Source organism: Peptoniphilus lacrimalis DSM 7455 (assembly GCF_000378725.1).
Taxonomy (GTDB): Bacteria; Bacillota; Clostridia; order Tissierellales; family Peptoniphilaceae; genus Peptoniphilus_A; species Peptoniphilus_A lacrimalis.
Genome location: NZ_KB900377.1, coordinates 1 through 53,127 on the forward strand (window position 1 = coordinate 1; position 53,127 = coordinate 53,127).

The 53,127-nt window shown below is 29.9% G+C and carries 47 protein-coding genes, 1 rRNA gene and 1 other RNA gene; 5 read left to right on the forward strand and 44 right to left on the reverse strand.

What is annotated here, in order from left to right; all coding sequences use genetic code 11:
* From F594_RS0108215 to F594_RS0108245, 8 genes are all read right to left on the reverse strand, one after another.
* Positions 1 to 95 (reverse strand): 16S ribosomal RNA (locus F594_RS0108215); the annotation flags it as partial.
* 228 nt (positions 96 to 323) lie between these two features.
* On the reverse strand, positions 324 to 887 hold the full coding sequence (locus F594_RS0108220; RefSeq protein WP_019035232.1) for a LuxR C-terminal-related transcriptional regulator: 564 nt from the start codon (positions 885 to 887) through the stop codon (positions 324 to 326).
* The gene (locus tag F594_RS0108225) at positions 884 to 1,897 is read right to left on the reverse strand and encodes a LacI family DNA-binding transcriptional regulator (RefSeq protein WP_019035233.1); all 1,014 of its coding nucleotides are present in this window, start codon (positions 1,895 to 1,897) and stop codon (positions 884 to 886) included. The genes F594_RS0108220 and F594_RS0108225 overlap by 4 nt, the downstream gene beginning before the upstream one ends.
* A gap of 14 nt (positions 1,898 to 1,911) precedes the next feature.
* Positions 1,912 to 2,805, reverse strand: a complete 894-nt coding sequence (locus F594_RS0108230; RefSeq protein WP_019035234.1) for a diacylglycerol/lipid kinase family protein — start codon at positions 2,803 to 2,805, stop codon at positions 1,912 to 1,914.
* A gap of 133 nt (positions 2,806 to 2,938) precedes the next feature.
* Positions 2,939 to 3,430, reverse strand: a complete 492-nt coding sequence (locus F594_RS0108235) for a hypothetical protein (protein WP_004825844.1) — start codon at positions 3,428 to 3,430, stop codon at positions 2,939 to 2,941.
* 9 nt (positions 3,431 to 3,439) lie between these two features.
* Complete coding sequence (locus F594_RS0108240; protein ID WP_004826038.1) at positions 3,440 to 4,000, reverse strand: YtxH domain-containing protein; 561 nt, start codon at positions 3,998 to 4,000, stop codon at positions 3,440 to 3,442.
* A gap of 79 nt (positions 4,001 to 4,079) precedes the next feature.
* A non-coding RNA gene (gene ssrS, locus F594_RS09570) (6S RNA) lies at positions 4,080 to 4,260 on the reverse strand.
* A gap of 33 nt (positions 4,261 to 4,293) precedes the next feature.
* Positions 4,294 to 5,196: an RluA family pseudouridine synthase gene (locus tag F594_RS0108245; protein WP_026302325.1), complete on the reverse strand. Its 903-nt coding sequence runs from the start codon at positions 5,194 to 5,196 to the stop codon at positions 4,294 to 4,296.
* 81 nt (positions 5,197 to 5,277) lie between these two features.
* Between F594_RS0108245 and F594_RS0108250 the strand changes: the two genes are divergently transcribed.
* Positions 5,278 to 6,081, forward strand: coding sequence for an NAD(+)/NADH kinase (locus F594_RS0108250; protein WP_019035236.1), 804 nt, complete (start codon positions 5,278 to 5,280; stop codon positions 6,079 to 6,081).
* Positions 6,082 to 6,115: 34 nt separating this feature from the next.
* Here F594_RS0108250 and F594_RS0108255 read toward each other — a convergent pair whose 3' ends face one another.
* The 21 genes from F594_RS0108255 to F594_RS0108355 form a co-directional block, all read right to left on the reverse strand.
* Positions 6,116 to 7,189, reverse strand: a complete 1,074-nt coding sequence (locus F594_RS0108255) for a hypothetical protein (RefSeq protein ID WP_026302326.1) — start codon at positions 7,187 to 7,189, stop codon at positions 6,116 to 6,118.
* A gap of 4 nt (positions 7,190 to 7,193) precedes the next feature.
* Positions 7,194 to 7,703, reverse strand: coding sequence for a sigma-70 family RNA polymerase sigma factor (locus F594_RS0108260; protein ID WP_026302327.1), 510 nt, complete (start codon positions 7,701 to 7,703; stop codon positions 7,194 to 7,196).
* A gap of 79 nt (positions 7,704 to 7,782) precedes the next feature.
* Positions 7,783 to 8,019, reverse strand: a complete 237-nt coding sequence (locus F594_RS0108265; protein ID WP_019035239.1) for a PspC domain-containing protein — start codon at positions 8,017 to 8,019, stop codon at positions 7,783 to 7,785.
* A gap of 132 nt (positions 8,020 to 8,151) precedes the next feature.
* Positions 8,152 to 11,577 carry a pyruvate carboxylase gene (locus F594_RS0108270; protein ID WP_019035240.1) on the reverse strand — a complete coding sequence of 1,142 codons (3,426 nt, stop codon included), beginning with the start codon at positions 11,575 to 11,577 and terminating at the stop codon, positions 8,152 to 8,154.
* 373 nt (positions 11,578 to 11,950) lie between these two features.
* On the reverse strand, positions 11,951 to 12,340 hold the full coding sequence (gene rpsI, locus F594_RS0108275) for a 30S ribosomal protein S9 (RefSeq protein ID WP_004826074.1): 390 nt from the start codon (positions 12,338 to 12,340) through the stop codon (positions 11,951 to 11,953).
* A 13-nt stretch (positions 12,341 to 12,353) separates the two neighbouring features.
* The gene (gene rplM / locus F594_RS0108280) at positions 12,354 to 12,782 is read right to left on the reverse strand and encodes a 50S ribosomal protein L13 (RefSeq protein ID WP_004825858.1); all 429 of its coding nucleotides are present in this window, start codon (positions 12,780 to 12,782) and stop codon (positions 12,354 to 12,356) included.
* Positions 12,783 to 12,984: 202 nt separating this feature from the next.
* Positions 12,985 to 20,520 (reverse strand): S8 family serine peptidase, encoded by a 7,536-nt coding sequence (locus F594_RS09335; RefSeq protein WP_019035241.1) that lies wholly within the window; start codon positions 20,518 to 20,520, stop codon positions 12,985 to 12,987.
* A 270-nt stretch (positions 20,521 to 20,790) separates the two neighbouring features.
* Entirely contained in the window at positions 20,791 to 22,308 is a 1,518-nt protein-coding gene (locus F594_RS0108290; protein ID WP_019035242.1) for a 4Fe-4S dicluster domain-containing protein, read from the reverse strand.
* 21 nt (positions 22,309 to 22,329) lie between these two features.
* Positions 22,330 to 22,605, reverse strand: a complete 276-nt coding sequence (locus F594_RS0108295; RefSeq protein WP_004825989.1) for a (2Fe-2S) ferredoxin domain-containing protein — start codon at positions 22,603 to 22,605, stop codon at positions 22,330 to 22,332.
* Between the two features lie 289 nt (positions 22,606 to 22,894).
* Positions 22,895 to 23,398 carry a phosphatidylglycerophosphatase A family protein gene (locus F594_RS0108300; RefSeq protein WP_019035243.1) on the reverse strand — a complete coding sequence of 168 codons (504 nt, stop codon included), beginning with the start codon at positions 23,396 to 23,398 and terminating at the stop codon, positions 22,895 to 22,897.
* 3 nt (positions 23,399 to 23,401) lie between these two features.
* Entirely contained in the window at positions 23,402 to 23,929 is a 528-nt protein-coding gene (locus F594_RS0108305; RefSeq protein WP_019035244.1) for a thermonuclease family protein, read from the reverse strand.
* A complete protein-coding gene (locus F594_RS0108310) occupies positions 23,919 to 24,431 on the reverse strand; it encodes a hypothetical protein (RefSeq protein WP_009345892.1) in 513 nt (170 codons plus the stop codon). Before F594_RS0108310 ends, F594_RS0108305 begins: the two co-directional genes overlap by 11 nt.
* Positions 24,432 to 25,526, reverse strand: coding sequence for an FAD:protein FMN transferase (locus F594_RS0108315; RefSeq protein WP_019035245.1), 1,095 nt, complete (start codon positions 25,524 to 25,526; stop codon positions 24,432 to 24,434).
* 16 nt (positions 25,527 to 25,542) lie between these two features.
* Positions 25,543 to 26,298, reverse strand: a complete 756-nt coding sequence (locus tag F594_RS0108320) for a shikimate kinase (RefSeq protein ID WP_019035246.1) — start codon at positions 26,296 to 26,298, stop codon at positions 25,543 to 25,545.
* Positions 26,285 to 27,361 carry a chorismate synthase gene (gene aroC, locus F594_RS0108325; RefSeq protein ID WP_019035247.1) on the reverse strand — a complete coding sequence of 359 codons (1,077 nt, stop codon included), beginning with the start codon at positions 27,359 to 27,361 and terminating at the stop codon, positions 26,285 to 26,287. Before aroC ends, F594_RS0108320 begins: the two co-directional genes overlap by 14 nt.
* Entirely contained in the window at positions 27,345 to 28,592 is a 1,248-nt protein-coding gene (gene aroA, locus F594_RS0108330; RefSeq protein ID WP_019035248.1) for a 3-phosphoshikimate 1-carboxyvinyltransferase, read from the reverse strand. The genes aroC and aroA overlap by 17 nt, the downstream gene beginning before the upstream one ends.
* On the reverse strand, positions 28,589 to 29,314 hold the full coding sequence (gene aroD / locus F594_RS0108335) for a type I 3-dehydroquinate dehydratase (RefSeq protein WP_019035249.1): 726 nt from the start codon (positions 29,312 to 29,314) through the stop codon (positions 28,589 to 28,591). The genes aroA and aroD overlap by 4 nt, the downstream gene beginning before the upstream one ends.
* Positions 29,311 to 29,802, reverse strand: a complete 492-nt coding sequence (locus F594_RS0108340) for a macro domain-containing protein (RefSeq protein WP_019035250.1) — start codon at positions 29,800 to 29,802, stop codon at positions 29,311 to 29,313. Before F594_RS0108340 ends, aroD begins: the two co-directional genes overlap by 4 nt.
* A 158-nt stretch (positions 29,803 to 29,960) precedes the next feature.
* Entirely contained in the window at positions 29,961 to 31,463 is a 1,503-nt protein-coding gene (locus F594_RS0108345; RefSeq protein WP_019035251.1) for a Na+/H+ antiporter NhaC family protein, read from the reverse strand.
* 126 nt (positions 31,464 to 31,589) lie between these two features.
* Positions 31,590 to 32,204 carry a superoxide dismutase gene (locus F594_RS0108350; protein WP_019035252.1) on the reverse strand — a complete coding sequence of 205 codons (615 nt, stop codon included), beginning with the start codon at positions 32,202 to 32,204 and terminating at the stop codon, positions 31,590 to 31,592.
* 72 nt (positions 32,205 to 32,276) lie between these two features.
* A complete protein-coding gene (locus tag F594_RS0108355) occupies positions 32,277 to 32,975 on the reverse strand; it encodes a hydrolase (protein ID WP_019035253.1) in 699 nt (232 codons plus the stop codon).
* Positions 32,976 to 33,123: 148 nt separating this feature from the next.
* On the opposite strand from F594_RS0108355, the gene F594_RS0108360 reads away from it, so the two are divergent.
* Positions 33,124 to 34,749, forward strand: a complete 1,626-nt coding sequence (locus F594_RS0108360; RefSeq protein WP_019035254.1) for an alkaline phosphatase — start codon at positions 33,124 to 33,126, stop codon at positions 34,747 to 34,749.
* A gap of 238 nt (positions 34,750 to 34,987) precedes the next feature.
* Here the strand turns inward: F594_RS0108360 and F594_RS0108365 are convergent, their stop codons facing one another.
* Genes F594_RS0108365 through murA form a run of 7 tightly spaced genes read right to left on the reverse strand, consistent with a single transcriptional unit; the run spans position 34,988 to position 41,641 of the window.
* The gene (locus F594_RS0108365) at positions 34,988 to 35,314 is read right to left on the reverse strand and encodes a GNAT family N-acetyltransferase (protein ID WP_233428281.1); all 327 of its coding nucleotides are present in this window, start codon (positions 35,312 to 35,314) and stop codon (positions 34,988 to 34,990) included.
* Positions 35,311 to 36,090, reverse strand: coding sequence for an ABC transporter ATP-binding protein (locus F594_RS0108370; RefSeq protein ID WP_019035256.1), 780 nt, complete (start codon positions 36,088 to 36,090; stop codon positions 35,311 to 35,313). The genes F594_RS0108365 and F594_RS0108370 overlap by 4 nt, the downstream gene beginning before the upstream one ends.
* Positions 36,083 to 37,045, reverse strand: a complete 963-nt coding sequence (locus F594_RS0108375; protein WP_019035257.1) for an ABC transporter ATP-binding protein — start codon at positions 37,043 to 37,045, stop codon at positions 36,083 to 36,085. Before F594_RS0108375 ends, F594_RS0108370 begins: the two co-directional genes overlap by 8 nt.
* 1 nt (position 37,046) lies before the next feature.
* The gene (locus F594_RS0108380; protein WP_019035258.1) at positions 37,047 to 37,889 is read right to left on the reverse strand and encodes an ABC transporter permease; all 843 of its coding nucleotides are present in this window, start codon (positions 37,887 to 37,889) and stop codon (positions 37,047 to 37,049) included.
* 3 nt (positions 37,890 to 37,892) lie between these two features.
* Positions 37,893 to 38,816 (reverse strand): ABC transporter permease, encoded by a 924-nt coding sequence (locus F594_RS0108385; protein ID WP_009345165.1) that lies wholly within the window; start codon positions 38,814 to 38,816, stop codon positions 37,893 to 37,895.
* Between the two features lie 44 nt (positions 38,817 to 38,860).
* On the reverse strand, positions 38,861 to 40,372 hold the full coding sequence (locus F594_RS0108390) for an ABC transporter substrate-binding protein (protein WP_019035259.1): 1,512 nt from the start codon (positions 40,370 to 40,372) through the stop codon (positions 38,861 to 38,863).
* A gap of 12 nt (positions 40,373 to 40,384) precedes the next feature.
* A complete protein-coding gene (gene murA, locus F594_RS0108395) occupies positions 40,385 to 41,641 on the reverse strand; it encodes a UDP-N-acetylglucosamine 1-carboxyvinyltransferase (protein ID WP_019035260.1) in 1,257 nt (418 codons plus the stop codon).
* Positions 41,642 to 41,752: 111 nt separating this feature from the next.
* Between murA and F594_RS0108400 the strand changes: the two genes are divergently transcribed.
* The gene (locus F594_RS0108400; protein ID WP_019035261.1) at positions 41,753 to 42,904 is read left to right on the forward strand and encodes a pyridoxal phosphate-dependent aminotransferase; all 1,152 of its coding nucleotides are present in this window, start codon (positions 41,753 to 41,755) and stop codon (positions 42,902 to 42,904) included.
* A 157-nt stretch (positions 42,905 to 43,061) separates the two neighbouring features.
* Here the strand turns inward: F594_RS0108400 and brnQ are convergent, their stop codons facing one another.
* Both brnQ and F594_RS0108410 read right to left on the reverse strand, forming a co-directional pair.
* Entirely contained in the window at positions 43,062 to 44,363 is a 1,302-nt protein-coding gene (gene brnQ, locus F594_RS0108405) for a branched-chain amino acid transport system II carrier protein (RefSeq protein WP_019035262.1), read from the reverse strand.
* 95 nt (positions 44,364 to 44,458) lie between these two features.
* Entirely contained in the window at positions 44,459 to 45,262 is an 804-nt protein-coding gene (locus tag F594_RS0108410) for a thioredoxin domain-containing protein (protein WP_019035263.1), read from the reverse strand.
* Positions 45,263 to 45,441: 179 nt separating this feature from the next.
* On the opposite strand from F594_RS0108410, the gene nrdD reads away from it, so the two are divergent.
* Together nrdD and nrdG are read left to right on the forward strand one after the other, a co-directional pair.
* Positions 45,442 to 47,565, forward strand: a complete 2,124-nt coding sequence (gene nrdD, locus F594_RS0108415; protein ID WP_019035264.1) for an anaerobic ribonucleoside-triphosphate reductase — start codon at positions 45,442 to 45,444, stop codon at positions 47,563 to 47,565.
* Entirely contained in the window at positions 47,565 to 48,068 is a 504-nt protein-coding gene (gene nrdG, locus F594_RS0108420) for an anaerobic ribonucleoside-triphosphate reductase activating protein (protein ID WP_019035265.1), read from the forward strand. The genes nrdD and nrdG overlap by 1 nt, the downstream gene beginning before the upstream one ends.
* Before the next feature lie 114 nt (positions 48,069 to 48,182).
* On the opposite strand, the gene csaB is transcribed toward nrdG, so the two are convergent.
* The 6 genes from csaB to F594_RS0108450 form a co-directional block, all read right to left on the reverse strand.
* Entirely contained in the window at positions 48,183 to 49,277 is a 1,095-nt protein-coding gene (gene csaB, locus F594_RS0108425) for a polysaccharide pyruvyl transferase CsaB (RefSeq protein ID WP_019035266.1), read from the reverse strand.
* Entirely contained in the window at positions 49,274 to 50,632 is a 1,359-nt protein-coding gene (locus F594_RS0108430; protein ID WP_019035267.1) for an O-antigen ligase family protein, read from the reverse strand. Before F594_RS0108430 ends, csaB begins: the two co-directional genes overlap by 4 nt.
* On the reverse strand, positions 50,623 to 51,162 hold the full coding sequence (locus F594_RS0108435) for a hypothetical protein (protein WP_019035268.1): 540 nt from the start codon (positions 51,160 to 51,162) through the stop codon (positions 50,623 to 50,625). Before F594_RS0108435 ends, F594_RS0108430 begins: the two co-directional genes overlap by 10 nt.
* Positions 51,163 to 51,166: 4 nt before the next feature.
* Positions 51,167 to 51,652 (reverse strand): DUF4330 domain-containing protein, encoded by a 486-nt coding sequence (locus F594_RS0108440; RefSeq protein ID WP_009345082.1) that lies wholly within the window; start codon positions 51,650 to 51,652, stop codon positions 51,167 to 51,169.
* On the reverse strand, positions 51,639 to 52,766 hold the full coding sequence (locus F594_RS0108445) for a glycosyltransferase family 4 protein (RefSeq protein WP_019035269.1): 1,128 nt from the start codon (positions 52,764 to 52,766) through the stop codon (positions 51,639 to 51,641). The genes F594_RS0108440 and F594_RS0108445 overlap by 14 nt, the downstream gene beginning before the upstream one ends.
* A 141-nt stretch (positions 52,767 to 52,907) precedes the next feature.
* The coding region (locus tag F594_RS0108450; protein ID WP_019035270.1) for an IS3 family transposase at positions 52,908 to 53,127 on the reverse strand (220 nt) is incomplete at its 5' end.

Below are 53,127 nucleotides of genomic sequence, written 5' to 3' on the forward strand. Positions count from 1 at the left end.
CCCCGAAGGGTTCTGTTAAGATTTCATCGCTCGACTTGCATGTGTTAAGCGCGCCGCCAGCGTTCGTCCTGAGCCAGGATCAAACTCTCAATTAAAAATTTGTCTAACTCAAAAAATCATTTCTGATTTACGAATTCTGGTTTCTTTGTTCTTTCGAACTGCTTTGTGATTTATTCTTACACTATTTAATTATCATGTTTCTTGGCTACTTTTGAAGTAGCTTTTTTATTATATATCCCTCTTACGTTTCTGTCAAGTATTTTTTCAAGTTTTTTGAAATTATTTTACAGTAACTATATGAGGTTTTTACTGTTACAAGACATTCACTCTTGCGACTTGTATATATTAACATCATTTAAATCTCTTGTCAATAAATTTTTAAAAGTTTTTTTAATTTCATCTCTATTTTTTAATTCTAATCTTCTGTATAAAACTGTTAGACAGTTCTTTACTGTCTTTTCACTCAGGTATAACTCTCTGCCTATTTCTATGTTTGTTTTTTCTTCAACTATTTTTTCTATTAGTGTTTTATCTCTTGAGCTTAATTCTCTATATAATATTTCAATTTCTAATTCTTTATTTATTTTTGATTCTAAACTTTTTTCTATATATATTAAGCCTTGCATATTTTCATCTATGCATTTTAATAGTTCATCTTCTGTGATGTCATATGTTATTTGCGAATAGGATTTACTTATTATTGTGTCTTCTTTTTCTCTAACATATATAACTTTACTTAAGCTTTTATCATTTATTTTACCTGAGCTTATTATCAGATCAGCTTTTTCTTCATTTTTAGTTTTTACTATATATTTATCTTCTAATATTTTGGTAAGACCTTTTCTAAATATATCTTTTTTTATATTGAGAATTATGGCCTTTTTCATTTTATTTCTTTTACGCTTTCTCTTTCAAGTATCCTTATTGGTAATAGTACTCCCTCTCCCTTGATTTCTTTTTCTTTGTTGGAGATTGTTTTTAAAATTTGTCTTATGGAGATTGCCCCTATGTCATAGTAGGGCATTTTTACTGTTGTAAGTCTTGGTCTATAGATACTTGATAGATATCCTCCTCCAAATCCTGTAACAGATACATCTTCTGGAACTTTTATGCCATTATCATATAGGACATTTATAAGATTTATAGCTAGAGTGTCATATGTTGTAAATATTGCTGTAATATTTTCTTCTTTTATTGTCTTTATGATTTTTTCTTTTTCTTTTTCAATGTTTTCTGATTGCCATCCATCAACAAATAATTGTACTTTTTTAAGATTATGTTCTTCCATAGCTTTTTCATAGCCCTTAACTTTAAATCTCTCTAAAGTTCTATCTATATCTTTTTTTACAGCTAATGAAGCTATTTTCTTATGACCTTTTTTCATTAGAAGTTCGACCATGTTTTTTGATGCTTTTTCAAAATCAATTGATGCTTGAAATTTTTCCACTTGGTAGAAATTATTTATTAGGACATGTGGTATTTTTGCTTCTTCTAATTTATACTCCAACTTAGGGTTTTGCATATTTGATACTACTATTATTCCTTCTACTTGCTTTTGTAATAATAGATTTGCAAATTTTACTTCTGTTTTTAGATCTTTATAGGAAGACGATAATAATATATCATAATTATACATTTTCCCTACTTCTTCTAAGCCTTGTAAAATTCTACTTATAAAATTTAATCCTATATCTTCTACGATGACTCCTATTAGGTTTGACTTTTTGGTTACTAGGCTTCGAGCAACTTCATTTGGCTTATAGTCTAAAACATCTATAGCGTGAAGCACTCTTCTTCTGGCTTCAGGGCTTACTGGTTTCGAGTCATTTATAACCCTTGAAACTGTTGAGATTGAAACATCAGCCATTTTTGCTACGTCTTTTATTGTTGATGTCATATTTCCTCCTCTTATTAAACTATCAAAACTGTTAGTGCCTTTTCTAAAATTTTGAATCTCATCGGTAGCCTTCCGGCTCTTTCTCCATCTAAATCTACGACTATATCTTTATCGCTTGTAATTTCAATATCTTTTGTCTTTAAATATATAACCTTATTATGGTCAACATGATTACCATTTAATAAAGCTCTTACAAATTCTGGTATATCAAAGAATTCCATCCCTTTTATAAATATAACATCTAAATATCCATCGCTTACTTCAGCAGCCGGTGCCATTCTTTTAAATCCGCCGACAGAAGGAGAATTTGCTATTATAAAAACTGAAACTTTTTCTTCTTTTTCTAGGTCTTCTGATTTTATTTTTATGTTTAATAAATTTTCAGGTTTAAACATTTCACCTTTTAAAAGCTCTTTGGCTCCATCTATATAATATGCCATTGAACCTAAGACTTGTTTTTTGTCCTCACTTGTTGTATAAGCGATTTCAGTTAAAAGACCTCCTGCTGCAACATTAACAAAGACTCTGTCATTTGCCTGTCCTAAGTCAACATCTAAAGTCTTTCCATTTTTTATCATTTTATAAAAATCATTTATGTTTGTTGGTAATTTGATTGAATTTGCGAAATCGTTTACTGTACCACATTGAAGTATAGCTAGAGGTTTTCTCCTTTCCGATCTGTATAATCCATTTACAACACCGTTGACAGTCCCATCTCCTCCACAACAAACTACTAAATCTTCACCATCATCATTCATGGCAAATTTTGTAGAGTCTTTTTCTTCATGGGTAAATTGAAGAATTATTTGACACTTGTCTTTACTAAGTAACTTCACTAATTGTAATACTTTTGTTAAAGCTGATTCCCTACCTGCATTGGGATTGGCAATTATTTTTATTTTTTTCATAATTCCCTCCAATATTTAAGTGTATTATACTATATTAAAGGCTTAAGTAAAAGATTAATTAATAAGTTTAATTTCAAATAAATAGAGAAGACGAATCGTCTTCCCCTATTTATTAATTAAATATTTACAATAATCATTTCAATAATACATCTTTTAATGTTGCAACAATTTCTTTAAAAATGTAAAAGTAGTCAATTACATTATCTACATTTAAAGAAACTGTCTTCGCTGTATCTGAAACTACATCTGATACATTATTTACTGTATTTGTAACCTTAAGGCTTGTGGTATCTACTTTTCTTGCAATTCCGTTTACAGTATCTGATACATTACCTACTGCACCCATTACCTTAGCAATTTCAGGTTTTGAATTGTCCACAAGTTCTGTAGCATCATCAGTAATTTTATTGACATTTTTTGTGATTCCATTTACATTTTCCATCACTTCCGGTAGTGAACTTATGGTGGTGTCAATTTCTTCACGATTTTTTTCCAAAACTTCACTTACACTTTTTAAAATTTTAAAAACTTTAAGCAATGTTAAAAATAGTGCAACTAAGACTAAAATTCCGGCTACAGAAAGAAAAAAAGTTAATAAATCACTAAGAGTAAATGCTTGATTCATCTAAAAACCTCACTTCTTGTTTGCTTCTTTTTCCACCTTATCTTTTGTTTCCTTAACTGTTTCTTTTGCCTTATCTTTAGACTTTTCTGCTTCTTCTTTTATATTTTTTGCTCCTTCTTTGACATCTTCTTTTACATCTTCAGCAGTTTTTTTAACTTCTTTGGTTGTATTTTTTACGTCTTCTTTGAGTTCACTTGCTCCAGATTTTACAATTTCACCAATAGCTTTTGCTTTTGCTTTTGCAACTTCAACATTATCATCAAGTTGGTCTTTTTTAATAGCTATATTATCTTTTAAATCAGCATATGTTTTTTTAACTTGGTCAGAAGCTTGATATGCTTTAAATTGTATTGTATCAGCTGTATCTTTAGCAACATTAACTGCAGAATCAGCTAAATCTTTTGATTTATTAGCAATATCTTCTCTTGTCTTTTTACCTTCTTGTGGAGCAAATAAAATTCCGCCTAAAATTCCAAGTGCTGCACCTGTAAGTATTTTTGATGCTTCCTTTAATTGTCTTCTTCTTACTGCTTGGCGTTTTTTTTCTTCTAAATAATCAAATAATCCCATAAATTATCTCCTTTGTCTGTAATTGATATGTATTTACCCTTTTTATATAGGTAATAATCAATTAATGCAATATTTTTAAAAAAAATCCGCAATGCCGCTTGCCCATTAATTCAGACCCGCCCTAAAAATAAGGTGGGTAACTTATTAAGGTATTCTGACTTCCACTCTAAGGAGGCTTGCCATAGGACCTTAAACACAGTTTCCCGTGTCTGATTTGTCGGTTGAATTAACTGGAACTAACACGTACACCGCAGATATCTTTTAGTAAATTATACAATAATTCAGCTAAAATTTCAAGAAATTTCGTTATTTAGCATATCCATATCATCGGAAAGTTTTGCAGTAAAAGTTTTTAACTCACCTGTTCTTGGCAGCTTAAAACTTAAACTATAACTGTGTAAAGCTTGCCTATCCAATAAATTTTGTTCCTCATTACTGTCATTATATAGTTTGTCACCAATTATTGGATGCCCTATACTTTTTAGATGCACTCTTATCTGATGAGTCCTTCCTGTAAATAGTTTGAGTTTAACTAATGCTAATTTTTTATTATCTTTTAATACTTGGTATTTTGTTTTTGCATATTTACCATTATCATCATCTACTTCTCTTCTTATCCCATCTTGGCAAAGTGATATTTTCTTTACAATTTCTCCTTGTTTTTCTTTAAAATCTCCTCTACAAATCGCCAAATATATTTTATCTACTTGATTATTTGAAAATTCATCCATTATTTTTGCGTGGGCATAAGAATTTTTTGCAACTATAATAAGACCGGATGTATCTCTATCAAGCCTATTTACAAATCTAACTTTTCTTTTAATATTGTTTTTTTCAAAATAAGCGGCTAGATAGTTTAGAAGAGTATCTTGGGAATCATCCTTTGCTGTATGAGTAACACAGTTATATTCTTTATTTACTATCAATAAATCATAATCTTCATAACATATGTCTATATCCTTATATTGACAAAGGGCATTTAAACTTTCATCAGGAAATTTGATTGCAACAGAATCTCCTTTTTTTACTTCTATATTCTCAAAAGTTCTTTTGCCATTGACATATATGCTATTTTCTCTGCAAGCTCTTCTGATATGCCTTGAGGATATATCCATTTTTTCCAAAAATTTTCTTGATTTTATTTTCTCGTCTGTAACTATGAATTCTAAAAATTCGTATGGATTTAATTTTTCCATTTTTTCCTCTTTTTCTAGTTTTACAATTAATCTTAGTTTATAATAATAAATAGTAAAAAGAATTTCAAGTGAGGTTAAAATATGACAGAAGGCATTATAAGTATTATTACTAACGCAAATTATCATTCAAAAAGAATTGCACAAAAACTTTATAATTCTCTTTCCATTAGAGGTTTTAAACCTTTTTATGGTTTTAGAAACGATGCATCCTTATGTGTTTGTGTTGGTGGTGATGGTTCTTTTCTAAAAGCTATTCATAGGAATAATTTTCCTAAGATTGCTTTTGTAGGAATTAATACGGGTCATCTAGGTTTTTACCAAGAAATTCTTCCCGAAGACATTGACAGTTTTTTAGATGCTTATGAAGAAAAAAATTATAAAGAAACTACAATTAAACTTTTAAAGGCGGAAATTTTTACAAAAAATAAGACCTATGTTCAATATGGAATAAATGAAATGGTTTTGAAGGCAAGTCATTCTAAACTGATACACATGAATGTTTTTATAGATAGAAATCACTTAGAAAAATTTTCCGGTGATGGGCTTTTAATTTCCACTCCTTCCGGTTCAACTGCTTACAATTTTTCAAGTGGTGGTTCTATAGTTCATCCTTCGCTTGATGTTTTACAGATGACCCCTATTTCACCAGTAAATTCAGCTGCATATAGATCTTTAGCTTCATCAATTATTGTACCAGGATCTCACAGCCTATCTCTAGTTGTTGAGAAGAGATATGCTAATGCTAATCTCTTATTAATTGATGGAGTAGAAAATTTTTATGCTAACCTACAGAGGGTTAATTTTAGTTTGTCTGATAAGTGCATTACGAAATTGTTATTTTCTGAAAATTCTTATTGGGAGAAATTAAAAGATAAATTCCTATAAAAAACGAGTAGACACAACAATCTACCCGTTTTTCTTATTTCGATAAATCTAAGTCAAAAGTTTTTCCTATAATTTTTTCTTTCTTATTAATTATTTTTCCTTTTTCTCTTTTGCCTTCAACTCTTATTAAATTCATTTTGAAAATATCTTTAGAATTATAAAGATCATCCAAACTTATATCACTTTTATAGGGTGTTCCCTTACAATTTTTATCAATAAATTCATATATGCACTTATATAAACCATCTACTGATTTTCCTTGGTTCAAATCAAATATTAAAGTTTGACCCTTAGAATTTTTTCCTTTCACATAATAATCTACCGTCTTTTTATTACCCCAAATTTTAATGATCGGTTGGTCTATTTCGATAATCGCCTTAACTTTATTTATTTTAGCCTTTAAAATTCTATATTTCTTGTCCTTATCAATATAGTAATTTTCCAAGAAAACTCTTTGGTTTATCTGAGATTTTTCCTTAGGAACTTTTACTTCAATATAATTTCTGTCACTTGAATCATCAAATTTATCATATCCTAGAATTATATCTAAATCTACATTAGAAGGTATTTCTTTATCCAAAAGAATTTCTGAATAGGCACTGATCAAATTGTTTTCAATTTTATCTGGTTTAACAGATGTAGATTCAGGGCAATATTCAACCCCGTTTATTTTTAAAGAGCTTGGTATATAAATTTCATTTTCGTATTTTTGAGGATAAATTAGATTTAAGTATATAAATCTGCCATCAGTTAAAATATTTTCGATCATAAAAGACGCTTTTTTAAAATTAATAGGTTTATGAAGCTCAACCACATTTGCTTCTATATCTTTAGACAAATCACCGGCATCAGAAAGACTAATTTTTTTATCTGTAAAAAATTCTTCAACATAGGCATTAATTTTTTCATTAGATGCAAAAACAAAAGACCCAAAAATAAATATACCTGCTGCTATTGCTCCAACTTTTCTAAAATTAAATTTTTTATTTGAGTGGATTTTTTCCTTGATTTTTCTTTCAAGTTTTATGTTTTCTTCATAAGTTAATTTTTGTTCTTTATACACAGTATTCACTTCATTTAAAAGCCCATAAATTTCTTTTTTATTCATATAATCACCTTTCAAATTCATCTTTTAAATTCTTCCTTGCTCTTTTTACTCTCGAATAAAGGACATCCTTGCTTACAGAAAGCTCATTTGATAATTCATCATAAGTTCTTCCCTCCAAAAAAATTTTTTCAAAAATCATCTTATCTTCTGCTGATAAATAATTAAAAATTTCTTCAATCAGTAAAAGATTTAAAATCCTATCATCTTTTATATGAAGATTGTCATCAAGCTCACAAGATTTGTGCCTTAATTCTTTTCTCAGTGCATCTATAGCCTTATATCTGGCAATACTTGCACACCAATTTTTAAAAGAAGACTTTTTTTCATTATAAGAATTTATATTTTCCCATACCGCAAATATAGAATCATTTAAAACTTCTTCCCTTATATTTGGAAAAACTTTCAGCCTGTCACTTATAACATTTTTCATTAACCCGGCATATTCTTCAATAAAAGCTGATAAAATTCGCTCATCCTTCCTCTTTAATCCTCTTATTATTTCTTTTTCATTCATTTTCTCACCTATTAATATATTCGTATAAACTCTTAAATTTAGGCAATAAAAAATCCTCAGAATAAATCTGAGGAATCTTTTAATAAAAATCTTTGTCATTATTATTTTCATCATAGTAACCTTTATGATAATTTTCAGGTTCTAAAGGTATAAGAAAAATCGCTATAATATATATCCATATACTTACACCGCCTAGTAAAACTAAGGCTAAAGTTACAAGCCTTACAATAGATACATCTACTTCAAAATATTCAGCTAAGCCTCCACAAATTCCAGCAAGAACTTTATTATCCCTTGACCTATATAATTTTTTCATCTTACACCCCCATCTTTTATTTATACAATAAATTATATTTCTTAACTTTTTCTAAACTTAATATTAAAATTTACCTAAGATTTATACCCAACTATTGAATAATAAAATTAAATTTTTAAACTCATTATAATTTTATTCAAAAGTCAATAAAAGTTGACCATTTTCTACAGCATCATTAACTTCAACAAAAATTTCCTTAACAGTTCCATCAATGTTTGCAACAACATTTGCTTCCATCTTCATAGCCTCAGCTATAAATAAGGTATCTCCTGCTTTAACTTTATCTCCAACTTTAACATTTATTTTAACAATTTGTCCTGGAATTGAAGAACCAACTTCTTTTTCATTGTTCTTATCAGCAAATAAAGTTTGACTTCTAGCTTTTGATGTTACAGTAGCAGTTTTATCTTCAAGATTTATTGTTCTTCTGTTTCCGTTGATTTCAAAAGTAAGATTTCTAGTTCCATCATCTAGTAATTTGCCTACTTCAATAAGAGTAACAATTAAATTTTTACCCTCATCAATAGAAATTTCAGCAGTTTCTCCTTCCATCAAACCATGGAAAAATACATCTGAACCTATTCCTGAAACATCGCCATTTTCTTTTACATAATCAATATAATCATCAATAACCTTAGGATAAAGAGTATAGGATACGGCATTTCTATCACTTGCTTCCATACCTTTTTCTTCTAGATGTTTCTTAACAGCTTGGAAATCTTCATCAGCCAATAATTCACCGGGTCTTACTGTGATAGGTTCTTCTCCTTTTAACACTAATTTTTGCAATTCTTTAGGAAATTCACCATAAGGTTGACCCATCATACCCTTAAAATAAGTTCTTACTGAATCAGGATAGTCAAGATTTTTTCCTTTTTCATAAATATTGTCCTTAGTTAGTCCATTTTGTACCATGAAGATTGCCATGTCGCCAACCATTTTTGAAGATGGAGTTACTTTTATAATATCTCCTACCATTTGGTTAACTTCCTTATACATTTCTTTTACTTCTTTAAACTTATGTCCAAGACCAAAGCTTTCTACTTGTGGCTTAAGGTTTGAATATTGACCACCAGGAATTTCATACCTGTAAATTTCAGTTGTTCCAGATTTTAAATCTGATTCAAAATTAGCATAAACAGGTCTTACTGCTTCCCAATATTTAGAAATTTCTTCAACTTTTTCAATATTCATGCCAGTATCTCTATCAGTATTTTCAAGAGCTGCTACCACAGAATTTAAAGCTGCTTGAGATGTCAAACCGCTCATAGAATCAACTGCCGTATCAGCTATATCAACTCCTGCTTCAGCCGCCATAAGAATTGTAGCGACACCATTACCTGTTGTGTCATGAGTGTGAAGATGAACAGGAATTCCAATTTCATTTTTTAATGCCTTAATTAATTTTTTTGCTGCATAAGGTTTTAAAAGTCCTGACATATCTTTAATTCCTAAAATTTGAGCTCCAGTTTTTTCTAGTTCTTTGGCTAAATTTACATAATAAGCTAAATTATATTTATCCTTAGTTTCATCTAAAATATCACCAGTATAACACATTGTAGCTTCTGCAATCTTTCCATTTTTTAAAGTTTCTTCAATGGAGAGTTGCATACCCGGCAACCAATTTAGAGCATCAAAAATTCTAAAAACATCAATACCTGCTTTAGCTGATTCCTTAATAAAAGATTTTACAACATTATCTGGATAATTTTTATAACCTACTGTATTATTGCCACGCACTAACATTTGTAAAAGCATATTAGGCATCTTTTCTCTTAAGATTTCAAGTCTTTGCCATGGATCTTCGTGCAAAAATCTGTAAGCTACATCAAAAGTAGCTCCGCCCCACATTTCTATAGAAAATAAATCAGGCATATTATAATTTGTAGCTTCAGCAATCTTTACAAGGTCAATTGTTCTAACCCTTGTTGCCATAAGTGATTGATGAGCATCACGCATAGTTGTATCTGTCAGAAGAAGTTTCTTTTGAGATTTAATCCATTTAACTAGACCATCTGGACCTTCTTCATCTAAAATTTGTTTTGTTCCTCTGAAGGATTTTCTTTCAAATTTTGGAACTTGCGGAACATCAAAATGTTTTTGTATTTTATTGGGATCATTTACTACAATATTACCAATAAGTTTCATTAATTGCAGTTCCTTATCTTTTTTAGTCTTTATTTGGAAAAGTTCAGGGTGTTCTTCTATAAATCCTGTATCACAAGTCCCTTTTAAAAATTCATCTGTATTTAAAACATTTAATAAAAATCCTATATTAGTTTTAACTCCACCAACTTTAAGTTCAGATAAAGACCTTACAGCCTTTCTAATTGTATCTGACCATGTTCTTGCATGAGTTATTACTTTTACAAGAAGAGAATCATAATATGGTGAAATTACTGCTCCTGTAAATCCATTACCACCATCAAGTCTTACTCCATATCCTGAAGATGATCTATATAAACTAATATGGCCAGTATCAGGCATAAAGTTATTAAGAGGGTCTTCAGTTGTAACACGACATTGGATGGCAAATCCTCTATGTTTTATGGATTCTTGAGATTCTATACCAATTTCTTTTGAATTTAATGGATAACCTTGTGCAACTAAAATTTGTGATTGAACAAGATCAATATCTGTGCACATTTCCGTAACCGTATGTTCAACTTGAATCCTTGGATTAACTTCTATGAAATAATGGTTGAGATTTTTGTCGACTAAAAATTCTACAGTTCCAGCATTTGTATATCCTATAGAATTTGCAATTTTTAGAGCATCTTGACATATGCTTTCCCTTACATTTTTAGGTAAAGAAAAGGCAGGAGTAAATTCTATAACTTTTTGATGACGTCTTTGAATAGAACAATCTCTTTCAAAAAGATGAACAATATTACCAAATTTATCTCCTAAAATTTGAACTTCAATATGTTTTGGCTTTTCCAAATATTTTTCTATAAAAATTGCATCATTTCCAAAAGCTTGTTTAGCTTCACTTTTAGCAGAATGAAGTTTTTCAATCAATTCTTTTTCATTATTGACAACTCTCATTCCACGACCACCGCCGCCGAAAGAGGCTTTAATAATAACAGGGTATCCCGCTTCTTTTGCAAAATCCTTAGCTTGTTCATCATTTTCAATTGGTTTTTGAATACCAGGAATCGTTGGCACTTTGGCATTATTTGCAACAATTTTTGATTTTATTTTATCTCCTAAAGCTTCCATAGCACTAGAGCTTGGTCCGATAAATGTTATTCCTTCTTTTTCACATTTAGCTGCGAATTCAGCATTTTCAGCTAAAAATCCATAACCTGGATGGATAGCATCAACCGCCTTAGCCTTGGCAAGCTTAATAATTTCATCTATATCTAAGTATGCACCTAATGGTGATTTATCTTTTCCTATTAAGTAGGATTCATCAGCCTTAGTTCTAAATAAAGATAGCTGATCTTCTTTTGAATAAATTGCAACACTTCTTATGCCAAGTTCTCTCAAAGCACGAAAAACACGAATTGCAATTTCACCACGGTTGGCAACCATGACTCTTTTAAATTTTTTCATCTTCTACCCTCCATTATATTTTGAAATCAATTATACAACAAAATTATAAATTCTACAAAAATATTTATAATTATTATAACATATTCTTTAAAATTAGTTACATTATTCTAGACACAAAAAAACTATACAGAAAAAATTTCTATATAGTTAAATCAAATTTATAAAAATACATATTTTGTCAAATGGTACACCAATGAAAAGACACAAATTTTTTTTAATTTACTTTTTCGCAAGAAATAAATAGATGAAGCAATAATATTAATTTCTTAAAACTGACTAAATAAATTTAAGATCAAAATCCAAAACTTATCATAAATAAAAAAACCTCGGAATGTTGGTGCTTTCCAAGGCTTTGTTCTTGTGTTTTTTGAAATTATCTCTTTGAGAATTGTGGTGCACGTCTTGCTTTTTTAAGACCGTATTTCTTTCTTTCCTTCATACGAGGATCTCTTGTTAAGAAACCAGCCTTTTTTAAAACTGACCTATATTCTGGATCAACTTCTAGAAGTGCTCTAGCAACACCATGTCTAACTGCGCCAGCTTGTCCAGTAAATCCACCACCCTTAACTTTTACAATTACATCAAAAGATGCAAGAGTATCTGTTAATTCAAGAGGTGATTTACTAACTTCTCTTAGTGTTTCATAATCAAAATAATCATTAATATCTCTACCGTTGATAGTAAAATTACCACTGCCTGCTAACAGTCTAACTTGGGCAATAGATGTTTTACGTCTTCCAGTTGCTCTGTATTGTGTTTGCATATATTACCTCCAATTAAATTTCATAAACTTCAGGCATTTGAGCAGCATGTGGATGTTGCGCTCCGCTATATACCTTTAATTTCTTAAACATCTTTCTTCCAAGTCTTGATTTTGGAAGCATGCCTTTAACAGCAAGTTCGATGATTTTTTCTGGTCTTTTTTCCCTTAATTGTTGGTAACTAACTTCACGTCTTCCTCCTGGATATCCAGTATGATAAATATGAAGCTTTTGGTCCCACTTGTTTCCAGTTAATTTTATTTTTTCTGCATTAATAATTATTACAAAGTCTCCAGTATCAACGTGAGGTGTGTAAATTGGTTTTTTCTTTCCTTTTAAGATACTTGCAACTTCAGTAGCAAGTCTACCCAATACCTTATCCTCAGCATCAATAATATACCATTTTCTTTCAACTTCATTAGCTTTCGCCATGTAGCTTTTCAAAGTATTTCCTCCTAAAGTATTTAAAAAATATTCCGGGGCTTTTTAAACACTTAGAACATTTTAAGGTAATTTCTGCATTTTGTCAAGATTTATCTACATAAAAGTTTGATTTTATAATATAAATTTATAAAAAATTTTTAACAAATAAAAATGAAGCTGATAAAAATAATTTCTTAACAGCTTCATTTCATTTAAAATAATCTTATTTACTCAAATTGTAGGTTATTTGTGCCATTTGGCAACGTTTAAATTTTCCCATTGGGTTAAATGTTCCATCATCGTTTCCATTTAAAATTCCAAAGTCTACCATTTCCTTAATGGCATCTTTAGCCCATGACGGAATTTTATCTTTGTCTTTAAAATCAATATTCTTATCCAAACTCTTTAAATCTATTTTTATAGATTTTAAGAATCTATATAACATAGTCGTCATCTCTGCTCTTGATATAGGTTTATCAGGTGAAAATTTTCCATTTCCCGTACCCGCTGTAATATTATTTTCCTTAGCCCAAGCAACAAAAGGTGCATAATACATATTTTTATCTATATCTGTGAAAGATGTTTTTGCATTTGATTCTTTTGCTCCTGCAAATCTAGCTAGAACTGTTATAAATTCTCCCCTTGTTATTTGTTTTTCAGGCTCGAATTTTTGGTCTTTTACTATATCTTTAAAATAGCCCTTAGACAAACAATATTCAATTGCTTCTTTTGCCCAATGCTTTTGAGCATCCTTTGGTATAGTATAGGCAGTCTTAGTATTTTCACTAAATTTATTATTTTCTTCACTGCTATTTACAATACTATTAACTTTAGAAGTGTCTTTTTGAACTTTAGATTCATTTGACCAAGGTAAATAATGATTTTTATTGTTGTTTCCACCATCATTATTTTCAGGTTTTATTTCTGGACTTGGTTTTAATTCAATCTCAGGTTCCACTTTTGGTCCAGGAGTTGGAATTTTATCCTTCCAAATAGCTTTTATCTGCGTATCTGAATTAATTATAATTTCTTCCCCAGGTGATTTTCTTTGACCATTTATTTCCCATGCATCAAATTCTTTTCCCTCTGCAGGAATAAAAGTAGATATAGGCAAAATATACTTTTGGTCTTTATCTTTTTCAATTGTATTCATTTCGCCAGTTCCACCATTTCCTATAAATGAAATTGTAAATTTTTTAATTTCTTTTTCCCATTTTGCATAAATACTTGTATCGCTTATAATTTTTGAATTAAAATCAAAATTTTCTTTGCAAGCACTATCTTTATACCAACCCTTAAAAATATATCCATCTTTTGTTGGATCTGTCTTCGGTTTTTTTACATTTTCAGCCCAAATTGGAGTAACTTTTATTACTTGATCATCTACTTTACTTCCATCAAATGTTTCAAATTTTACTCTTGAAATAATTTCTGTCGTGTATATTGCATTCATGAAATTATCATCTGCTAATGCTATATGAAGTCTTAAATCCTTATATCCTCTTGCACAAATAATTATTTCATCATCCCTATTAAAGAAGAAGTTAGAATTAAATACAATACTTGTCATATCTTTTTTGGTTTTTCCTATTCCATCTGAGACTACATATTTTCCATACTCTTTTGTAAGGAGATATTTTTTTATAATTTTACCATCGTGCTTTATTGTTATAAGATTAATCGCATCAATATATGCCCTATCATCTTTTTTGTATCCAATAAAATGTTTACAATTTTCTTTTGTATATGAGGGGTCATCTGACTTAACTTCTGTTAAGATTGGTTCTACGGGGTCTTTTGTTTTTTCAAGCTTTTGTGTCCAAAGTGCTTTAAGTGTAATATTTTCACTCAAAACTAATTCTTCTCCAGGATATTTTCTTTGACCATTTATTTCCCATGCATCAAATTCCTTGCCTTGTGGTGGTGTAAATTTGCTTTCAGGAATAATAAACTTTTCATTTTCAAGCTTACTTTCATCTGGCATTTCACCTTGTCCGGCATTTGAATCATAGTGTATAGTAATATTATTTGTTGCTATTTTTTTCCATATAGCTTTAATAGTCACATCGTTATTGATTTGATATTTATGACCGACTTCACTTTCATCTCCCAAATACTCCCAAGCCTTAAATTCATATCCTATTGGAGGAGTTATTGTGCATTCTGGCAATGAATAAATAGTTCCATTTTCAACCTCAACATCTTTCATATTGTTGGTTCCACCATTGGCATCAAAATGAATTATACGCACTATTTTTTGCCCTTCAACATTTGCACTAAGTGTATAATAAATGTCATTGCCAACGTCTGCAACATTTAATATTTTTATAAGAACATTTTTATACTTGCTAGAAATAATTGTAATCGTGTCATCTTTATCAAGCTTTGAGTTAAATGGGAAAGCTAATTTTTTATTTGCATTCCCCATAAAATCTGTTGAATCAATTCCTTTTGCACCTGTAATTTCTTGTGTTTTTCCCTTATGTTTTACAATAACTTTTTCAATAGATTTTAAATATTCATCAGACTCAGTTTCATTTTTATAAGTGATAAAATGTTCAAAATTTGTTACATTGGTTTGACCCATCAAAGGATATGGCATTACTGGTTCAAGTTTTTCTTTATTTTCTGGCAATTTATCTTTCCATAGAGCCTTTATCTTTGTGTCTTTATCTACAACAATAGATTCTTTTGCTAGTTTTTTTGTGCCTTCAATTTCCCAAGCTTCAAATTCTTTGCCTTCTGGAGCGGTAAATGTGCATTCCGGTAAAGTATATTCTTTTCCTTTTTCTACCTTTACATCTGCCATGCTTCCATTTCCATCACCTTTATCAAATGAAATAGTAATCATTTCTTTTAGTTCTTCAATAGATGAGCTTATACCATATAAAATTGAATCTTTCGCATTTTTTGCATAAGTTATTTTTATAACAACATTTTTGTATTTGTTTGAAACAATTGTAATTGTGTCGTCCTTGTCTAGTCCTGAACTAAATTTAAATACCAATCTCTTGATCGGTTCTTCAAGGTAGTCTTTTCCATCTACTATATTTTTCTCAGTAACAACTGTTTCTTTTCCATCGTGGCTTACAATTAGCTTATCAATTGAATTTATATATTCTTCAGCATTTACATCTTTATATGATATATAGTGTGTGTAACTCGGAAGTTCTGCCATATTTTTTGCAGGTATAGGTTTTATTGGTTCAAGTTTTTCTTTATTTTCTGGCAATTTATCTTTCCATAGAGCCTTTATCTTTGTGTCTTTATTTACAACAATAGATTCATTTGCTTGTTTTTTTGTACTTTCAATTTCCCAAGCTTCAAATTCTTTGCCTTCTGGAGCTGTGAATGTGCATTTCGGTAAAGTATATTCTTTTCCTTTTTCTACCTTAACATCTGCCATGTTGCCATTTCCATCACCTTTATCAAATGATATAGTGCATTTTTCCTTATTTTCCTTGTCGCTACACTCTTCTACTTTTGCACCAATCATATAAGTTCCCTTTGTATCTGGCACATCCCAAGCATCATTAAACATTTGATAGGACATTGTATTTTCTTTATTATTATCTATTCCAAGAGCAAGATTACCATCAAGCTTTGTAAAAGCTATATAATAATCTCCCCAAACTTGAACATTAGAAACATCAATTTTATTCCATCCCTCTTTTTCAAAAGTTAAATCTTTTGAGAACAGAATTTTACCTGGAAGTTCATCATCATCATTTTTGTCATAAATAGAAATTCTGTATTTACTTCCTTTTAAATCAACATCTTTTGTTTTGGTGATGAAGTATGAAATTTCCTTTATCTGTGCAATCTTGTCATTTGTAATTTTATTGGCAAAAGCCCTGTTTTTTAAATCCATTCCGGCAAGTTCTAAAGGAGTTACATCTGTATAACCAACACTTGATTCTTTTTGTGGAAAGATCTTTTCATGAAGTCTTGCATTAAAAGGTCTACTATGGTCATCTAATGTGAAATCTTGTTCTATTTTTTTATATCCATCACTATTTACAATAAATTTATACTCTCCTGGATATAAATTTTCAAATGTAACATTTACACCCTCTTTTTCAGCAATAGGTGCAATTTCACCTTTTTTATAAAGAGTAACTTTTCCTAATCCCTTAAATTTTTCAAAATTTTCACCTTCAAGATTAACAGTAACAGAAGCCCCTCCTGCTTTTTCAAGGTATATATCCTTATTTAGTCCATCTTTTTTTAATGTTATATAATCATGCTCACTATTTTTGTATCCATCAGCACTTCCTACGATAAGATAATCACCAACTGGAAGTTTAATAGAAAATGCACCTGTCCCTGGTTCTGTTTGAACAGTTGCTATAACTTTTTCTAGTGAAATCTGTTCTGCAATAATAATCTTTCCAGAAAGTGGTAAAACTGATTTATTTTCACTAGCTGGTCTCTCAAGATTTGTAAGTTTAAAAGGAGCTGGATTTTTATCAATAACTATATTTTTATCCTCTAAATTTTTTGAGTTAATAGTAACATCATCAATATACCATCCGCCTGATTGTTCCGGAGCTGATGAACCCATATCACTACCTGTGTCAAGTAAAAATTTAACTTTAAAATCTTTCACAAGATAATCTTTTGGAATTTCAACTTTATTAGTAAACCAAGAATTTTTTATTCCAACTTTTTCAAGATTTTTTTCATCAAGTGTGTAAAATTTTTCCCAAGTTTTGCCGGAATCTTTTGAAAAATAAACTTCTCCTATATCTTGGTTATAGGTATCATAATCATCGCTATATCTTTTTCCACTAGAACCAAACCAATTTTGATAATAAAGAGTTCCATCTGATAAACTTGAAAGGTCCATACTTGGAGAAACAAGTGCATATTTTGTTTTAGGGCTCCTATAATCATTCATATTAGTTGCCCACATATTCATACCGTCATTTTTGCCTAAAGATTGTTTTTCGATAGGTTTTTTGTATTGTGTACTATATTGATCTCCATATTTTAAGTTTCCAAATTCCCATAAACTTTTTTCATCGCCATTTATTGAACTTGTCCAGCCTTCTTCTCCATTTTCAAAATCAAAACTCTTAAATTCTTTACCTTCTGTGAAAGTAACTGATTTTATTTCAGATGGTTCACTTTTATTGTCCCCAATTTTGGAAACTGCATAATAGTAGTAAGTTCCTTTTTGGGGCTTGGGTGTATCCGATAAATCTATAGAATATTTTCCGAAACCATTATTTTTATCACCCTTTAAAACAGTTTTTATACATTCAAAACCTGAATTTTCTGATTTCGACCTATAAAGTTCATATGCTGTAACTTTATCATTTTTTATAGGCGAAAATGAATAAACTATTCTACCATCTTTTTTATTACGTAAATTTAAAGACTTGCTAGGCTTTTCAGGAACTTCTTTTGATACTTCTTCAACTTTTAAGTCATCAATATACCAGCCTTTACCTTCACTTTTCCATTCACCATTTGGTCTAAAACCGAACATTATACAAATTTTTTTGCCAGAATATTCTGATAAGTCAATATATTCATTAGTCCATCCTTTTGAAGAATTTTTATAAGTTCTTTTTAATTTCCATTGCAATGTATCTGGATCGCTATCTTCTTTTGCTTGTGCAATCCAAATCTCTGCAGTATCAAAAAATGCATTTTCAGAATTTCCTAAATCATACCAATGTTTAAAAGTTAAAGCGGCCTTTCTATTTTCACCTGTCAAATCAATTGGCGGCATAACAGCAATAGAGTTTCCCCTAATCTTATCGTAAGGTTCTATTCCAATAACTTTATTATTCGCTTCGTCGTTTTTAATCTTTCCCCATTTAAAAAGTTTTGCCTCTCCACCAAAATCAAAACCAGAAATATCTGATTCAAAATCATTCACATATCCAATCCCTATTCCTTTTTGAACTTCAAAAGGATAGACAGGAGTTTTTGTGACTTTATCATTAATGTCACTAACTTCAATGTAATATTTTCCAGCAGATAGACCTTTGAAAGTTTCAACAGGAATATTTGTTGAATAATAGCCGTCAACTTTATTTCCTCTTTTTAGTTCTAAATCGTATGATTTATAACCATTTCCTAAGTCTAATAAAAGTTTTACAGATTTAACTCCCGTATTGTCTTTGGCATCAACATCAAATGTTGTTTTATAAGTTGTAAAAATTTTATTGATTGGATTGTGTGAAATTACAGGCGCTTGTGTGTCTTGCCCATGAGCAAGAAGTCTACCTGATAATATTGCTATATTATCCTTTTTAATGTCTTTTCCTTTTTCTTGACCCATTGCAAGTTGAACAGCACTAACAGCATTAACTTTTCCATAACCATAACCATTGTTTGGTGTTGTTGTGTAATATTCATCTTTTAATGGAAGGGCAGTTTCATTTAATATATTTTCAATTTGGTCTACAGTTAAATTTGGATTAACTTGAAGCATAAGAGCAATAACACCTGTTACGTGTGGAGCTGCCATAGAAGTTCCAGTATAAATTGTATATTTTTCTCCAGGAATACAAGATAAAATATTAACTCCAGGTGCAACAATATCAGGCTTAATTTTATTTGTATAACTTGACTTACCTCTTAAAGAAAACTTTGCAATATGTTCATCTTTTCTTATTGCTCCAACTGCATAACTTTCAGGATAGGCCCCTGGAGTACCGATTGAATCATCTCCACCATCATTAAAGGGTCCAACATTTCCAGCTGAAAACACAGGAAAGATTCCTGCTTCTCTCCATTTTTTAACAATTTCTTGGAAAAATCCATCATTTGAATTTCCACCCCAAGAATTATTTACAACTTTTGGTGCCTTTGTTGGATCACCATTTGGTGCCATAATCCATTCTCCAGCCTTTAATAGTTTTACATTATCTGTTTCGCCGTCTTGATCAAAAACTTTTACACCAATCCACTTTGCTTTTGGTGCAACCCCTAACAAAGCATTTTCCTTTGAGCCTAAAATAGTACCGCAAACATGAGTTCCATGTCCTCTGTCATCATAGGGTTTTTCTTGTGAACCATCCTTACCATTAATAGTGTTATACCATGAATAGGCTGCAAGAGAAGAATCATTTCCCCTGTAATTTTTACTTATTGCACTGTGAGTAGAGTCAACTCCTGAATCAATAATTCCTACAACAACTTCGTTATTACAATCTTTGGTATATCTTTGAGCTTTATATGCATTAATAGCCTTTAAATTCCATGGAATATGCATATCATATACAGATCTTGACATTCTTATTTTTTCATTTTTTTCCGGCTTTTCTACTTTAATGACCTTATTTTCAATAATTTTTTCTACATCATCTCTTTTTGCAAGCTCCACTATTACAGATTTTCTAGCTACAAGATTTACACAGTTAATTATAAAAAATGATTCGTAAGACTTCACATTTCCCTTGTTCTTTTCATTTTTCAAAATCTCTAAAATTGATGCTTGAGAGCTTTTTGCAAGTTCTTTAGATTCATTTACAATTTCTTTTCTGATTTCTTTTTGTAACTCCTCTTTAGATTTTTCTGCATTCGCATTTTTAACATCATTTTTAATTCTTTGGGAATTTACTTCCTTCTTTAATTTAACTATTACATCAAAAAATTCATCATTTTTTGATCTTATTAAATTTTCGCTTAGCTTTTTACTTATATCCTCAGAACTTTTGCTAATTGCAAGAACTGGAATAAAATCCGTAAAAAGAATAGCAGTAAATAGAATAATTGCTAATATTTTATTTAATTTTTTCATGAATACCTCCTTTATTTAGCAAAATCGTTATCATTTTATCATAATTAATAATCGTTATCAATAATTACATTTTATTTGTAATCTTTTGACATATTATTTATAAAAAAACGCAAATCTCACATTTAAAAGCTTTTTAAGAGAATTATTATATACAAAAAATAGCACTATATGTTATTTCTTAACCACAGGCCTAAAATAACGTATAAGTGCTATTTAAAAAATTTATTTAGTTTTTATTTTATATAGAAAAATAAATATCTGTAATAAAATTTATTTTTCTTCTATTATTTTTGTTTTTTCGCTTTCGATTTTTGTATTTTCAAGAGGAGTCTTAAACTGAGCTTCCTTCATATATTTTTCAACAGATCTTTTAACTTTTCCTAAGGCTGCAATAGTACCAACTCCGGCAATACATCCTCCAGGACAAGCCATTCCTTCCAAAAGATAGCCGTTTAATTTTCCTGCTTTAGCAATTTTAAGCATCTTTATACATTCATCAAGACTATTTGCCCCTTGTATATTGATTTCCTTTTCTGGTTCCAAAATTTCAGCAGTAACTTTAACAGATTGGGCTACACCACCTGCTATAGGATATCCACGACCTAGTGCAGATGATTCTTCTTCTTCATTTTCAAATTCAATAGAAGAAATATCAATATCTTTTGCTGCGAGCATTCCCATAACTTCTTCAAATGTTACAACAAAATCAACATCACTCTTAACTTTTGTATCTAGAGCTTCAAGTTTTTTAGAAGTACAAGGACCAATAAATACAACTACTGCTTCTGGGTCAATTTTCTTGATATAATTTGCAGTATATCTCATTGGTGAGCCTGAGTCGGAAACTTGTTCATAAATTTCCGGGAAATTCTTTTTAATCATCAATGACCACGAATAACAGCACGATGTTCCCATAAATGGAATTTTATCAGGAACTCTTTCCAAATATTCTTTTGCTTCATGAAGTGTTGTAATATCAGCACCTAATGCAACTTCAATTACATCTTTAAAACCAAGTTGTTTTATCCCTTCAAGAATTTGCATAGGCTTAGCCTTTGGACCAAATTGTCCTATATATGACGGTGCTATTGCTCCATAAATTCTTTTGCCTGATTTAATAGCCTTAATTAATTGGAAAATTTGTGTCTTGTCAGATATTGCTCCAAAAGGACAAGTTGCAATACATCTTCCACAAGCAACACACTTATCTTGGTCGATATCTGCTCTATCAAAATCATCAGAACCTATAGCCTTAACTCCACAAACAGCGGCACAAGGTCTATCATACATGACTATAGCATTATATGGACAAGCTTCATGACATCTTCCACATCTTATACATTTATCTTTATCAATAATTGTAGAGTCCTTACCCATTGATATTGCATTTACAGGGCATACATTTATACATGGATGCGCAATACATTTTCTACAATTGTTAGTTACAAAATATGATTTAGTAGGACAAGCTTCGCAAGCAAATTTGATTACATTTATTAAAGGTTTTGTATAAGCATTTGTATCAATATCAACTTGGTCAAATCCATCAGTTACTTTTTTATATTCCCCAATTTGACGGATATCCATACCCATGGCCAGTCTAACCATTTCTTCTGCTATAGCTCTTTCTCTAAATATATCTCCCCTATCTCTTCCTACTTCACCTGGAACAATTCTATAAGAAGAATCTTCGAGTTCAGACATATCATAATCACCAAAGGCAATTCTTGCGACCTCAGCATATACCCTCCTACGTATATCCACTATTGGACCGTAAATCTCTTTCATTGTCTTTTTTCCCCCCTCAAGTTAAATTTTTAATTTATTTACAATAATCTCGCTTATTTCTTGGGCAGTCGCATTGGTGTATATGGTATCATCTATGGCTACAACAGGCGAAATTTCAGAATCAGTATTTTCTTTGCATATTCCGAGAGAATCGGAAGCTTCAAATTCTAAGTTTTGAGCATTACAAAATTCAGAACCCGGTGCGCATAAACTTTCGTGTAAGTACTCGACTGCATCAAATATTGCGTTTGCACCCATTAGTGTGCATTTAGAACACATACATATTGTTACTTTCATGACAATCTCCTTTCTTATTGATAGGATAACATATTTTAACCTTAAAATATATAGATTTTAAAATTTTCTTTTAAAATTTTTCCATATAAAATTTATTATTATAAATAATAATATTTTTAATATTTTTTATAAAAAGAAAAAAATTTTCTCAAATCCCAATAAATCAAAACTTAGAAGCCCTGCCTATTAGATTAAGAAAATTTATCAAGTTAAAATATATGGCAAAATATTAATAGTAGAACAAAATTACCTTCATCTTATTGACATAAAAAATTAATTTTTTTATTATTTATTTGCCATCGTAAATATTTTTATGTGCAATTCTTGAAGCTGTAGCTGCAGCAAGTGCAGCAACAATATCATCTGCAAAGGTGGTTACTATGTCCTTAGATTTCATTTCATCAAGATATTTTATTATGCCAATTTTTTTCTTATCTAAATATCCAAAATTAGTAAAGCCAATTGATCCGTAACAATTTACAATGCCAAGTGGCAACACTTCATCAATTCCATAAAGTCCTTCATCTACAGAAATTATTGATTGAATTGGTTCTGGCAGTAATTTTTCTGTTGCCATTTTATCTATTGCAAGACCTGTTAAAACTGCATGAATAACTTCTCTTTTGTGCAAAACCATTTTAAGATTTTCAAGAGCGTATTCATGTGTCAAGCTAGGCAGATAATCCTTTTGTAGCATTAAAACAATTTCTGCAATATCATCTAAACTAACTCCAATTTCTTCTAATTTCTTTATAGACATTTCATATAATTCTTCCATATTATATTTATACATATTTCACCTCTTATTTCCTCTTGTTACAGGCTTTTTATATATCCAAAAACCTCTTTTAAATTTTTTTGCCTTCTTCTCAATTTTTTTAAATTCCTTTAAATACAATGTGTCTGGTTCAAAAGTATAAGTTCTTGCCAAACCTTTTTTTAACATTATTGCCGACACATTAAGTTCCTCTATATTTTTAAAGTTTTTCTTTTTAGGTTTCTTTAGCCAAACGTATCTCAAATATCTGCCATATTTATCCTTATCGGAAGTGTCTTTCTCCAAATAGCAGTATTTATTTTCCATAAGTTTTTGTGCATATGATTTAGATTCTTTCCAATACTTTTCTTTGCCCTTTTCAGGTGCGTTTATGCCTATCAATCTTACTTTAAAATTGGAATCATCTGAACTTGTAGCTCTTATAGTATCACCATCAATGACCTTAGTAACATAGACCTTATCAAAGCTTGAACTTGTGCTCTTATAAAAATATAGAAAAAGTAAAACAAAAATTGTTAAAAAGATATATTTTAATTTATCTTTCATACCTTTTTCTCGTATTTCTCATGTATCTTTGTCTTTTACTTATCTTTTCCCTAGAAATTCTTATGCTTAACCCATAAATAAATGTGGGAGCAAGAGTAGCTATAGCTACAGTTAATAAATTATAAGGTATATTTAAAACTTTAATCACATATATTTGCGGTGTTAAAAATATTTCAAAAGGAAATTTAAAAGCATTTGAGGCAACACTTTCCTTGAAAATATCAAAGCCACTTGCTAAAAATGCAGGTACGAATAAAATTATTGCTAATAAAATTATTAAATTACCATTTAGGTAGTCAAGTTTTGGTGTTCTTTTTTTGGTCATAATCTTGGAAAAATTATAATATAAAATAATTGGTATAAGGCAAATTATTAGTCTAAAAATTATGTTGCCATATACTATTGAGCTGACAATTTTTGATAAGTTAATTATATAGGCTATAAAAAATATTATTATACCTACAAAAATATGAATAATAAGCCCTCTAGTATTATTTCTCATTTAATCACCTTTAACTATATATTTTTCTGCACCAGGTGTATATTTAATATTCATCTGATTATCAATCCATATAATTTTACTGTCTGTTTTTTCTGCAAGTTTACTAATATCTTTTTCATCAGATAAAAATGCTGCAGTTGATATAAAATCGCACAAGCCGGAATCTTTTAAAATAACTGTAGTAGATTTTAAATTATCGCTTGGTCTTAAAGTTACGGGGTCTATTATGTGTGGGTACCTCTTGCCATCTAAATCAAAAAATCTTTGGTAATCACCGCTAGTTACAATTGAAATATCAGTAGCTTCAAGGGCAGCAAACACTTGATTTTCATCATTTAGATCAGGATTTTGAATGCCTATAGAAAATTTATCTCTTCCGTCAAGTGGTTTTCCTATTAACTTTACATTTCCGCCAGCTGATATAAGGGCAGATTTTACCCCTCTTGTTCTCAATTCTTCCCCAACAATTTCTGTAGCATATCCTTTGGCTACTGAGCCTAAATCAAGGGACATATGGGGATCTTCAAGATAAACCGTATTGTTATGTTCATCTAATATAATTTTATTAATATCGGTATATTTTCTTAAAGTTTCCAAATATTTTTGGTCTGGAAGATAATTACCCATCAATTTTTTAACTTCTTCCTTTGTTTTTCCTTCTATATATTTATCGCTATAAGCTTTCCATACATCAATAATTGGACCCATGGCAATATTATTTTTTGAAGAAATTTTAATGTAATCTTCTTTTGATGTTTTAATAAGATTAAATAGAGTATCATCTACCTTAACTGGTTTTTTGCCAGCATTATCATTTATAGTTTTTACATTAATTACCCCATCATAAGATTTGTATCTGTCAAAAAGAGCATTTAATTCCCTAAATCTCTTAGCTAGATAATTCAAATCTTCATTTGCTTTTTTTTCATCATCAGAATAAATAACTGCACTTATTACAGTATCAAAAGTATCATAAAAAGTTAACTCATACTTTTCAATACTAGCCGCCTCTTTTTCTTGTGAGGGTGCCAAATCTTTTTTAGAGCAAGAAGTAAATAATAAAATAAATATAATTAATATAATAAATTTTTTCATAAGTTCACCTTTACTATCATAACACCCCTGCTCTTGCCTTTACAAGTATATCATTATTAAAACTTTCTATAAGTTTTCCAACAGCTTCTTGAGGATCAGTGTTATTTTTTATAATTTCATCAGAAAACTCCCTATATAAATTCTCTCTTTTTTCTCTGAGCTTATATAAGTCTTTTTTATAGGATGGCTGAATTCCACTTAAAATTAGCTTATCTGTATCCCTATCTATATAATAAACAAAAGAATTATCTTTTAGAATTTCTAGATTTTCCTTTCTTTCAACTATACCTCCACCTGTAGAAATTACTCCATATTTATTTTTTGAAAATTTTCTTAAAATTTCACTTTCAATATCCCTAAATTTACTAAGACCTTCTCTTATTATAAATTCTTCAGGACTTCCATATAAGTTTTCAAATTCCTTGTCAGTGTCAAAAAAATCTCTTTTTAATTTTTTTGATAAAATTTCTCCTAGAGTTGTTTTGCCACAACCTGGCATCCCTATCAAGACTATATTTTTATCCAAATAAGCAAAAAGTTTTTCTTGCATATGCTTAGAATTTTTAAATATTTCCCTATAAATATTTTCAATATTTTTTTTATATAAATCGGGAAAAGATTTTGCTATCTCATCTTCTCTTTTTAAATTTTCAATTTCTAACTTATTAATTTTTTTATATGAGCCAATTTTTATTGACAAATCAAATCTTTCTATTAAAAGATCTACGATTTTTTCATCTATTAAATCTATTTTTTCTCTAAATTCTTTCACTTTTTATCAAATCCAATACACAAAGTCCAGCCATGGACTCTACAACTGGCAAAGCCCTCAATCCAATACATGGATCGTGCCTTCCCTTTATAACTATCTCTTCATTTTTTTTACTTATTAAATTAACAGTTTTTTGCTTCTTTCCTATACTTGCCGGTGCTTTAAAATGTATTTTAAAAACAATATCCATACCATTTGTGATTCCGCCTTGAATACCACCGCAATTATTGGTTTTTGTCTTTATTTGCCCGTCATCATAATAAAAACTATCATTGTTTTCAGAAGCCTTACTGATACTTGCATCAAAACCACTGCCAAATTCCATGCCGCAAGTTCCTGGGATAGAAAAAATATAAGAACTTATTTTAGCTCTTGCGTTATCAAAAAGATTTGAACCATATCCAGCTTTAAGTCCCTTAACTACACAAGTAACTGTAGATCCTATTGAATCTTCTTGACTCATTAATCTTTGCAAGAAAATTTTTACTTGTTCAATTTTTTTATCATCAGCCATAGGAATATCTTTTTTCATTAAATTTTTAAAATCACAAGTAGAAATATCTCTATAAGATATATCACAAATATTTCCAACACTTGATAAATGTGAATAAATTTCCACACCATAATCTTCTTTTAATTCTTGTAATGAAAAAAATCCACCAACACAAATAGGAGCTGTTAGTCTACCTGAAAAATGACCCCCACCCCTTAAATCTGCATGTCCTTTATATTTAATATTTGCCACAAAATCTGCATGAGAAGGTCTTGGAGTATTTATTAAATTATCATAATCTGAAGAGTTTTGATTTTTATTTTCTATAATAAAAGCAAGAGGTGTGCCCATAGTTTTATTTTCAGAAAATCCAGACAGAAATATAACCTTATCCAATTCGTGCCTTTTACTTTTAAATTCTCCCTTTGCCCTTCTCCTATCCATAAAGCTTTCCAAATCTTCTAGATTTATTAGAAGTCCCGGCTTAATATTATCTAAAACTCCACCGATACATTTCCCATGACTTTCGCCAAAAATGGTGAATTTGAGATTTTTACCTATAACAGACAAAATTACCTCCTAATTTTTTAAAATCTTCAAAAAAATTCTTATAAGATTTTTCAACAGCTTGCGCCCCATCTATTATAATTTCTTCCTTAGCAAAAGTAGATGCTAGACAAGCTGCCATAACAATCCTGTGGTCATTAAAGGAATTTACATGACCACCTTTAATTTTTCCTGTAATTTCTAATGAATCTCCTACTATTTTCCCATCAGCACCTAAATCATTAATCATTTTACAAAGGGAAAAAAGTCTGTCGCTTTCTTTAAATCTCAACCTCTTTGCATTTATTAGTCTTGATTTCTCAGTACTTGCTGCAAGTATTACGCACAGAACTGGTGCTAAATCAGGTATATTTTTTATATCAATTTCCATTGACCTTATATCAGCTTTTGAATTTTCCAAGATATTATCTTCTGTAAAAATTTTTGAGCCGAACTTTTTTGCTATAGTCAAAATTTCCTTGTCACCTTGAAGACTATCAATATTTAAGCCCCTAATCTTTACCTTTGATCCAAGTAGATTTGCTCCAATAAAAACTGACGCATTAGACCAATCTCCTTCTACATATAATTTACCAGGAGATTTGAGATTTCCTCCCTTTATTTTGTAAGAGTTTTCCATTTTTTTCACATCTATACAAAATTTTTTTAATTCATTTATAGTTAAATCAACATAAGGTTTAGACTCTAAATTTGATTTTAAAATAATTTGACTTTCAAAGGGAGATTTACTTGCAACAAGTAAAATTCCTGATATATATTGGCTGGAAATATCTCCTCTGAAGGTAAATTTCCCACCCTTAAAATATCCTCTTGCTTCTAGGGGAAGATGATTTTGACTGAATGAAAAATTATTCTTTTCAAGCTCTTCAATTAGTTCTTTAAGGGGTCTTTTAGAAAGACTTTCTGAGCCTATATATTTTACATTTTCTCCATAAAAATTTCCTATTGCCAATAAAAACCTTAATGATGAGCCAGAATCCTTAAAATCTATTTGAGGATTTTTAACATCGACTCTGTCTTTAATTAAAAATGAATTTTCTTTTCTTTCTATAACAAAGCCTAGATTTTCCAAAGCTTTTACTGTTACTAATATATCATCAGAAAAATTATTTAAAAAAATTTCTGTCTTTTCCTCACATAAAGCTCCAAGAATTAAATCCCTATGTCCTTGGCTCTTTGAAGATATTGCATCAATATCTCCCTCAAGTTTTCCCGGTTTTATTTTAACTTTCATAGAATTTCCTCATAAATTTTTAGCATATTTTCATAAGAAATTTGCCCTTTTGCTGAATTTTTAGAATAATAAGAAAAGGTATAAAAAGATCCAAAAAGTGGTGATAAAATTCTTGTCATCTTTCCAAAATCTCCCATTGCCATAATTATTAATTTCTTATCCGTTTTCTTTCTAAATTCATCAGTAGCATTTAGTATTCTTAGCGAATCCTCATAGGAATTAGACCAAGTTATATATTTTATAATATTAAAATTTAGCTTATCCATATCTTCTAAAGTATTTATAATATTCATAAAATCTGGAGTATTTTCAAAATTATGTAAAGAAAGAAGGCTTAACTTATTGTAATCTCTAATTAAAGTATTCATATCTTTTAAGAAGTCTTTACTACTATTAAATTCAATATCATAAATAGAAAAAATATCATTATCTAGTAGATTTTTTATAAGAATTTCTTGATAATTTTGCTTGAAAATTCCATTTCCCCCTTGGCCCTTAGACCTTAATGTGAAAATTAAATCTTTATCTGATAAAATTTCTTTAATTTTTTTGGATATTTCAAGGGTTCTATTGATATCCTTATAATTATTATAACAATCTGCACGCCACTCTATTGTATTTACCTTTAATTTGCTGAGATTTTGACAATCTTTTAAAATCTCAGCATCATCTCTACTAACTATAGGCAAAATTATTTGAAAATTACTTTTTTTTATATTCATAGCTTTGTTAAAATATCATAAATATTTGGATCCAAAACTGCTATTGTTACATCCATATCTTCTTTTTTTAAAAATTCTCTTATGGTATCAACAGCAATTTTGCAAGCTTCTTTAAGAGGGTAACCGTAAATACCTGCTGAAATCAAGGGGAAAGCTATAGATTTTATAGAATGTTTTTTTGCAAGTTTCAAAGAATTAATATAAGCATTTCTTAAAAATTCTTCTTCTCCACTCAATCCATCTCTGTAAATAGGTCCCACTGCATGAATTATGTACTTACTGGGAAGATTATATGCACTTGTTATTACAGCTTGTCCAGTTTTAATGGGTCCTAGTTTCTTACAATCCATTTCAAGACTTTTAGATTTAGCACCTTGAAATATTGCACCACATACACCTCCACCTGGAAAAAGCTCTTTATTTGCAGCATTAACTATCGCATCAACATCCATCTTTACTAAATTTTCTAATTTTATATTTAAAGACATAAGCTCCTCCTTGTAAATTTATTTGATAAAAACTCCCTCAATCTAATCTCACATAGATGAGCCTTTTAGAATATTTTTTTCTTCAATAAAAGTATATCTTTTTCTTTAATTTTATGCAAAAAAATATTAAGATGAAAAAGTCATCTTAATATTTTTGATTAGCCTTCAATTTGTCCATATTTTTTTATTGTCTTTTTCTTGTAGAAAAATACTATTATCAATAACATGACAATTCCTGCAGGAACAGCAGTATAACCTATGTCTGTAATTCCAGCAACTAAAAATCCAAAGATAGACGAAATTCCGCATATTATGGCATAAGGTAGTTGCGAAGAAACATGGGCTATATGATCGCACCCAGCTCCAGCCGATGAAAGAATAGTGGTATCAGAAATCGGTGAGCAGTGGTCACCAAAAACTGAACCTGAAAAAATTGCAGCCAAAATTATTACTAAATAATCCATAGCATCAGTTTCAATTAAAATAGGTACAATTATAGGAACCAAAATACCAAAAGTACCCCAAGCTGTGCCTGTGGAGAAAGATAAGAATGCTGCCACTATAAAAATTATAGCAGGAAGTATCCACATGGGCATTTGTGAATCAGAAATTTTAGAAGCTATAAAACCACCTGTATTTAGATAGTCACTTGAAGTAATTCCTCCAATTGTCCATGCTAATGTTAAAATAACAATAGCTGAAATCATAGACTTCATACCTTCTACAATGCCTGACATAAATTGATTAAAGCTTAGAAGTTTTCTCGGAATATACATTATAAACGCGAGGAATAATCCACTAACAGACCCTACCACCAAAGATAAATTTACATTAGCATTTCCAAAAGCAGCAGGTGCTGATTTACCTTGAAAAAATCCACCAGTTTTTAGCATCATAATTAAAGTAATAGAAATAAGACACAAAATTGGCAAAACCAAATCATAAACCTTGCCTTCTTTTGAATGTACATAGCCTACATCTTCCTTCTCAATTATTTTAGATGTATCTTTTATTTCATACTTTTGCATGACACCAATTTCATTTTTAGAAAAGCAAAAATATATAATAGAAAAAATTGTTAAAATCGCATAAGCATTTAAAGGAATTGTACTTAAAAAAACTTTCATAGGATTTTCAATACCAGCTTCTCCAATAATTGCAACAACAGAAGCCGCCCATGATGATATAGGTGCCATAATACAAATAGGGGCTGCTGTAGAATCTATTATTTGTGCTAATTTTGCTCTGGAAACTTTATTTTCATCAATAATTGGTTTCATAACAGCACCCACTGTTAAACAGTTGAAATAGTCATCAATAAAAATTAAAATCCCCAAAATAACTGAAGCAAGTTTTGCAGAAGTTTTACTTTTTATTTTCTTACTTGCCCACTTGCCATAGGCAAAAGAACCGCCAGCCATGTTCATAACCATGACTAAAGACCCTAAAAGAGCAAGAAACATAATCATAAGAGAATTATCTCCTAATTTTTGTGACATAAGGGTAAATACTTCTTCAATAGCAGCAATAAAATTACCGCCAGTAAAAATTAGACCACCGGCTAATATACCCAATAACAATGAAGTAATTACTTCTTTAGTAAGTAGTGCTAAAATAATAGCAATAATTGGTGGTAAAATAGTTAAAATTCCGTAATTCATCTTTATTCTCCTTTGTAATAAATACTATTGTAGTGTAATTAACAAAATATTTCAACTATTTTGTTAATTATGCCCCTTAAATCTACATATAAAAAAGGGAGCCTAAGCTCCCAAAAATTTTATAAATTATTTAGCTTTGTTAAATCTTTCTTCTGCAATATCCCAGTTAACAACATTCCACCAAGCTTTTAGATAATCGGCTCTCTTATTTTGATATCTCAAATAATAAGCATGTTCCCAAACATCATTACCGATAATGACGCTGTATCCAAAAGATACTGGTGAATCTTGGTTAGGGTTTGTCATAATTTCAACTTTTCCATTTTTAGCTACTAAATTTACCCAACCTGAACCAAATCTTCCAGCTCCCTTAGCTTCAAATTCTTCTTTAAATTTTTCAAATGAACCGTAAGCTTCTTCTATTGCTTTTTTTAAATTTCCAACAGGTTCTTTTGAGCCACCTGGTGTCATTGTTTCCCAAAATAGACTATGATTATAATGTCCTCCACCGTTGTTAATAACAGCAGTTTTGATATTTTCAGGAATTTCATCAAGATTTCTCAAGATTTCTTCAAGATCATCTAAAGATTCTTTATCAAGATTTGTTCCATTAACAGCCTTGTTTAAATTGTCAACATAAGTTTTATGGTGTCTGTCGTGATGAATTCTCATAGTTTCTTCATCAATTGTTTCTTCAAGTGCATTATAATCATATTTTAAATCTTCTAATTTAAATGCCATTTTACTCCCCCTTCAATTACCCATTTAAATTTTTACATTAATATATTACCCAAAAAATATATAATTAAAACTTTAATTTTTCTCTCTCATTTTTTCTCTATATCCATTCATAACTTCAGAAAAAATTTCTGAAGAAGATTGCGGTGTATATGTTATAGCATTAGCACCAGCCTCAATAGTTTCTAAAATATGTTCATCAGTATGACCGCCAGTAGCAATAATAGGATATTCTTCTCCAACAATTTTTCTACATAGTTCAATAAGTTCTGGTGTTCTTTTTCCTCCAGCAACATTTAATACTCTAGCTCCTGCTTTTACCTTTCCTTCAATATCATCTTTTAAAGATAATACTGTTGCTATAACAGGCACATCTAAAACTTCACTTATTCTCTTTATAGTTTCATTAGCCATTGGGGCATTAACTACAACTCCTTTTGCTCCCAAAAGTTCTGCTTGCATACCAATATTTAAAGAACGATATCCATTTGTAACAGCCCCACCTATACCAACAAAAACAGGTACAGATGCAACCTCACAAATAGCATTAATAATTTTAAGCTCAGGTGTAAAAGGATAAACAGCCATTATTGCTTGAGCATTGGTATTACAAATAATTGGTAAATCATTAGAAAATAAAAGAGATTTTATCCTTTTGCCCATAAAATTTATGCCACTAGCTCTGTAAATGACTTCAGGAATTAAAACTTGTCTTTTCCTTAAATTTGTTTCAATCTTAGGTATTAATTTATCTTTCTTATTAGATTGTTCCATAATATCACCTCTAAATATATTTTATAGTAAAATAGGACAAATAACATTAATTTTTTAAAATTTTTAATTATTTACATACTTTAAATAAAGATTTTACATTTATATCTTATATTGAATCAAAGACATTATTTAGAAAAGGAGAAACTACATGAGAAATTTTAAAAAAATCTGTGCAACAATCTTTGCTGTATCAACTTTATTGCCTTCATTTATCTTTGCAGAAAATAATAATGAATACGGTAGTGCAAAAAATGTTATTATGATGATTCCTGATGGCTATTCAATTGAAATTGAAACAGCTACAAGATGGACAACAGCTGAAAAGAAATTAGTTTTAGATGATATGGTTAAAGGACTTGTTAGAGTCAACAATTCAAATACACCAATTGCTGACTCAGCTCCAGCTGCAACAGCAATGGCAACAGGTTCAAAAACAGAAACGCCATTTATTTCTTGCTATTCTACAAAAGATGGAATGCCTGGATTTTATGATTTTGACAAAAACAAAGCAAAAATGCCACTTGCAACAGTTCTTGAAGGTGCTAAAAGATCAGGAAGGTCAACAGGAATTGTTTCAACTTCTAACATCCAACACGCAACTCCAGCTGCATTTTGCTCTCACTATCCAAACAGAAATGAATATGAAATTTTAGGTGAGCAACAAGTTTACCAAGATATGGATGTGGTTTTGGGGGCTGGCAGTCAATATTTAGATGCAAGCAAGAGAAAAGATAAGGAAGATTTAATAAATGAAATTAAATCTTTAGGTTACGATTATTTCACAACAAAATCTGAAATGGATAAGACAACTTCAAATAAAATTTGGGGAATGTTCGCTGAAAAATCAATGAAGTATGATATTGATAGAGAGCCATCTGTAGAACCTTCATTAGCTGAAATGACTACAAAAGCAATAAATACTCTATCAAAAAATGATAAAGGATTTTTCTTAATGGTTGAAGGGTCAGAAATTGACTGGGGCGCTCACGCAAATGATCCAGTTGCAACAATTACAGATGCCATAGCTTTTGATAAAGCTGTAGCTGTTGCAAAAGAATTTGTTAAGAAAACCCCTAATTCCGTTCTAATAGTTGCTGCAGACCACGGAACAGGTGGGATGACTTTTGGCTCAACAGGAATTAATAGTGGATATGATAAAACAGAGCTTGATAAATTCACAAACTTGGTTGCTAATGCAAAAATGACTGGTCAAAAAGTTGCTGAAAAACTTGATGATAACAGAACAAATATAAAAGATATTATGAAAGAAGCTTACGCAATTAATGATTTAACAGCTGAAGAAGAAAATTTAATTAAAACTGCTGATAAAAAAGATTTACAAACTGCTGTTGGAAAAGTTGTTTCCGATAGGTCATATATAGGCTGGACAACAAGAGGTCATGTTGGTGGTGATATTGCCCTACACTGCTTAACTAATGGAGATAATTTAAAAACTCTCGAAGGAACTATATTTAATAATCAAATTGGTTTATATATGGCAGATGTTTTAGACATAGACCTTAACAAATTAACTAATGAATTATACGTTTGTGCAAGAGAAGCTTTTATTAAAAAAGGTGCAAAAGTAGAATATAGCAAAGCTTCTGAAGATAACTATGAACTTAAAGTTACAAAAGACGACAATGTATTAATTATACCCATGAACAAAAACTACGCTAAGTTAAATGGTAAAAAAGTTACTATTGGTGGACTTGCAATAAACACAAGTAATAAAGTTTACCTACCACAAAAAGCTATTGAATTAATTAAATAAAATCAAAAATAATTTAACCTCTTAATAATATAAATTGGCTTAAAAAAAATAAGCCGAAAAAAGACTATAAGAAAACTTATAGCCTTTTTTGTTAGAAAAATATTAATAAAAATAAAATTATAAAATTCATTAACAATCTTCTAATTTTCTTTTTATTTACTTTTGTATAATTTTTTTATTTTATTTTTTCTATAATCTTTTAAAAATATTTGATTTTTAAAAGGGATAATATTTTGTATTAGCTAATAACATCTATATATTTTGTATTTTTAGAAAAAACACTCTTGGCTAAAGAATCAAGTGCAATTATTTTTTTCTTATTTTCTCTAGCAATATCCACAAATTTATCTATAATTTGTAAAATAAATATTTTTATATTATATTCTGCATCAAGGTATACTTCTTCTATTATCCATACATCTTTAGCTTGACTAAAACTGATGTATCCTATCTCAGCCTTGCCATCATAAGCAAATAAGTGATTTTTTTCTTTATCAAAAGTAAAAGAAACCATCTCTTTGATTCCCCCCTGTAAATGAGTTTTACCCAATTTAAAATTTATCATTCATTGGGGTCTTCTTTTGGAAGTGAAGATAATAATTTTTTTGTATAGTCATCCTTAGGATTTTCAAAAATTTCATCTACAGTATTTTTTTCTTTCAAACTTCCCTTTTGCATAACTAATACTTGATCAGCTATGTGCTTTACCAAAGCTAAATCATGAGAAATAAATACAAGAGTTAAACCATACTGACTTTTTAAATCACTTAAAAGATTTATTATCTGTGCCTGAATTGAAACATCAAGGGCTGAGGTTGGCTCATCAGCTATTATTATCTTTGGATTTACGGCTATTGCCCTTGCTATAGAAATTCTTTGCCTTTGACCACCGGAAAATTCATAGGGATACCTATCCCTGAAAAATTTTGAAAGACCACAGATTTCCATAGTTTTTAATACTCTCTTTTCAAGCTCTTTTTTGTCATTAACTTTTTCTAGATTTTTTAATCCCTCAGAAATTATTTGAAAACAGGTTTTTCTTGGATTTAAAGATGAATAGGGGTCTTGAAATATCATCTGAACATTTACCCAATAATTTACATACTCTTTCTTGTTAAATTCAAGAATATTTTTATTTTGATAAATTATTTGCCCTTTTGCATCTTTATAAAGTCCCATTAAGCACCTTGCAAGAGTTGATTTACCAGACCCACTTTCTCCCACAATACCAAGGCACTCTCCCTTATTAATATCAAAAGAAATATCATTTAAGGCATTAACAGTTTTATTTTTTATCTTGAAACTTTTCATCAAATTTTTAATTTGCAAAATTTCATTCATAGAGGAAGCACCTCACTTTATGACCATTAAAATCTTTTTGTATAGGTATTTTTCTTTTACAAATATCCATAACATATTGACATCTGTTGCAAAAATAACAGTTTTCGTTTAAATTTCTAGGGTCTTGTAAACTTCCTTTTATTGAAAATAATCTTTTTCTTGTATCACTAATAAGAGGTCTAGCTCTCATAAGCCCCTTAGTATAAGGATGTAGGGGGTTTTTAAAAATTTCTTTAACAGGAGCTTCTTCTACAATTAGTCCCTGGTACATCACATTTACCACATCAGCAATTTCAGCAACTAATGACAAATCATGAGATATGAATATTAGGCTTGTTTTATAATATTTCTTTAGTTTTTTCATCAATTCTAAAATTTCTTTTTGAATGGTTACATCAAGAGCTGTTGTCGGTTCATCTGCTATTAAAATCTTAGGATTTGGAGCAAGTGCCATAGCAATCATAACCCTTTGCCTCATGCCTCCTGAAAGTTCGTGGGGATAAGAGTTATATATCAATTTAGCATTATTTAGCTCAACTTTTTCAAGCATCTCTATAGATTTTTCCTTAGCTTCTTTTCTTGATATATTTGAATGTGCCCTATAAATTTCAGATACCTGATAGCCGATTTTTAAAACAGGATTAAGTGATGTCATTGGTTCTTGAAAAATCATACTTATATCCTTACCACGTATTTTTTCAATCTGCTTTTCACTTTTCTCCAAGAGATTTTCTCCCGAAAATATAATTTCACCTTCTAAAGAATCAAGAGATTTTTTATCTAATAATCCCATAATTGCAAGAGATGTTAAAGATTTTCCACAACCACTTTCACCTACTAGCCCTAGGGTCTGACCTTCTTTTAAAGTCAAATCAACTCCATTGAGTGACTTTATTGGTCCTTTGGAACTAGCAAAATAAATTTTTAAATTTTTAATATTTAAAATTTCTTTCATACTATCCTCTTTTCTTAGGATCAAAGGCATCTCTTAAACCATCCCCCACTAAATTAAATAATAAAATACTTATACAAATTGCAAGCCCTGGAAATACTGTAAGAAATGGATAATCTCTTATGAAAGTTCTGCCTTCACTTAACATCTGTCCCCATTCTGCTTGTGGAGGCTCTATTCCCATTCCAATGAATGATAGGGATGCACTTGATAAAATATTTACGCCCACACCAATAGTTGCTTCAACTATGATTGGTCCTAATGAATTTGGCAAAATCTCACAAAAAATAATTTTTAAATCATTTTCTCCTAATATTCTTGCAGCCGTGACATACTCTAAATTTTTCTCCTCAATTACCTTTGCTCTTATAAGCCTTGCATATTTAGGAGTTGAAGATAAGGATAAGGCTAAAATTAAATTAAAAACACCATTTCCCAAAGTTGCAGCCAAGGCAATAGCTAAAATAAGTTGAGGAATTGATAAAAATATATCCATAACCCTCATTGCAAAAACATCAAATTTACCACCGTAATATCCGGCAAATAATCCTATAATAAGTCCAATTATTATTGAAAAAAAAGTAGAGCTTATACCTATTAATAAAGACATCTGTCCGCCATGTAAAATTCTTGAGAATTCATCTCTGCCAAAATTATCTGTACCCATCAAATGAGTTGGGCTTGGACTTAAAAATGTATTTGATACATCTTGTTTTGTATAATCATATGGAGAAATAAAATCAGCAAATATTGATAGAACAATTAATATTAAAAGTAAAACAAAACAAAGCCTCGCTGCTTTATTTTGCATATAATATTTTGCAAATTTTCTAAATCTTTTAATCATAAGTTACTCCATCTTAATTTGAGGGTTTAAAAATCCATAAAGTATATCTACAATTATAGAAATTATTGAATATACAAGGGCTATAAACATTACACCACCTAAAATTACAGGATAATCTCTGGTCTTTACGCTATCAACCATAAGCCTTCCAATACCTGAAATTGAAAATACTGTTTCTGTCAATATGCTTCCACCTAAAAGTCCACCAGCTTGAAGTCCAATAGTTGTTATAATTGGAATCATTGCATTTTTTAAAGCATGAATAAAGATAATTCTTGATTTTTTGAGTCCCTTTGCCCTCGCCGTTCTTATATAATCCTTATCTAAAACTTCTATCATAGAAGACCTTGTCATTCTCATAATTGAAGATGAAGTTTGTAAACCCAAAGCAAGAACAGGAAGTATCATATGCCTCCATGAAGAAAAACCACTTGCAGGAAGTAGTTTTAATTTGCTTGAAAATATAATAATTAACAATAATCCTGACCAAAATATTGGCATTGCAAGTCCTATCATTCCTGCAAAAGAAATGAGTGAATCTATAATATTATTTTTATTTATCCCTGCAATTATCCCTAATATTATTCCTGAAATTATGGCAAAAATTAGAGAAACTCCTGCCAACTTTAAAGTATTAGGAAATACTCTTAAAATCTTTTCTATGACAGGAGTTTTTGACTGATATGAAGTTCCTAAATCAAAATGAAAAATTAAGTTTTTTAAAAATCGTCCATATTGAATTAAAAATGGGTCATTAAGACCCATTTTATCTCTTAATATCTCAACAGTCTCTTTTGGAGCATTAGGGCCGGCACTTGCTAATGCTGCATCTCCAGGTGACAAATATAGTAGGGAAAATACTACAAAAGATACCCCAATTATTGTAGGAATTAAAATTAAAATTCTTTTCAAAATATATTTAGGCATTTTTCACCCCATTAATTTTTAAAAATTTTTTCAAACTGAAAAATTTATCTAATATTTTTAAATCTCTGTGCATATCCTGCTTCCATGTCAAAATCTGGTAAATCCTTAGATGCTGCCATCAAAGTTTCTCCATAACAAATATACATCCAAGGCATATCTTCATATATTAATCTTTGTGCCTTTTCATATATTTCCTTTCTTTTGTTGTCATCAAAGGTTTGTGTTCCTTGGTCTATCAAAGTATCTAAATCCCTATTACCATAAAAGGTAAAATTGGGACCAATTCCTTTATTATTTGAATGGAAAGGTTGATATAATTCGTAGTGAGTATCAATAATAGATGGATTCCAAGACATTATAAACATATTATGGTCTCCATTTTTTAAAGCATCCATAAAGGCTCCCCATTCAAGTCTTACCACTTTTAAATTTATACCAAAATCTTTAAGCTGGTCTTGCATCATTGTTGCAACATTTACTCTTGTTTGGTTATCAGAAACATAAATAGTCAGTTCACTATCATCTTTAATATTTGCCTTGGCAAATAATTCTTTGGCTTTTTCTATATTTTTATTATAGGGTTTGAGTTCACCAGCTAGGGAATATTTAAAATTTGGATTAACAGGACTTGATGCTAAAGTGCCACTGTTCATATAAACAGTTTTAAAAATTGATTCCATATCTATAGCATTAACTAGAGCTTGTCTTGCTATTTTATTATCAAAAGGTTTTTTTGCCATATTAAAACCTATGAAATGCACTGAATTGTCCATTTTTTTAAGAAGTTTTAAATCTTCATTTTCTTCAATACTTTTAATATCATTAGGGTCAATTTTTAAAGCTAAGTCCATACCTCCTGATTCAACTTCAATTAACCTTTGTGACGATTCAGGAATGACTTTCATTTCTATATTTTTATATTTAGGTTCAGCACCCCAATAATATTTATTATAAGAAAAATTTGCATGGTCATTTTGTACCCATTCGTCAAGAACATAAGCCCCCGTACCAAGACAATCTTTAGTTAAATCTCCACCATTTTCTACAAATTTCTTTGAAACTATTGAAACTGCAGGATGACCAAGTGCTTTTAGAAAAGTAGCATCAATTTCTTTTAGAGTAAACTTCAAAGTTCTATCATCTATTTTTTCATAAGAATTTTCATCTATTTTTCCGTAAAAAGTCTTGAATTGGTCGCTAGATGCTGCTCTCTTTAAAGAAAAAATTACATCTTCAACAGTTAAATCATCACCATTTGAAAATTTAATCCCTGGTTTTAAAGTTATTATAAAAGTTTGTGGATCTGGATTTTCAATTTTTTCAGCCAGAGAATTTACAAGGCTTCCATCAGGTTTTAATTCTACCAAAGTATCATAAACTTGATTTATAATATTAACTGAATAATCATCGTTAATTTGAGCAGTATCAATATTTTTGGCATCTTCAGATAAACAAACTCTCAATGTATCAGAATTATTTTTTGATTGAGAAGTATTTTTTCCACATCCTGTAAAAAATAACATGATTCCCAACATTAATACTATAATTTTTTTCATACAATCATCCTCTCAATCTGTTTCTATTCGTCTAATGTCAGCACCTAAATCTTGGAATTTTTCAACTATATTTTCGTATCCCCTATCTATATGGTAAATTTGTGAGATTTCTGTCTGTCCTTCAGCTACTAATCCGGCTAAAATTAGAGCAGCACCTGCTCTTAAATCAGTTGCATTTACTTTTGAGCCATACAATTTAGACTTGCCCAATATTATTGCTTCCCTATCAACAACCTTGATTTTTGCCCCCATTTTCTTTAATTCTTCAGCGTGCATAAATCTATTTTCAAAAACTGTTTCAATGATTGATGATTGACCTTCAGCCTGAGTTAGTAAAGCCATAAAAGGAGCTTGCATATCTGTAGGAAATCCTGGATGAGGAAGAGTTTTTATTTCAAATGGATAAATTTTTTCCTTACCTATAACTCTTACCTTATCATCATCTACTATAACTTCTGCCCCAGCTTCTTCAAGCTTTGCTAAAATTGGTTTCATATGATTTGTGATTACATTTTCTAAAAGAACATCTCCGCCAGTAATTGCCGGTGCTATCATAAAAGTACCAGCAACAATTCTATCAGGAATTATTTGATGGTAACATCCTTTCAATTTTTGAACTCCCTTTATTTTTATAGTTGAAGTTCCTGCACCTGTGATTTTAGCCCCCATCTTATTAAGAAAACTTGCTAAATCGACAATTTCAGGCTCCTTGGCACAATTTTCTATCAAAGTTTCTCCTTCAGCTAAAGTGGCAGTCATAATAATATTTTCTGTTGCACCTACTGACGGGAAATCTAAATAAATATTATTTGCTTGTAATTTATCAGCTTTAGCAGAAATATTTCCATGAGTCATTTCAACTTTTGCTCCTAAAGCTTTAAAACCTTTTAAGTGTAAATCTATTGGTCTTGAACCTATGGCACATCCGCCGGGTAAAGAATTAACAGCTTTGCCCATTCTTGCAAGTAGTGGTCCCATAACTAAGAATGATGCTCTCATTTTGCTCATAAGCTCATAATTTGTCTGATAACTTGTTAGATTTTTTGAATTAATAACAATTAGGTCTCCATCATATTTTACTTTAACCCCAAGTTCTCTTAGAACTTCAATCATTATTTCTACATCTTTTAATTTTGGTACATCTTCCAAAACTATATCTTCTGTTCCTAAAAGACAAGCTGCCAAAATAGGAAGTGCTGCATTTTTTGCCCCACCTATTCTTATTTTCCCTTTTAATGGGCCGCTTGGTCTGACTACTATCTTTTCCATTGCCCCTCCAAATTAGTTAGTGTTTTAATTATACCATATATATACCCCCTATAAATTACACTTTATTCATATATAAAAAATATGTTAAAATTACAAAAGGAGGAAAAAAGAATGAAAAATTTTATTGGAAGAAATTTTAGAAAAATCCCTGCATCTCCATTTTCAGATGACTATTCAAAAATATACAGAGATTTAATTGATTTTGGTGTGGGCGATCCTGATATAGAAACAGATAAAGGAATAATTGAAAGTATTTATAAGGCAGGTCTAAACGGTCAAACTCACTACACCGACCCAAGAGGTACTTTAGAATTTAGAAAAGCCTATGTTGATTTTTATAAAGAAGAATACCATATAGATATCAACGAAAAAAATGTTCTTTCCACAATGTCAGGCACAGAAGCTTTATATATTATTTTTAAAGGAATCATTGATGAAGGTGATGAGGTTATTATTCCCTCACCATTTTTTAGTCCCTATGCGTACCAACTCAAAATTTGCGGTGGAAAGGCAAAATTTCTTGAAACATATATTGAAAATGAATATGAATTTACTATATCTGATTTAGAAAAATTAGTTAGCGATAGAACAAAAGCTATTCTTATAAATACACCTAATAATCCTACAGGTGCAGTTTATTCAAAACATTTTTTAGAAGAAATATATAATTTTTGTTTAGAAAAAAATATTCTCATCATTTGCGATGATATTTATGATAATTACACATATTATGATGATTTTTATCCTAGCCTTAAATTTGATAAGAATTTAGAAAATGTAATAACAATAAATTCTCTTTCTAAGGATTTTGTAATGACAGGTTTAAGACTTGGAGCAATAATTGCAAATGAAAAATTAATTGATGTTTTTGAATATATACACGAAAATATTTTGTATTGTATCCCATCTTTAACTCAAGTAGCTCAAGTTTATGCCCTAAAAAACAGAAAACAAATTTGCCCACCTCTAAAAGATGAGTACAAAAAAAGAATGAAACTCGCCTACAAAAGGCTTAAAGAATTGAAAAATGTTGAAGTTATTGAGCCAAAAGGAGCATTCTATTTATTTCCAAAAATAAATTCAAATAAATATTCTATGGAAGAAATAGTTGATAAAATTTTAAAAGAAGCTCATATACGGGTAATAAATGGCAAGGCTTTCGGTCCTGGTGGAGAGAACCATATTAGAATTGCTGTTACTGTAAAAGAAGAAAAAATAAATGAAGCCTTTGACAGGTTGCGTAAATTGGATATTTTTAATTGATCAGTAATTAATATTATAAAATTTTTGAAATATATATACTTTTATATTTTCTAAAATAAAAAATCTCAAATTCCCTTATGAACTGACCCCCAAAAGTTGGACTAACAAACCAACTAAATGAGATCAGTTTTTTAAGGAATCTGAGATTTTTTTTATTTTATATAGCTCTTTTCTTGTGACTAATGCTTGCAATAATTGTACAAATAATAGCAACAATAACTACAGGAATTAACCATTCAAAACCATAATTTTTTAAGGGTAAATTTTTTATAATATCTGTTGGTCCTTGTAAAATACCGAAAACCATATTTAAGGACTGAACAATAGAAATTATAAAAGTAGTAAGAGTTGCTGAAATATAAGTTTCATTATATTTAATGAATTTATCAAAAGCACTCATAACAATTAAAACAATTATTACAGGATAAATAGTTGATAGAACTGGTACAGCCAAATTTATAAGTCCTTCTACTCCTAATAGGGATAGAATAACAGAAACAGTGGCTGATGCCAAAACTACATATTTGTATTTTAATTTGCCTTTTGAAATAGATTCAAAATAATTACCACAGGTAGCTGTTAAACCTACAGATGTTGTGAGGCAAGCCAAAGATACACCAATACCCATGACAACTCTTCCTAAATTTCCAAAAAGTGCATGAACTGATCCCATTAAAATATCGACTCTTTCACTTTGAGCTGTAAAACTTGAAGATGCTGTAGAGCCCATATATGTTAGACCTCCATAAACAAAAGCAAGAAGTAAAAAGCATACAAATCCCACTCCCAACATCATCTTCATCTGTTCATCTTTTTTAAGATACCCACGTCTTTTAATATCTCCCATAACAATACCAGCCATCAAAGCAGAACCTAGGGCATCCATTGTCTGATAACCTTCAGTAAAACCCCTCAAAAAGAAATTATCATCAGGAATTTGTCTTACAGGTCCAATTGGATCAAATATACTTTTAACTATAATAATAGTTAGCACTATTAAAAGTCCCGGTGTCAAAATATTTCCCACATAGGAAATAACTTCACCCTCATTTAAAACAAAAACTATAGTCAGTGCAAAAAATACAATTGAAGTTATCCATAAAGGAACACTTGGAAAAATTTGCTTTACAGCTATATCATAAGTTGTAGCTGCTGTTCTTGGAACACAAAAAAATGGTCCTATTGTTAAAATTGCTATTGCTCCAAGAACTTTCGCAAAAGTCGGTGAAACTCTTTTACCTAAATCTTCAGCACGACCCCCAAGATTTGCCGTAACTATTACACCTAAAACTGGAAGAACTGGGTCTGTTAGTAAAAAACCTATCATTGCCTTAATATAATTTGACCCTGATATTACTCCCAAATATGGAGGAAAAATTAAATTTCCAGCCCCAAAAAATATTGCAAAAAGTGCAAAACCAATTGTAATCGTATCTCTAAAAATCTTATTAATATCCATCACCCTTTCTCTTAAAATATCATTAATTGTTATTATATATTTTACTTATGTAAATATCAATTTAAAGTGACGAAATATTTAAAATTTTTAAATAACTATTTACTTGCTAGCTGATAAATTTTTCCGTTGCCAAAAGTTTTTTCTAAAATTTTACCTTGTTTTAAAAGATTATCGAGGCTTTGTTCAGAAAAAAGAATATTTATCTCTTCCTTTAAGACGTGACTAAAAGTTGAAACAAATTCAACAAGTAATGAATCATTTATTTCCCTTTTCTCAATACCTACTTCATCATCAATAAACTTACACAAATCCTCATAAGATTTATAGCCCTTTATTAATCTTTTATTATCTTCAATTAAAAAAGCTGGCGGATTTTTGACCCTGTAGTCAAAGGCAAGCATCCTATCTTCAAGAAAAATCTCATCAATAAATTCAAGCTCGCTTGTAAAATTATTAAAATCAATATCTAGTTCTTTTAAAATTTCCTTTTGTACTTGCATATCATATATGTTTTCCTCTTTTAAAATTGCCCACTCCTTTAACCTTCTCATATATAAGTTGCTCTTATCATAAGAAATTTGTCTAACAGCATTATAATATTTATCTAGAATATAAGATGACTTATGTTCTTCTGAAAAAAGACTTGGAATTTTCTTAAAATGTGGAAATTTTGTTATAGTTGATGCAGCCCTATACATATCGAACAAAATTTTATTTCCTAATTCAACAGAATTTAACTGAGAGAAATTTTTAGGCAAAAAATCTTCATAATTTTCTACAAGACCTGTCATAATAAATTCATAAGATAAATCCCTATATGTAAAAGTTAGAGCTCTTAAAACTCCTTCTAAACCCCAAGACCAAGGGTCTAAGACATCTGAAAAAATTAATAGTTTCATATTTCACCTCATTTAATATTTATTATAGCATACCAAAAAATATAAGAATTAAACAATTTTAACCTTTCTTTTGCATATTTCCTCAAAATATGACGAAATGTAAAATTTCTACAAGATATAGTTTTTATGTTCCTTTTATACACAATATGTTGTATAATTATTTGAAAAGGGAGGGCATTATGTTAACGGTAATAAAAAGAAATGGAACCGAGGTCCCATTTGACAAAGAAAAAATCACAATAGCAATAGAAAAAGCAATGAATTCTACAACAGGAGTTTTTGTAGAAGACCAAGCAGAAAAAATCGCAAGAGAAATTGAAGAATATGCAAATACAAAAGAAGTTCCCATGTCTATTTATGATATTGAAACTGAAGTTTATTATAAACTCATAAATTATAATAACCCTGCAACAGCAAGAGCTTACGAATCTTACAAGTCAGTTCAACAATATAAGAGGGAACAAAATACAACAGACAATGAAATTTTAGGCTTATTAAATGAAACAAACATTGATGTAATGGATGAAAATTCAAATAAAAATCCAATAATCGCATCTACACAAAGGGATTTAATAGCAGGAGAAGTATCAAAAGATATAGCTAAAAGAAAAATGATACCACTAGATCTAGTGGAAGCTCACGAATCTGGAGCAATTCATATTCATGATATGGATTATATTATCCAACCAATTTTTAACTGTTGTTTGGTAAATATGAAAGATATGCTTGATAACGGAACAGTAGTAAATGGAAAGATGATCGAAACTCCAAAATCATTCCAAGTAGCTTGCAACGTAATGACACAAATAATTGCGCAGATAGCATCAAATCAATACGGCGGTCAATCAATAGATATTTCTTGTTTAGGGAAATATTTAAGAAGATCCTTTGATAAAAATTTAAGTACAGCTATAGAAACCCTAGGCGATGTAGATTTGGCTGAAAAAATGGCAAAAAAAATGACTCAAAAGGATTTGGAAAGTGGTATTCAAACAATACAATATCAAATAAATACTCTAATGACTTCAAATGGACAAGCACCCTTTGTAACCTTGTTTATGCATATTAAAGACGGCGATATTTATGAAAATGAAGTTGCACTTATTATTGAAGAAATTTTAAAACAAAGAATTAAAGGAATAAAAAATGACGCCGGAGTTTATGTAACACCAGCTTTTCCAAAATTAATATATGTACTAGATGAAAATAATATACACAAGGATTCAAAATATTATTATCTAACAAGTTTAGCTATCCGTTGCACAGCTAAAAGAATGTATCCTGATTACATTTCAGCTAAAAAAATGGCTTCAAATTACGAAGGAAATGTATTTTCACCAATGGGCTGCAGGGCATTTTTACCACCATACAAAGACCAAAAAGGCAAATACAAATTTGATGGTCGTTTCAATATGGGAGCTTGCACAATTAATCTTCCACAAATAGGAATTTTAGCAAATGGCGATGAAAATAAATTCTTTGAAATTTTAAACAAAAGACTAGACCTTGTAAAAAGAGTTGGACTTTTAAGATACGAACATTTAAAGAAAGTAACTAGTGATTCCTCACCAATCCACTGGCAACATGGAGCAATTGCAAGACTTGGCAAGCATGAAAGTATAGCTCCTCTTCTATTGGATGGATATTCAACAGTATCATTAGGATATATAGGAATTTATGAAGCGACATATTTAACTAAGGGCGTATCCCATACAGATGCTAAGGGCTATCCTTTTGCAATGAGAATTATGGATACATTAAACGCAGCAGTAAAAAAATGGACCAAAGAATATGGAATTAAATTTACCCTATACGCAACTCCTGCTGAATCCTTAACTAACAGATTCAATTCAATAGATAGAAAAAGATTCGGAATTATAGAAAATGTTACAGACAAGGGTTACTATACAAACTCATTCCATGTAGATGTGCGTGAAGAAATTTCTGCCTTTGAAAAATTTTCTTTCGAATCAAAATTCCAAGATAAATCTTCAGGTGGTTGCATATCCTATGTAGAAATTCCAAACATGGAACACAACCTTGAAGCTTTGGAAACAATTGTAAGATATATTTATGATAATATCCAATATGCAGAATTTAACACTAAATCAGATTATTGTGCAGAATGTGGTTTTGATGGAGAAATAAAATTAAACGAAGATGGTCAATGGCAATGTCCACAATGTGGCAACACTGACCGTGCAACTTTAACTGTAGTAAGAAGAACCTGCGGATATTTAGGCGAAAATTTCTGGAATGAAGGAAGAACTAAGGAAATAAAAGATAGAGTGCTTCATATATAATGAAATATGGTCAAATAAGAAAATATGATGTCGCAAACGGACCTGGAATAAGATGTAGCTTTTTTGTTACTGGTTGCAATCATAAATGCCCCCAATGTTTCAATAAAGAGTATCAAGATTTTAGCTATGGTAAGTTGTGGACCAATGAAGAAACCAAAAAGATAATTTCCTATATGAATTTAGAAGAAATAAAGGGGCTTACCATTTTAGGTGGCGAGCCCTTTCAAAATACTGAGGATTTAATAGAAATTGTAGGAAAAATTAGAGAAAAAAGCCATAAATCTATTTGGATATATTCAGGTTACACTTACGAACAAATACAAGCTGACCCACTGAAGAAAAAACTCTTAAGCTATTGTGACGTTTTGGTAGATGGTCTATTTATAATAAAACTTAAAGATCTAAGGCTAAAATTTAGAGGTTCCTCCAATCAAAGAATAATAGATGTAAAAAAATCTCAAGAAGAAAATAAGATTATAACAATTGATAAATTTATGAATTAAAACCAAAGATAGTTACAAGTAAATAATTCAGTTATTAATTTAAGCCTTTTATAAAGGTGATATAGTAAAAGTGTCAGTTAATTATGAACTGGCACTTTTACTATATATATTGTTTTATTTATTTAATAACTCTAAGGCTATGGAAATATTCTCTTTTGCTTTTTCTTTCTTTTTATTGGTATTTTTTTCTAAAATAATTCTTCTTTGATCTAGATTATCTAGGGCTTTTTTCACCTGGTCTATTAACTCATCTGTGGTGAAAGTTTCTACATCTACAGACTCACTGATTCCAAGTTCATCTACCATTGCCCTTACTTTTGGATCATATATAAGACCTACCATGGGAAGATTTACAACTGCTGCATAAATTACTGAATGTAGGCGCATGGCTAATAATAATTTGCATTTTCTAAATATTCCCATAAGTTCTTGAGCCTTGTAAGTTTTTGTAATTGTAGAAATTCTGTCCTTATTTTTGCACAATTTTGCAAGTTCCATTGAATAAACATTATCTCTTGGCATATGAAAGGGAACAAGCAAGACATCATAACCCATATCTACCAAATAATCACAGACATAGGCTAATTTTTCCTTTAAGTCTTGTGCTTTTTTCCATTCTCTTATACATATACCAATTGTATTTTGAGAAATTTTTATGCCTTCCTTAGCCAAAATTTCTTCTGTTTTTTTGTCACTTATAGGCTCCAGTGAGAATACAGGATCAGCCGTTACTTTAATATTTTTATTTTTTAATTTTAACTTTTTTACAAAGTCATAAGAAAGCTTATCTCTTAAACTTATGAAGTCAACTTTTTCCAGAATGATTTTTGTCATAAATCTGTTAAAGGGCTTATTTATCGGTCCTATACCATTTGCATAAACATAGACTTTTTTACCTAAAATTTTGGCAAGAAAGATTAAAAATAAATAGTATGCAAGTGACCTAGTTGAGGTTACATCTTGAAGAAGCGAACCTCCCCCTGATATAAAGAGGTCTGTTTCCTTTAAATTTGCGATAAGATGAGATAGGTTGAACCTATCGGCACTTTTGATATCATAAATTTTTTCCGTTTTTACTGGATTGTTAGAAAAGGCCTTTAATTCAATATCAATATTTAGTTTTTTAAAATCATCTACCATGGCTTTTAAGATGGCATCATCACCTGAGTTATCAAAACCAAAGTAGCCGGAAAAAAGAATTTTTTTCATGAAACCCCTTCTACTTTTAAATTTTCTTTTTTTGTTAGCTCTAATTTTTCATTTTTAGAAATTCTTATAAGACTAATAATTATTCCTAGTAAAATCCAAAATGTAAATATTATCCTTGGCATATATAAAATATGTTCAGTCATCCCATTGGCTAAAATTCCAAATAAAGATGCAATCGCACCAGCTCCCAAATATTTTATATATTTATCATCACTTTTTGCTAAATATAAATTAGCATTTTTTAATATAGAAAAAATCATATATAAAAACACAAGAAGTCCTATTATTCCGCCTTCTGCAAAGATTTCAAGAAAAGTATTGTGGGCGTGATAAATGGGCATTGTTCTTATATAAGTTTCAAAAACTTGCTTGAACGGTATATAGCCAAAGCCTACACCATTTATGAAATTATCCTTTATTAAATGAAAGGTTATATCATATATCTTAGTTCTATATAGGATAGATGAATCCACATTTGAGCCTATGGAAATAAATCTTTCCAATATACTTTTTGGTAGGAAAGGAATCATTATAAGAATAATTGGTATGGACAAAAGTAATAGTCTTTTATCTACAATTAAGACAAAAATAAATGCCGCAACAAAAATTCCTAACCAGCCGCCTCTTGACATTGTCATCACTAAGGCTATAAGCAAAAGTCCAACTCCTGCCATAAATAGCATTTTTTTCTTCATAGATTTGGTATACCACATAAGACCAACACCTAAGGGAATAGTCATTACTAAATATTCTGCAAAAATATTGGGATTAGTGAATACAGAGTAAATTCTAACTGCTATATCTTGTGAATTTTCCACATCAGTCCACTCTGGTCTCATAACAACACCTGTAAAAATTTGTCTTATACCTACTAGAGCAACCATTAAGACTGAAACCATTAAAACTGATACAAAAACATTTATATCTTCTTTTTTTCTTAGACTGTTAACCATGGCAAAAACAAAAGAAACTCCTGCACAGTTCAGACCAAGATCTCTTATAGAGCCCCCTACATTTACCGATGTCAGGGTATTTACAAGGGCTAAAACTATAAAAAATCCTATGCTTAGACCATAAATATCTACTGTAAAATCTCTTTGGTCCAATAAAATTTTTCTTAAAAATATTACAAAGCCCATGGATAAAAAACCTAAAAGTCCAATGATATCAGGTAAAAATGGATAAGCAAAAGCCATAAGGCAAAGACCAATTTTTATATCGTAAAGGACAAAAAATATTCCGCAAAACACAAGCATTGTAGCAAGAAAAAATTTTGTGCTTAGAAATATATAGGATACTAGGACAAGTAATGCCATAAAAATTATCAAAGGAAGTTTTTTTGTTCTTACCACCATTGGTCCACCTCTTTGTCTAGTTTAAAGAAATCTGTAAAGTAATTTATAAATAAAGAATTATCTAGTATATCCTTGTATAAACCCTTTAAGCTTGCTCCAATAAAACCTAATAGTAAAATGATAAGACTTAGCTTGATAGGCTTAGAAAATACAAGACCATATATGCTTGTAAACAAACCACAATAGAGTATAAAGGTAAATATAAAGGATAATAATGAATTCAAATCCTTTGCTACAACTTTAATAGGACTTAGAAAAAGAGAATTCTTTATAGGTTCTCTCAAAATTCTATTTAAAAAATTACAAAAACAATTTAAAATCCCAAAAAATCCTATGAATATTTTATAGGTAAAAGAATTTTCAAATATAGATTTTCCATCATTTAAAGTTCTTCTAACAAATGAGTACCTATAAAAATTGGCAAAAATATTTAATTTTTTTATCAATTTACTCAGTAAACTATGGGAATAAATTTCTCCTAATTTACTGGTAATTTTCATTGATATTCCAACAATTATGGAATTATACATTTTATCACTCTACTTTTATGTCCATCACTATTGCAAAAGTTGCAATATTTTTATTCTTTACTCTTTGTTGGTTGCCGATTCTAATTTGTTCAGTTCCAACTTGATAGAAATCGTCATTTTCTTTCACATCACATTCAACTTCCATATGAACAATATATTTTTCTGGAACTTCTGCTAAAACAACTTGTCCCTTATATTCAACTTCTTTTTTAAAAGGTTCGTAAGAAACTTTTTTTATCTTGCCTAGGTAGGTTCCCTTATCATAATCATACAAGGGGTCCCCTTCTTTAATCTTAGAAACAGTTGCCATTTTAACTTCATTAACATCCATATATATTATGCCCTTCTTGCTTTGAGCATTTGAAACTGAAGGCGATTTAGATAGTCTTTTAGCACCGAATACAGCAATTAAAGCTACTAACAAAATCACCAATAAATCAATAATATTGATAATGCCAAATATCTTACCTTTTTTATCAATTATTTTCATTATATTCCTCCAAAATTTTATTATAAATTTCAAATTGTGCCTTACCCATAGCATCAGTAGAGAATTTTTCTTCTACAAGCTTATGGATATTTTCTCCTAATTCTTTTAACTTTTGCCTGTTGTTGTACAGGTAAAGTATTTTTTGGCTTAAGCTCTTATAATCACAAACTCCAATTAAATATCCTGTCTTATCATTTATAATTACCTTAGATATGCCCCCAACATCTGTTGAAATGCTTGCTACATTCATAAGAGCACTTTCTAAAATAACATAGGGAAAGGACTCAGATATGCTGGTCAAAACATTTAAATCAATAGCATTAAAGAAAGAATAGTTATCTTTAACAAAGTCTAGAAAATAAATATTTTTCTCAAAACCCTTAATTTCTTTAAGCAAATTTTCCTTCTCTTCCCCTTCTCCTGCAATAAGAAAAATAATATCGGTGTTTTCTTTTAAGACTTCTTTGCAAGCAGCTATAAAAGTTTGATGGTCCTTTACCTTGTCAAGCCTTGCAGCTATACCTACCAAGAACTCCCCATTATAATTAATATTATATCTTGAAAGAAAATCTTCTTTGGGGATAAAATTAAATTTTTTATCCTTATCTATACCGTTATATAATACGAAAATTTTGTCTTTATTAAAATTTCTCTCAATAAGCATTTGCCTGAAAGAATCTGAAACAGTTATATAATAATCAAAATATTTCAAAGCAACTTTATTTAAAGTTGTAAAGACAAGATTCTTATAAAATGAATCTTTAAAATCTAATTTATAATCAGAATGAATCGTAGTAATTACAGGAACTCTTATATATTTTTTTAAAAACATAACAATAAAATTTGCTCTGGCTCCATGAGCATGGATAATATCAAATTTTTCTCTATCAATCTCTTCTCTTAATTTTTTAACAACAGACATATCGGCCCTAGATTTTTGTGGAAAAACTTTGATGTTATAACCTAAATCTTTAGCCTCATCATAAAAAGAATCTTTAATGAAGCAAATTATTCTTGCATCTACAAGATTTTTTAAGCCCTTCATTAAAGAAAAAATATGAGTTTTGGCTCCGCCTGTATCTCCGCCACTAATTAAATGGAGAACTTTAATCATAACTCTCCTCCTTACTTAGATAAGTATATAATAAATTTCCATATATTTGTAGCTTTTTTATAAAAAAACATCCTAAAAATGTGGTGACCCCATAAAGTTGGACCAAATACCAGAGAGAATTTATATTTTCTCTGGTATTTTTTATGCTGCATTCTTTTCTCTATATTCTATTGGACTTAAATATCCTAATTTTTCTTTTATCCTATCTTTATTGTAATATTCGATATATTCTTCTATTGTTTCTTTTAATTCTTTGTATGAATAGAATTTTTTACCATGGTAGATTTCTTGTTTTAGTATCCCAAAGAAGTTTTCCATTGGGGAGTTATCTAGGCAATTTCCCTTTCTTGACATTGATTGG

What these genes read in the sequence shown, in the direction of transcription:
- F594_RS0108220 (WP_019035232.1), bottom strand. Translation starts at nt 887, where the DNA reads ATGAAAAAGGCCATAATTCTCAATATAAAAAAAGATATATTTAGAAAA.
- F594_RS0108225 (WP_019035233.1), bottom strand. Translation starts at nt 1,897, where the DNA reads ATGACATCAACAATAAAAGACGTAGCAAAAATGGCTGATGTTTCAATC.
- F594_RS0108230 (WP_019035234.1), bottom strand. Translation starts at nt 2,805, where the DNA reads ATGAAAAAAATAAAAATAATTGCCAATCCCAATGCAGGTAGGGAATCA.
- F594_RS0108235 (WP_004825844.1), bottom strand. Translation starts at nt 3,430, where the DNA reads ATGAATCAAGCATTTACTCTTAGTGATTTATTAACTTTTTTTCTTTCT.
- F594_RS0108240 (WP_004826038.1), bottom strand. Translation starts at nt 4,000, where the DNA reads ATGGGATTATTTGATTATTTAGAAGAAAAAAAACGCCAAGCAGTAAGA.
- F594_RS0108245 (WP_026302325.1), bottom strand. Translation starts at nt 5,196, where the DNA reads ATGGAAAAATTAAATCCATACGAATTTTTAGAATTCATAGTTACAGAC.
- F594_RS0108250 (WP_019035236.1), top strand. Translation starts at nt 5,278, where the DNA reads ATGACAGAAGGCATTATAAGTATTATTACTAACGCAAATTATCATTCA.
- F594_RS0108255 (WP_026302326.1), bottom strand. Translation starts at nt 7,189, where the DNA reads ATGAATAAAAAAGAAATTTATGGGCTTTTAAATGAAGTGAATACTGTG.
- F594_RS0108260 (WP_026302327.1), bottom strand. Translation starts at nt 7,703, where the DNA reads ATGAATGAAAAAGAAATAATAAGAGGATTAAAGAGGAAGGATGAGCGA.
- F594_RS0108265 (WP_019035239.1), bottom strand. Translation starts at nt 8,019, where the DNA reads ATGAAAAAATTATATAGGTCAAGGGATAATAAAGTTCTTGCTGGAATT.
- F594_RS0108270 (WP_019035240.1), bottom strand. Translation starts at nt 11,577, where the DNA reads ATGAAAAAATTTAAAAGAGTCATGGTTGCCAACCGTGGTGAAATTGCA.
- rpsI (WP_004826074.1), bottom strand. Translation starts at nt 12,340, where the DNA reads ATGCAAACACAATACAGAGCAACTGGAAGACGTAAAACATCTATTGCC.
- F594_RS09335 (WP_019035241.1), bottom strand. Translation starts at nt 20,520, where the DNA reads ATGAAAAAATTAAATAAAATATTAGCAATTATTCTATTTACTGCTATT.
- F594_RS0108290 (WP_019035242.1), bottom strand. Translation starts at nt 22,308, where the DNA reads ATGAAAGAGATTTACGGTCCAATAGTGGATATACGTAGGAGGGTATAT.
- F594_RS0108295 (WP_004825989.1), bottom strand. Translation starts at nt 22,605, where the DNA reads ATGAAAGTAACAATATGTATGTGTTCTAAATGCACACTAATGGGTGCA.
- F594_RS0108300 (WP_019035243.1), bottom strand. Translation starts at nt 23,398, where the DNA reads ATGTATAAATATAATATGGAAGAATTATATGAAATGTCTATAAAGAAA.
- F594_RS0108305 (WP_019035244.1), bottom strand. Translation starts at nt 23,929, where the DNA reads ATGAAAGATAAATTAAAATATATCTTTTTAACAATTTTTGTTTTACTT.
- F594_RS0108310 (WP_009345892.1), bottom strand. Translation starts at nt 24,431, where the DNA reads ATGAGAAATAATACTAGAGGGCTTATTATTCATATTTTTGTAGGTATA.
- F594_RS0108315 (WP_019035245.1), bottom strand. Translation starts at nt 25,526, where the DNA reads ATGAAAAAATTTATTATATTAATTATATTTATTTTATTATTTACTTCT.
- aroA (WP_019035248.1), bottom strand. Translation starts at nt 28,592, where the DNA reads ATGAAAGTTAAAATAAAACCGGGAAAACTTGAGGGAGATATTGATGCA.
- aroD (WP_019035249.1), bottom strand. Translation starts at nt 29,314, where the DNA reads ATGAATATAAAAAAAAGTAATTTTCAAATAATTTTGCCTATAGTTAGT.
- F594_RS0108340 (WP_019035250.1), bottom strand. Translation starts at nt 29,802, where the DNA reads ATGTCTTTAAATATAAAATTAGAAAATTTAGTAAAGATGGATGTTGAT.
- F594_RS0108345 (WP_019035251.1), bottom strand. Translation starts at nt 31,463, where the DNA reads ATGAATTACGGAATTTTAACTATTTTACCACCAATTATTGCTATTATT.
- F594_RS0108350 (WP_019035252.1), bottom strand. Translation starts at nt 32,204, where the DNA reads ATGGCATTTAAATTAGAAGATTTAAAATATGATTATAATGCACTTGAA.
- F594_RS0108355 (WP_019035253.1), bottom strand. Translation starts at nt 32,975, where the DNA reads ATGGAACAATCTAATAAGAAAGATAAATTAATACCTAAGATTGAAACA.
- F594_RS0108360 (WP_019035254.1), top strand. Translation starts at nt 33,124, where the DNA reads ATGAGAAATTTTAAAAAAATCTGTGCAACAATCTTTGCTGTATCAACT.
- F594_RS0108365 (WP_233428281.1), bottom strand. Translation starts at nt 35,314, where the DNA reads ATGATAAATTTTAAATTGGGTAAAACTCATTTACAGGGGGGAATCAAA.
- F594_RS0108370 (WP_019035256.1), bottom strand. Translation starts at nt 36,090, where the DNA reads ATGAATGAAATTTTGCAAATTAAAAATTTGATGAAAAGTTTCAAGATA.
- F594_RS0108375 (WP_019035257.1), bottom strand. Translation starts at nt 37,045, where the DNA reads ATGAAAGAAATTTTAAATATTAAAAATTTAAAAATTTATTTTGCTAGT.
- F594_RS0108380 (WP_019035258.1), bottom strand. Translation starts at nt 37,889, where the DNA reads ATGATTAAAAGATTTAGAAAATTTGCAAAATATTATATGCAAAATAAA.
- F594_RS0108385 (WP_009345165.1), bottom strand. Translation starts at nt 38,816, where the DNA reads ATGCCTAAATATATTTTGAAAAGAATTTTAATTTTAATTCCTACAATA.
- F594_RS0108390 (WP_019035259.1), bottom strand. Translation starts at nt 40,372, where the DNA reads ATGAAAAAAATTATAGTATTAATGTTGGGAATCATGTTATTTTTTACA.
- murA (WP_019035260.1), bottom strand. Translation starts at nt 41,641, where the DNA reads ATGGAAAAGATAGTAGTCAGACCAAGCGGCCCATTAAAAGGGAAAATA.
- F594_RS0108400 (WP_019035261.1), top strand. Translation starts at nt 41,753, where the DNA reads ATGAAAAATTTTATTGGAAGAAATTTTAGAAAAATCCCTGCATCTCCA.
- brnQ (WP_019035262.1), bottom strand. Translation starts at nt 44,363, where the DNA reads ATGGATATTAATAAGATTTTTAGAGATACGATTACAATTGGTTTTGCA.
- F594_RS0108410 (WP_019035263.1), bottom strand. Translation starts at nt 45,262, where the DNA reads ATGAAACTATTAATTTTTTCAGATGTCTTAGACCCTTGGTCTTGGGGT.
- nrdD (WP_019035264.1), top strand. Translation starts at nt 45,442, where the DNA reads ATGTTAACGGTAATAAAAAGAAATGGAACCGAGGTCCCATTTGACAAA.
- nrdG (WP_019035265.1), top strand. Translation starts at nt 47,565, where the DNA reads ATGAAATATGGTCAAATAAGAAAATATGATGTCGCAAACGGACCTGGA.
- csaB (WP_019035266.1), bottom strand. Translation starts at nt 49,277, where the DNA reads ATGAAAAAAATTCTTTTTTCCGGCTACTTTGGTTTTGATAACTCAGGT.
- F594_RS0108430 (WP_019035267.1), bottom strand. Translation starts at nt 50,632, where the DNA reads ATGGTGGTAAGAACAAAAAAACTTCCTTTGATAATTTTTATGGCATTA.
- F594_RS0108435 (WP_019035268.1), bottom strand. Translation starts at nt 51,162, where the DNA reads ATGTATAATTCCATAATTGTTGGAATATCAATGAAAATTACCAGTAAA.
- F594_RS0108440 (WP_009345082.1), bottom strand. Translation starts at nt 51,652, where the DNA reads ATGAAAATAATTGATAAAAAAGGTAAGATATTTGGCATTATCAATATT.
- F594_RS0108445 (WP_019035269.1), bottom strand. Translation starts at nt 52,766, where the DNA reads ATGATTAAAGTTCTCCATTTAATTAGTGGCGGAGATACAGGCGGAGCC.